Genomic DNA, 41,550 nt, shown 5'->3' on the forward strand with positions numbered 1-41,550 from the left:
AAATCCGGCTGCCGGCACCTTGATCGTGTAGCTCGAGCCTATCTCTCCGTCATGCCTCGTATCTTGAAATTGCAAAATATAACCGCCGCTTTGATGGATCGCATTGCGAAGCGTGGTCGCAGCAGATGCAAGCTCATCTACTTGCATACTTAAGGTTGCCGTATAAATTATTTTTTGATTAAAGCCATCGGCCCCGGCTGCGGTTTCAGAAGCAAAGCCGCCGCCAGCGACCGAGTCCTCATCGCCTGAACCATCTGCAGCTTTGTCGGCATCAGCGGCAAGCGCTTCATTCGAGGCCGATGCCGAGTCGTTCGCAAAGCTACCATTTTCTTCTGCAGACCCAGCTTGACTTTCCCCGGCGGTCTTGGAATCAGCCATATTGCGATCGCTGGATGAGCAGCCGGCAAGCAGACCGATCACAATGATAATGACAGCCCATAAATACAGCCCTTTTTTCTGTTTATACAAAAAAATCCCCCCTGCTATTTTTACCTTCAGACGTCAAATAGCAATAAAAGGTTACAACAAAAGAAACCGCGATTGCTCGCGGTTTCTTTTGGTGGCTGCCTCATGCCATTATTCAGCTTCCTTCCAGCTGTCGAGGTATGCAATTTGCTCCTGCGTCAGTTTATCGATCCCGAAGCCAAGCGACTCCAGCTTCAATCTCGCTACCTGCTCATCAAGCTCGTAAGGCACGTTGACGACTTTATTGCCGATTGTCTCGTATTGCTCGTTCACGTATTTCAAAGCTACCGCTTGAAGAGCAAATGTCATATCCATAATTTCTGCGGGATGACCGTCGCCAGCCGCTAAATTAACCAACCGTCCTTCAGCGAGCAAATAAATGCTCCGTCCGTCTTTCAGCTTAAACTCCTCGATATTGCGGCGAACCGTGCGGACGCTCGATGACATTGCAGCGAGCTCCAGCTTATTCGCCTCTACGTCAAAGTGGCCCGCATTCGAAATAATGGCCCCGTGCTTCATAACCTCATAATGCTCGCCGCGAATGACGTCGCGATTACCCGTAACCGTCACAAAGAACTCGCCGACCTTAGCCGCATCAATCATCGGCATGACGGCAAAGCCGTCCATATAAGCCTCAACCGCTTTGATCGCGTCGATTTCCGTAACTACAACGTTTGCGCCAAGACCCTTCGCACGCATCGCTACGCCTTTACCGCACCAGCCATAGCCGACGACGACAACCGTTTTGCCCGCGACCATCAGGTTTGTCGTCCGGTTAATGCCGTCCCATACGGATTGGCCCGTTCCGTAACGATTATCGAATAAATGTTTGCAGTAAGCATCGTTAACGGCTACCATCGGAAATTTTAGTGAACCTTCCTTCTCCATCGCCTTCAAACGAATGATGCCCGTCGTCGTTTCTTCCGCCCCGCCGCGCAGGTTTTCGCCTAGCTCCGGATGCTCCGAGTGCAAAATCGTTGCCAAATCGCCTCCGTCGTCGATAATGAGATCCGGCTTCCACTCCAGCGCTTTAATGTTAAGCTCTTTAAATTGCTGCGCGCTCGGATTGTATTTCGCGAATACGGTAATACCGTCCTCAACAAGCGCGGCGCAAACATCGTCTTGCGTCGACAGCGGGTTGCTTCCCGTAATCGTTACCTCCGCTCCGCCCGCTTTAACCACTTTAGCCAGATAAGCCGTTTTCGCTTCAAGATGAAGCGCAATCGTTACTTTAAGCCCTTTAAAGGGCTGTTCCTTCTCGAATTGCTCACGGATCGTATTTAGCACAGGCATATGCGCCTGTACCCAATCAATCTTCAAACGACCTTCGGGCGCCAACGATAAATCGGCGATGATGCTTCTCTCCAGCGTGCTCATTTTTAAAATAACCTCCTCCAAAATAGTTGTATCTCATTCTCATGCTTGACTTATAAATAAACGATCTCGTGTCCGCCCGTGCGGTGATAAGGAGCCTCAAGCAGTTTCTCCAGCCAAATCAACTGATATCTGTTCCAATAGGCAGTCATGTTCAGAACCCGCTCCTGCGGCTTACCTTGCGGCTTAATAGAAAGATGAATGCGATCAAGCTGGCGGATCGATGCCTCGAATTGCTTGTTAAAGGCGTCCACCGTCTTGGAGCCCATATAATTGATTTGTTCAACGATTTTTTGCAGATTTGTGTCCCCCAGCTTGGACAGCGACGGCTGAACGCCCGCCGCCAGCTCCAGAAGCGGCTTATAGAGCGTCTCGAAGGATTGACGCGCCTCGGCGAATTGCCGTTCAATGGATAATCCGTCTTGCAGCTTCAACCATTTCCCCTTGCGCTCCTCGAAGCGCTCCATTACATCCTCGAAGGTGAGCTCATATTTATCCAAATGCTTGGCGACCGTTCCCTCTACCAGCGTATAAGACATACGCGGCACGACTATCGGCATTTCCATGCCGAGAATCCGGAACGCCTCTCCGGTTAAGGCCCAATACGCAATTTCACCTGGACCTAATACAGCGGCAAGGACAGGAAACAAATAATCCTGCATAAGCGGACGCGTAAGCACGTTATTACTCAACTGCTGCGGCTGTTCGTCAGCGATTTGCAGCAGCTCCGCCGCAGATAAGCTGATTTGGCCTTTGCGATCCTGAAATCCGCCATCCCGCTTGTGCAGCAGCGTTCGCTCATCGCCGCTTGCCGATTGAAACAGAAATAGATTGGCGCTGCCCGGCGTTACTTCCGCCTGCAAAGTATAACCAAGCTGCTTTATCCGCTCCGATGAAGCCGAATAGGCCTGTTCCAATTCGTCATTACGTTCAATCAATTGCCGGAACATCGGAGCTTCTAAGCCGCGAACGTCCCGATCGTCCGCATCGAGCAGTACCAAGCCCCGCTTACCGAATAAATGGCTCAAAAGCATAGCGAACATGTCGGACAAAGAATTTGCCTTCTGCGACATTGTTCGCAATTCATCCAGCAGCGCAGGCTTAAATTCAGAATGCGGCAACGCTAGCTCCAGATCGGCAAGGAGCTTCTCCCAATCCTCAAGCGATATCGCCGTACGGCTCACGGATGTGCGCGACCCCTCGGGACGGACGGACGCCAGCTTGCGCAGCTCCTGCTCAGCGGTGATTACAAATGCATGATTGGCTTCCTCCCAATCATGATCCTCGCCGGCGACCCAAAAGACCGGCACAACCTCTCTTCCAAGCTGCTCGCTCGCCGACTTCGCGGCAGCTATGATCGTTACAGCTTTATGTATAACGAGCAGAGGACCGGTCCATAAGCCGGCCTGCTGTCCTCCAACGACTACGGGCGCACCTTCGGCAATCGCCGCAATCGAGGCGAAAACCTCAGGTGCAGCGCCTGCCTTCTCATTATAAGCACGAAGCACGCCAGCTATCGCGGCGGCGTCCGCTCTAACATTGCCGCTTTCCTCCAAACGCTTCAACCGTCTATCCCAATCCTGCTCCGCCCCGGCATGGTAGCCATACAAAGCCTCGACCCGACTATCCGTCCGATGTATGTAAGCTTCAGTCAAAGGCTGAACGCCCGGCATTGAATATGTTTCAGTTCTCATAGCGCAGCCTGTAACCTCCCGCTTGTAAGTCGCGTTAGCGACTTCGCTTCAAAAATCTTAACATCGTAATTGTACACAAAGGTTAAGCCGTCCGTCAAAGCAAAAACGCCTCTCTTGGAAGAGAGGCTTCTCATACGATTATATTAGGCCGCACCGGTGAACAACATTTTACCAAATCCGATACACATAAACACGACATAAAGTAAGCTCATCGTAAAAAAGCTAAGCCTCCAAACGGTCCGAAAAATCTTTTTGGCATCGATACTTCCGCGCGTTCGAAACTGCGCATTGCCCAGCAGCCCCGCTCCAAGAAGCATAAACAATAAAATACCGTAAAAGCCAAACTTGCTGCCAAACAGATTGTCGAACAACACGGCCACGCAGCCAATCAAAAAGGCAGTTGTAATATCCATTGCCAATCGGAACGCTTTCTTCCGGTCGCGGATAAAGGCTCCGTAGCCAAACAAGACGATGATGAAAGGAATGATTGGAATGACCGCCAAATAAGCGTATAAATAGGTGATGCTTTCCCAGATCATCGCCATCTTTCCTCACTCCCTCTTATCCGGCTTCGAATATAGTGCTTGTACTAGGACGGTTATTGCTTTATTAAGCGGCGCCGATAAATGATTACTATCCGCTATCCGAACGATCTCTCCATTTATCGCATCGATTTCCGTTGCTCTGCCTGATCTCACGTCGTTCAGCATCGATGAAACGTTGCCGCTGGTCTGCTTGCATACGTCAATGATCAACTGCCAGCCGTCAATCGTTAAAGTCATGCCCGCCGCCCGAAGCACCTGCTCCGTTTCGGTATGAAGCGCACGCATAAGCGCTTCCCGCAACGGATGATTGGGCAGCTCGCCGTTCGTTACGTCATACATGGCTGTCAAAGGGTTAATCACCGCGTTAATCAACAGCTTATTAAAAATACGATTCTCCATGTCATTCGACAGAAAGGAGGTAAATCCTGCCGATTCCAGCAAGGATACCAACATTTTTTGCAGATTTTCGAGGGTATCGTCTTGATTACGTTCATTTCCATTCCATTTCCCGAGCCACAGCTGTCCTTTTCCGGTATGCTGTACAGAACGGGCATCCAATCGTTTCGCCCCCTCGGTCGTCACGGCCGTAAAGAGCGCTGCGCTCGGCAGCCTGCTTTTTATCCGCTCCATATGGCCGATCCCATTCTGCAGGCAAACGATCGCCGTGCGCTCTTGCCCGCCGTATGCCGCCAGCTCCGCCAGCCTGAATAACAGCCGTTCATTCAAATCAGTCTGCTTCACGGTCAGCAATATAACCCGGAACGGGCTATTCTGACGGTCGGTCTCCGTCTCCCTTGCAGCCGCAGCTAATTCGATCCACATGCTCCCTGCAGGCACAAGCTGCTCGCTGCCGCCTGACGCCAGCAGTCGAATGCCTTCATCCCTAATCTTAGCGGCCTGCTCCTCGCTTCGCGTCCATACCGTGACCTTAGCTCCCGCTGACGCGAGACGCCCGCCAAATAACAGCCCGATTGCCCCGCCGCCAACCACATCAATATGCACATTATCCCCCATTCGGTCACAAGTCCCCTTTCCAGTTCATCTGCTCCGGACCAAATAGACTCTAGTTACCATAGTGTTCCGCTACATTATAGAGACCATCGTATCAAATCTTCTCAAAATAAAGCAACATAAAGAGAGGCATGCCTGCTGGCATGCCTCTCTCAATTCTTCTTTAAAAACCTATTCAATACGTTCTAAATTGCCGTTCGCATCCATCTTGAATCTCGGCTTTACTTCTTCATCGTTCGTCAGAACCGTCAGCCTTCTGGCGCGATCCATAATTTGAATCAACGTCTTGTAATCATCGTTGACCGCGCGATAATCCGTCTGAACATTATTGACTTCTTTGGACAATCTCTCATTCTGATCGCGCAATCGATATAGCTCTTCCTCTTTGTCTTTCATGTCCTTCTCATACATTTTGATTTGACGCGTCAAATCCTGATAGGTCGACTTCCAACCGCGAAGAAAACGAATAACAGCATCGATCGACAGCCCTTCCTCGAGTGAACTGCTATCCTGTTTAAAAGCACGTTCATCCGATTCAAAAACGGATAAAGATGAAACATGCGGCGTTGCGACAATCGTTTGTTTTTTCAAATAATTACGTTTCTGGCGCTGCTGCTTTGCGATTTGAATAGCATCCTCATACCGCTTGCGGACACAGCTGTTCCAGCGGAAACCGCATGCTGCGGACGTGCGTCCGATTCGTTCCCCTACTTCTTCGAATGCGGCAAGCTGTGTACTTCCTTCGCGAATATGGCGTAGTGTAACCTCGGCGAGCATAAGATCGTCGTCCGGACTCCACGCATCTTGTCTAACTGCTGTCATGCAACGAAAACCTCCTAACGTAAAGGCGCTTACTTTATCTCTATGCCCTTGGTAGAGTTCATAGAATCTATTGGATACTAAATTGTATAACCATTTTTTCGCGCGCTCATACATGTTAGCGGTTATATTTGAACAAACTGAATGCAGGCATGCTGAAACGATCAAAAAAGTTTGCGATTTCGTCACGGTTGCAGGTTTACACTTATTTCTCCAAACGTTATAATGATCATTAGAAAATCGGGTCGCAGCGAGAGGGGGATGTTAACATGGCACGTATGTATCGGGTACTTGGTTTTTGGTGTCTCGTAATCGGACTAATGGCTTTTGCAGGCCATATGACGGAATTTGCGCTCTTGTTTTTCGCGCAGGCCGTTGCTTTCGTATTTCTGGGCTACCTGAATTTCTCCGAGAGAACTTACATATTTATGTTCTGGGGTTATATGGTCATTTCTTTCGTAGGGTTCACGTATTGGTCTGTTTTCAAAATGGACTTGCCGTTCTAACTCAAAATGGCATGCTTTATACAGAAGCAGAATAAAACGGTGTCTGTCCTCAAAGGACTGACACCGTTTTATTTTCCCGTTTCCTATTTTTTATCCAGCACCATCACCTTGAACGTCTCGCTCATTTGATCGCTGAGCAGCAACTGCCTGATCGCGCGATTCATCCTTGCGGTCTCGCTGAATGGATCGACGCCGTCATGACTTTGAAGCAGCTCGAGCACGCCATTTTCAAGCAAAAATTGCTTCTGGGTAGAATAGCTGATCAACTGCCAGCCGCTTTCCTCAGCTGCATGGCGAATAAAGGTAAAGGGCACATGCGAAGTGATATCCTGCTCGCCTAAGCGCTCATACGGGCTGTCGCTTGCTTGATGGCGCCAGTAGCACATAAGCGTCCCCAGCATGCGATGCTCCGCCGCATACTCCGAAGACTCATGTCCATAATCGATTAGTATTAGGCGTCCCTTGGACATCACTTTCCCAAGCCGCTGCAAAAAGTCGGAAGCAGCCGCATGAATTTCCGTCCGCTGCTCTTCCAGTAATTGGATGCCATCTCTCGACAGCCATCCCTTGATGCGGGAGTCGGTAATCGGCATATACGCCTCAATAAACCCCAGCTGTGCATTGCCGGCAACGCCCAGCTCTACGAGCTTGCCCTCCACGCACTGAATGCGATGGACAGGAAATGCGTCAAGCAGTTCATTGGCAACCACCAGCGCAGGCCTCTGCAGCAGTTTTCCGCTCCATGCCTCCTCGGACGATAAAATAATCGGCTTTTTCTCCGAATCCCTGACACAGTCTAAGCGGGCGAACGCTTCGAGCGCGGCATATTGATGCAGCGGATGATCCTCAATGAGTACGCTTCTAAACTTCTCATCCCATTCATCGCATTGAGCCCTGCCTGCTTCAGCCATTTGAGCCGATAATCTGCCTGTGCCGGCTCCCCATTCGACAAGGTTAAGCCTTTCACTAACGCTAATGCCATAAGTCATGGAATAACGGGCAAGCACCTCCGCCAGCACCCGGCCAATGCCCGAGCTCGTATAAAAATCCCCTTCCTTTCCGATTCGTACCGGACCCGAGCGATAATAACCATACTGCTCATCGTATAAGCAGTGGCTCATATACTCGCGGAAAGAGATGCAGCTAACTATCCGTTTGCTGCCTTCAGCATCTATGTACCAACCAGCCGAAGCGGATTCGGCTATTCGCTTCGCAATGAATGCCGCAAGCGCATTTTCCTTCATCGTTCGATCATCCTTTTCCAAATGTAAGATTGCTGAGATATAATAAAATGAATTGCCGCATAAAATAATTGCTGAGGAGGGAGGATTCCGTTGATTGAACCCGCAAAGCGACATATCACCCTATCAGCTGCTGCCGTGCTCCTGTGTGTATTGCTTCTGCTTCGGCTTCCTGCTTCGGCCGAGCCCCTGGCAGTTGAAGATGATATTCATACGCTGCTGGAAAACAGTTTATCTATCGTCGAAATCGACAAAGAAATCGAACGCATTCAAGAACAGAAAGAGCAGCTTATGCTAAGCATGAATGATACCGAACGGCAATTAGCGCTTCAGGAGCAGCTGGTTTCGGACAAGCAGGATGAGGCGGGAAGCGTTCTGCGCGCTTACTACACGGGTGAACGAGATTTTTTGTTTACCGCGCTATTATCCTTTGACTCCTTGTCCGAATGGTTTCAAATGATGGATTATGCCGAATTTATACTTACACACGACAAGCATACTCTGAATACTTACGTGGAGCAATACAGGAAAGTGAAGGATGGCTATAACCGGCTTGAATCGAGGAATGAGGAGCTTAAGGCTGTAGAACGGCAGCTTCTGGCTCAGCGCTCCCGCGTATTAGCGCTTGAACAGCAGCTCGACGAGCAGCTTGCAGGACGGTCTGATGCTGAAAAGCTGCGATTATTAATGAACGAGCTAACCTCCTTCTGGGAGTCAGCAGGCATAGACGAGGTTAAGCAATATTTCCGCGCGCTTTCGGAGGCGATGCAGAAGCTGCCTGGCTGGGTCCAAGAAAATAAGCAGCTGCTGGAGATTAAAGGTTTTCAATATACGATTACAGTGCCGGAGAAGGACCTGAATACATTCCTGCGCGAGCAAAACGACATTTTCAATCATTTCTCCTTCCAATTTTCGGACGGCAAAGTAACCGCGCAAGGGATGCGCGACAATATGGAAATTCGCATCACCGGTCATTACACGGTTGAGAACGAGCCCAAAAACAGCATCCTATTCCATGTTGACGAGCTGTTGTTTAACGGATTTACGCTGCCTGACACTACCCGCCAAGCTTTAGAAGAAGAATTTGATCTTGGCTTTTATCCCGATTTAATCGTATCCTTTCTGAAAGCAAATGCAGTGAGCATGAAGGATGGCGAGCTCACCATTCAGCTAAGCCTAAAGCTGTAAACAAAGAAGAGACTGTCCATGTCAATAACGAGGCAGTCTCTTCTCTGTTTGTTAACCCGCATGGAGCGCTTCGATATAAGCACCCAACTCAAAACCTTCCTTTGAATATAACTGCCATTGCTCCTCACGGTATTGCCATTTCTCCGCCCATAATGGATCAGGAAGCGGCAATTGGTCATCAGGCTGATTAGGCTCCAGCAGCTTCCGCCACCAAGCGGGCGGAATTTGATCTTGTTCCACATCCATGCTGCTGTTGGATGTGTATAACGAGGCGCTCACAGGCAGTTGGCCAAAGCGCTCATAATTCAATTGTTGATGATGGACGTCCGTCATCTCACCGATCCACAGCATGGCCTCCTCCTCTGCTTTGCTATTTGACGAAATGACATAACTTCGGCCATTTAACCAAGGATAATAAATATGATCGCGATCTACGATCAACTCTTTCCGGACACTCTCACTAAGCTTCTCATAAGTATTCCATGGTAAAACGGCTGCTAAAAGCTTGTTTTCGAGAAAAGCTTCATTCAATTCGTCTGCAGCTTCCGTCTTTATGAGACTAATATGATTTTCCATCGTCTGCAGCCACCGCAGCTGTTCCATCTGAATTTCGTTAAAATGCCGCATATTGATCAAGTTGGAATGTTCCGATTGAAACGCCGCCAACCACCCAAGCTGCTGCTTTAAATCTCCGATGCTCCAATTCAAAATACGCGTGCCGGGATCGATCTCGATCGCCTTCGCGGCGGCTGCTTGATAGGCAGACCAATCGGTTGGCGGATCCTGCAAACCCGCCTTCTTGAGCAGAGAGCCGTTCCATACAACGATATAGGGATTTACGTCTCTGGGCATTCCCCACAAATAGCCATTCCACTTCAGCGGGTCCAGCAGTCCAGGCATGTGGTCGGATAGCGAATCGCCCGTTATAAGGCTATCCGCAGATTGCAGAAACCCATGCACGGCAAATGGTTTTACAAACCCGTTATCGAGAAGCATAACATCTGCCGCTATGCCCTGCTGGCTCTGCCGCGTCCATAGTTCGTAGGCTTTGGAAGCAGAAGCTTCGTTCGTCAACAGCACTTGGATATAAGAATATTTCATCATAAAATTTTGATTCGCCTGAACAAGCTGATGGAATTGATCCGCCGGCAAGGAAACGTTTACATGAATTTCAGTGAGCTGATCGACTTCGGGCTCGCCTTCAACAGGCTGCACGTTTGATTTTCCATCCGGCTTGCCAAGGCTTGCAGGATCCGCGTTGCGTGAGAATTGAACGAGTAACATTGCTGCTAGCAGTAACGCGCCGATAACAAGAGGCACATATTTTCCGGGGGACACAGCCTTCTTCCTTTCATCCTTAGATCTACTAAAAATAGGATAACAATAAATTCCTTTCTTGTCCAAATGAACCTGCAGAATGAACAAAAAAAAGATCCCCCTCGACTGGAAGGAGAATCTCATTATTTTAAAGTAAATCAGCCGCAAGCTGCGCAAGCTTTGAGCGCTCGCCCTTCTCAAGCGTCATATGTCCGCTTATTCCTTCGTTTTTGAACTTTTCTACGATATGCGTCAAGCCATTGCTGATCGAATCGAGATAAGGATGGTCAATTTGCTCCGGATCTCCCATCAGGACGATTTTACTGCCCTCGCCTACGCGGGATACGATCGTTTTTACCTCATGCTTGGTTAAATTTTGGGCTTCATCGATGATGATGAATTGTCCTGGAATCGACCTGCCGCGGATGTAGGTTAACGCCTCTACTTGTATGCTGCCCATCCCCATCAATATTTTATCGATGTCCCCGGCCTTCTTCGTATCGAACAAATATTCCAAATTATCATAAATCGGCTGCATCCACGGACGCAGCTTCTCTTCTTTCTCACCCGGTAAATATCCGATATCCTTGCCCATGGGAACGACCGGTCTCGCAATAAGCAGCTTCTTGTATTTATGCTCATCCTCCGTCTTAAGAAGGCCCGCAGCAAGCGCCAGCAGGGTCTTCCCGGTACCTGCTTTACCCGTAAGCGTCACAAGCGGGATATCGTCGTTCAGGAGCAGCTCCAGCGCCATGCGCTGCTGAGCATTCCTCGCCGTAATGCCCCATATGGGATCATTGCTCAAATATAGCGGCTCAAGTCTGGCTCCATCCTGACTTACCTTGAGAAGCGCGGACTTCGACGTCCCCATTTCATCTCGCAAAATAACAAACTCATTCGGTTTAAGACGAATCGTTAGATGCATATTGTTTACGGTAAGAAACCGATACGTATAAAATTCGTCGATAACGGCCGGATGAACGTATAACGTCATATAACCCGCATAGAAGTCTGAGGAGATGACGACCCGGTCTGACAAATAATCCTGAGCCTGCAGCCCGAGCACGTCGGCCTTGATTCTGACCAGCACATCTTTGCTGACCAAGACGATGCTTCTCTTCTCTTCCCCTTCTTCTTGCTCTAAATGGTAATTTAGCGCAACCGCTAATATTCGATTATCGTTCGACATTTCCCCAAACATTTCTTGCACGCGCATAAAGCTCCGGTGGTTTAATTCCACTTTGAGCAAGCCTCCGCTGGGAAGCTCAATCCCCTCATGCAAATGTCCTTTCTCCCGCATTTTATCGAGCAGGCGGGAGATCGAGCGTGCATTGCGTCCCAATTCATCAGCAAGTCTTTTCTTAGAATCGATTTCTTCCAACACTACCGCCGGAATAATGACTTCATTATCATCAAAAGCGAAAATCGCTTGCGGATCATGAAGCAGCACATTAGTATCGAGCACGAATATTTTTTTCATGAGAACCCTCCCGGCGTTGAGTATTCTTTCGAAGGCATACATAGCTTTGCTTAGCTGCGGGTAAACTATGACGGACAAGCAAAATGATTATTTTCAATGAAAAAAGAGGTGGCAGACATGCTCAAATGGCTTACTTCAGCGATTATTGTTGCGATTGTAGCGACAGGCTGCAACACCGTCGCACGTAATGAAACATCACCCTCTCCACAGAGTAATGGCCGTGTAGAAGCTCAGCAAACCGATCCCCGAAAAAAAGAAATTAAAAACTCGGAACAAGTAGCGGTACATCTGGAGCAGTTAGCCAAAGGCATTAACGGCGTAAGGAACGCGCACTGTGTCGTGCTCGGCAATACTGCGATTGTCGGCATTGATGTAGATGCCAGAATGGAACGTTCCCGGGTAGGTACGATAAAATATTCCGTTGCCGAAGCATTTCGTAAAGACCCCTACGGCATAGATGCTCTTGTTACAGCAGATATGGACCTTCAACAGAGGCTTAATGAAATTGGAGCTGACATCAGACGCGGCAGGCCTCTAGCTGGCTTCGCCGAAGAGTTGGCCGACATTATGGGACGAATCGTTCCGCAGCTGCCTCGCGATGTCCTGCCGCAGGAGCCTGGAAGGCAAGAACTCCAAAGATGAATAAGATATTTTAATATTAATATTTGGTAAAAGGACTCAAAAGACACAAAAAGCCTAGTGAAAAATCACTAGGCTTTTTTTATAGCAACAAACTTCCGTTCAAAGGCATAGTCCGCCGCAACATTGTACAGTAGAACGATGAGACGCTTGCGCAAAACTTCAATCATTTGTCCCGATCTTGCTGTTACGGATTCGGTCACTCGCATGACCTCCTTCTGAACAGATTTCAAATATGGCCTCTGTAGCAACATTATATATATAATATTAGCTATAGTCTATGGTTATTCAGCCATTTTTGCCTGGAGCGCGGATCGAGCTTCGTCAAGCTTAGCTTCGTCAAGATAAACGTATGGACTTTTCCAGTTTCCTTCGAGCGGAATAAATGTGATGTCGCTGCGATTAATTCCCAGGTACGTTGTCATCAGGCTTTTTATTTCTCTGGACGGCATGTTCATGGTTAGATTATTTCCGACGGCTTCGATGACCGAGCCAATCCTCGCCGCTCCGCCAAACGACTTCAGCTTATCTGTCAAAGCGCCAATAACCTCGCCCTGTCGTCGGTTTCTGTCGAAGTCGCTTGACATGTTCCGTCCGTCATTCGACTTGCGGTATCGGACGAAATCAAGCGCTTGATCGCCGTTCAGCACCTGAAAGCCCTCCTGAAGATCGATATTCGTGCCGTCAGCAGTGTCTCTGTACTTCATGCGCATATCGACATTGACCTCAACCCCGTCAAGCGCATCGACAATATCCGCAAATCCTTGGAAGTTTATGACAGACGCATATTTCACATCAATACCGAACAGCCCGCTCATGACATTGCTTACCTCTTGCTTGGCATCGGCATAGGCCGCTTCCTTCTCCAGCCCGTTTTTTAACCCGTAGCTGTAAAAATCGGCATAAAAACCATTTGCCTTACGCGCTCTGTAGCCCTCTACTTCAATTCTGGAATCACGGGGAATGGAGACAACCACAGCCGATTTCGTATTCGGATTAAAGGCCGCTACCATCATGACATCCGTATTCAAGCCGCCCCCATGAGAACGTGAATCCAGTCCCATCAGCACCATGGCGACCGATTTTTCTTTGACCGACTCCCCGGCGGGAATGTCAACCGTATCGTTATCTACTCCAATGTGCTGGATGGCATCATCAGCTTTGAATACGACATAAGCAAGACCCGCGGCTATAATGAGCAGCATGCTGAACAATAGAACAAAAAACGTTTTTAAAATTGAACGCTTTTTGCGCGGTTTTTGCTTTTTCGCCTTTGACGGTCCGCGAGCACCCGTTCTTGGAGGAAATGATGTCGAACCTTGACTCATATATGTCACCTTCAAGCTCAGTTATATTTTGGATTCGATTCGATGTCCGAAAGCAGCTGCTCAGCTGCTTCGCGAGGGTATAGCTGAAGCTTTGAACGGCCTTCCTTGTCATATCTCACATGGACCATCGAGTCATCGATCTTCGAAATTTCAAAATGAGTAAGCCCGTGATCCTCCGATAATATTTCCGCAAAAAAATTCACGGTATCCATTGCTGCGTTGTCATCGGGACGCGCGTCCGCGACCAGCCGGATCTGCAGCCAATTGAATAAGGCGTCCTCGAGCTTCATTTGCCGGGTTCCGCTTTCTGCGGCGCCGTTTCGGCTGCTTTGCTTCCCTTCCATTTATCGTACAATTGACGGCCGCGGAGCATCAGCATCATAAGAACCGCTACCCCCATACATTGGATAATAGGTAGCTTATCAACCTGTAAAATCATTAAAATAAAAGATCCGAACGCAATCAACGCATACACAAGTATCTCTTTCAATAACGGCAGCTTCTGCTGAGCACGAAACACTTTGTTGAATATGTAAATCGTAAAGCCCAGTATAAGCAAATAAGAAACCAGCTTATGATCGCTTAGCCACGCTTGCATGCAGAGTACCTCCTTTTTCTTGCAGGAACAGCTTAAATTTTAAACAAAACGTAAGGCTTTGCGTCAGCAAAACCTTACGTTCCTGTAACAGTCAGCTTATACGCTGGTTTGAGCCGTTTTGCGATGCTTTTCAGCACGCTCGCGCTCGCTCTTATTCAAAATTTTCTTGCGCAGGCGAATCGACTTTGGCGTGATCTCGCAATATTCATCATCATTCAAGTACTCAAGCGCCTGCTCAAGCGAGAACAAGCGGGGACTTTTTAGCGTAACGGTATCGTCCTTACCGGCAGAACGAATATTGTTAAGCTGCTTCACTTTACAAATGTTCACGATGATGTCGTTCTCGCGCGTGTGCTCGCCAACGATCATTCCCTCGTATATTTCGGTACCCGGCTCCAGGAATTGGATACCGCGGTCCTCAACGCCCATCATGCCGTAGAAGGTCGTCGTTCCGTTCTCGCTTGCTACTAGCACACCTTGATGACGGCCGCCTACGTTGGAACCAGCGAGCGGGCCGTAGCTGTCGAAGGCGTTGTTCATGATACCATAACCGCGCGTAAGCGTCAGGAATTGGGTACGGTAACCGATTAGGCCGCGTGCAGGAATAATGAATTCCAATCGCACTTGTCCATTGCCGTTATTAATCATGTTGACCATTTCGGCTTTGCGGGTTCCCAAGCTCTCCATAACCGCTCCCATGCTCTCTTCAGGAACGTCAATGAGCAGACGCTCGTAAGGCTCTCTCTTCTGGCCGTCAATTTCCTTGATAATAACCTCAGGCTTCGATACTTGCAGCTCGTAGCCTTCACGACGCATGTTCTCGATCAAGATGCCAAGGTGAAGCTCGCCGCGGCCGGATACGATGAACGCGTCCGGGCTTTCCGTTTCGTCTACGCGAAGGGCAACGTCAGTCTCAAGCTCCTTGAACAACCGCTCGCGAAGCTTGCGGGAAGTGACCCATTTGCCTTCGCGGCCCGCGAACGGGCTGTTGTTAACAAGGAATGTCATTTGAAGAGTAGGCTCGTCGATCTTCAGAACCGGCAAAGCCTCCGGGTTCTGCGGATCTGCTATCGTCTCTCCGATATTGATTTCACGAATTCCGGCAACGGCAACGATATCGCCAGCGCCCGCTTCAGCGATTTCTATGCGCTTCAAGCCTTGGAAGCCGAACAGCTTCTCGATTCTCGCTTGCTTCGTACCGCCCTCGCGCGTCATGACTGCAACCGATTGACCTTGACGAATCACGCCGCGGTTTACGCGTCCGATCGCAATACGTCCCAAATACTCATTGTAATCAAGCAAAGTAACCAGGTATTGAAGCGGCTGTTCCACATCCTCGGTCGGAAACGGAATATTGCTTACGATCGTTTCATACATTGCTTCCATATTATCGTCCTGCTTCTCAGGATCAAGGCTGGATGTTCCCATAAGCGCAGATGCGTAAACGACCGGGAATTCAAGCTGCTCGTCATCAGCGCCCAATTCGATGAACAGGTCAAGCACTTCATCCACAACTTCAGTCGGCCTAGCATTAGGACGGTCGATCTTATTCACGACAACGATCGGCGTCAGCTTCGATTCAAGCGCTTTGCGCAGAACGAATTTCGTTTGCGGCATACAGCCTTCAAACGCGTCAACGACCAACAGAACGCCGTCAACCATTTTCATGATACGCTCTACCTCGCCGCCAAAGTCGGCATGTCCTGGTGTATCCACGATGTTTATCAAATAATCCTTGTAGTTAATCGCCGTGTTCTTAGCTAAAATCGTAATACCGCGCTCACGCTCAAGATCATTAGAATCCATCGCGCGCTCCTGGACGGCCTCGTGATCGCGAAACGTTCCCGATTGTTGAAGCAGCTTGTCGACCAATGTTGTTTTGCCGTGGTCAACGTGGGCAATAATGGCGATATTCCGTAATTTCTCTCTTGCTTGCATAACTTGTAATCCACTCCATTTGTTTTTTTTATTTAAATCCTTTTACCAGCGTCTGCGTTTGCTTAGCATCATCCATACACCTGCCGCTATGAACGTCAAAGCAATCGCATAAATCCCCCAGCTCCACAATAAAACAAGAACTACGAACACGGCCGATGCGGCAGCAAGCGCAATCGATGCCGTGAGTACAACACTCGGTCTGGATGTACCGAATAAATAATATTCGTAAAGGCCGGCAGCTACCCCGAAAATAAACAGCGGCCACAAATATTTCAAGCTATCCCATCCAAATAGGTTGCAAACGATAAACAGCAAGGCATAGACAATGAGCATTCCGCCCGGGACAAGCGCGACCGCCGGAACTAATCTGCCGAAATAAAGCACATGCAGCAACAGACCAGGGATTAAGACGAGCAGCGGCCAGAAAATCGCCCCCAAAAAGCTGAATACACCTAACTTGCCCAGCAAAATAACGACCCCGGCTAACAGCAAAATGATTCCAGCGGAATATTTGTTATTAGGCATACGCGCTTCCGCTCCTTACAACGTCAATCGCATATATTGACGAAAGACGACAGTTTTTATCTATATTAGTTTAATGGAAGTCAACCAAAAATACCAGCATGAAGCGAGCGTCAGCGCAAAAAAAACCGTTCCGCCATATTTTGCGTGAACGGCTAGTGCCTTAAACATCAGGAAACAGGCTTTTTTCGCATAACCGCAAGCGCGATTACAAGAGGCACGCAAAGGAGCGGAATCGCTTCGGCGAGCGTCTTCGATCCATGGAATACGAGCTCATCCAAGCCGGGATCATGCATCAGCATTTCCCCGGCCGCATAGGCAAGCAACGCGGCGCCTATATAGGAAAGAGCAGGAAATCGATGCAGCAAAGCCCCCAGCATTTGGCTGCCCCAAATGATCATCGGTATGCTGATCGCAATGCCTAGCAGAATGAGAACGGGGTCTCCGTCGGCAACTGCGGCTATCGCGAGCACGTTGTCCAAACTCATAATAAAGTCGGCAACGACTATCGTCCATATGGCTTGGCCGATCGTTGTCGCTTTTTTGACCCGATGCGACTCCTGGCTTCCGCCTGCATCCGCCAATAGCTTGACGGCGATATAAAACAGCAGCAACGCTCCGACCGCTTGCAAAAACGGAACCTGAAGCAGTTGAATCGCTGCGAGTGTCAGTATGCAGCGAAGCCCGACAGCGGTCAGCGCCCCCCACCAAATTGCCCGTTTTCTTTGCTCCGGCGGGAGATGGCCGCTTGCCATTGCGATAACAATCGCATTATCTCCGCTCAGCAAAATGTTTATCAATATAATTTGCATGAAAATAAATAGGCTGTCCAAGATACATTCCCCCTCATATCAGCTGTATGAACAAGCTCCGGGGAATATGTCCAAAAAAAAGTGAATCCATCCTCGACAAGATTCATATCTATGTATAAACATCAAGATGTGCTTGTTTTAAGTAAGGAGGTAAATAGAAATGGAGCTTTTCTCGGTCGAGTTTTACTCCGCCCTGCTGACTATTGTTTTCATCGACCTCATTTTGGCCGGGGACAATGCTATCGTCATTGCATTAGCAGCTCGTAATTTGCCGCAGGAGCAGCAGAAAAGAGCGGTAATCTGGGGCACTTTCGGTGCCGTCGGCATTCGGATCGTCGCTACCGTGCTGGTTGTGCAGCTGCTCCATGTACCGTGGCTAAATCTTGTAGGCGGGCTGTTGTTAGTATGGATTGCTTACAAATTGCTTGTACAGGAAGATTCTCATGATCACGTAAAAGCCGGGAATACATTGTGGCAATCGATCCGAACGATCATAATCGCCGACGCTGCAATGGGGATCGATAACGTGATTGCCGTTGCGGGCGCGGCCCACGGCGATACGCTGCTCGTCATTCTGGGACTCATCATAAGCGTCCCGGTCGTCGTTTGGGGCAGTACGCTGTTTATCAAGCTTATAAACCGCTTTGCATGGATCATCTATATCGGAGCCGGCGTTCTGGCTTACACGGCTGCGAAAATGATCACGCATGAGCAATCGTTAATGGACTTTTTCGACAGCAGTCCGGTTATTTTATGGTCATTCATAATCGTCGTAATCATATTGACGATAGCAGCCGGCTGGTTTACCAATCTGCGAAGGAAACAAGCGGCAAAGCAAAGAAGCAGCGAACCCCATTAAGGGCTCGCTGCTTCTTTTTTGTCATTCGGTTAAAACCAGCTGTCTTCGCCTGCTGCTTGAATAGCGGTTTGACTACCCGGCGTAAGCACAAGCACTTCCGTACCTTCGGTTGCTGCGTTTAGCAGCTCGTAATATTGAGGAATAAGCGACTCCACCTTCTCGACTATGCGGAGATTCGGATTCGTGCTTGGCGATTTCGGCAAAAATAACGTACAGCAATCCTCATAAGGTAAAATGGACGTTTCGAACGTTCCGATTCGCTCTGCAACGTTAATGATCTCCTGCTTGTCCATCATGACCAAAGGCTTCAACAGCGGTAGCTCTGCAGCTCGTCCGATCACGTTCATGCTTGGCAGCGTTTGGCTGGCCACTTGTCCCAGACTCTCACCGGTCACTATGCCATTCGCCCCGCTGCGCTCAGCGAGCTGCTCCGTTATGCGAAGCATCGCTCGGCGCATAAGCGTAATGATCAAATTGTCGCTCTTCGCCGCCGCAAGAGTCGTCTGGATCTCCGTAAAAGGAACAAGATGCAGCTTGAGCGGCTCGCCGCTGAAATAAGACAACCGCTTCGCGAGCTCTATCACCTTTTCTTTCGCTTTATCGCTGGTGAACGGGTAGCTGTGGAAATGCACGGCTTCCAGCTCAAGCCCTTTGCGTAATGCCATCCAGCCAGCTACGGGGCTGTCGATGCCGCCTGACAGAAGCAGCATAGCTTTGCCGTTCGATGCATACGGAAAGCCGCCGGCGGCAGGTATGATTTCATAAAATAAATAAGTTGCTTCCTCCTGGATATCGACGCGCAGCTCAACGTCGGGTTTATTGACGTTCACTTTAAGCTCCGGCATCGCGCGCAGCACATGGCCTCCAACCAAATGATTCATTTCCTGCGAGGTATGGGGAAATTTCTTCCAAGCGCGTTTCGCACTTACTTTGAAGGTCGCAGGCGTTTCGGGCAGCGACAACATAAGCTCTAACGCAGCAGCCCGTATTTTCTCGAGATCCGGCTCCGCGCTTACGACTGGACTAAGCGTAACGATGCCGAATAGATCCTTCAGCCGATTGGCTACAGGCTCGTAAGGATTGCCGTTCAGTTTGACGTACAAGCGGCCGAAGGATTTAAAATAGGTGATATGTTCAAACGCGCATAGAGACTGCTTCACCTGCTCCAGCATACGTTTCTCAAACCGGTTGCGATTTTTGCCCTTTACCGTTAAGTCTCCATAACGAAGTACAATTTGATCATAAAGCAAGATTAGGTCAATCTCCTCTCAAGCGGCTTCAAATGCTCGACAACAAGGCGAAGCGCTTCGCCAAGCCGTCTTATATCCTGCTCCGTGTGCTCGTCTCCGAAGCTGATGCGAACGCCTCCGGCTGCCTGTTCGAGCGTTGCGCCGACGGCAAGTAGAATACGGCTTGGCTTATTTTCCTTGGACGAGCAAGCCGATTTCGTTGATGCTATTATACCATGCTGCTCCAACATATGAATAATGACCTCCGGCTTCATGCCCGGATACGAGAAATGAACGATATGCGAAGCAGCCGGTTCTCCGCCATTAAGCTTTAGCTCCGGTATTTCTTCCATCATCCGAATGAGCTGCTGCTTTAAAACATTCGTTCGCTGCTGCCGGGCATTCATGGTTTCGCATGACATGCGGAGCGCCTTCGCGGATGCGACAATTGCCGGAACATTTTGCGTGCCCGCACGAAATCCGTATTCCTGTGAGCCTCCGGTAAATAATGGGTAAACCGTAATGCCATCTCTAACATATAAATACCCGACACCCTTCGGACCGCGCAGCTTGTGCGCCGAGCCGCTGACCGCATCGATTCCCCACTCTTCGACCGCTATAGGCAGCTTGCCGATGCTTTGAACCGCATCGACGTGAAAAATTACCTTAGGATGACGCTTCAGCAGCTTGCCGATTTCCTCAATAGGCTGGATAGATCCGATCTCATTGTTCACGTGCATGATGCTGACTAATATCGTCTCGTCCGTCAAAGCCTCCAACACCTGCTCGGCGCGTACGTGACCGGAAGCATCAACCGGCAAATACGTGACGCGAAACCCTTCTTCCTCCAACTGCGAGAAGGATTCATATACGGATGCATGCTCGATTTGTGTCGTAATCAGATGTTTCCCTCTGCCGCTGTACTGCTTAGCGATACCCTTAACAGCCAAATTATTCGACTCCGTGCCGCCGCCCGTAAACAGCCATCTGCCGTTCTTCGTCTGCATTTGTTCGGCAATAACCGTCCTCGACCGCTCAATCAGTTTGTCGGCATCCGTTCCAGCCCGATGCAGCGATGACGGGTTCGCGTATTGCGTTCGCATCACTTCCATCATCGTATGAACGACCTCGTCATAAGGGGGAGTCGAAGCGCAGTGATCAAAATATAGCATAATCCTTCATTCTCCTTCCAAAAAAGAAAAAGATCAACGATTGTCCCCCAAACCATGGTGGGAGCCAATTCGTGATCTAATTGCCGCATTCTATCTGGCATGCAACACCTTGGTGACATACTGCTGCGTTTCTTCCGGCAGCGCCTCCAAGTTAGCGGTAAGCTGCTCATCCGTCTTTATGCCCGTGCGATCGACACGACCGGGTCCGGCATTGTAGGCTGCCAACGCGACCTGCTCGTTCCCGTTATATTTTTTAAGAAGAAAGGATAAGTATTTGGTTCCGCCATCAATATTTTGCGCCGGATCGAAGGAATTCGTAACGCCCAAACCTCTAGCCGTTCCGTCCATCAGCTGCATTAGCCCTTTCGCGCCTGATCCCGATACGGCATCCGCACGGAAGCCCGACTCCGTCCGGATGACCGCATGGATGAGCGCTGAATCGACCCCGTATTTGGCGGAGGACTGCTCAATCAGCAAATCGTATTCACTAGACGGAAGATCTGATGAGCTTGTGCTTCCATAAGAAATGTTCGTTATTCCGCTTGTGGTAGATAACTGGGCAAGCGCTTCTTCTCTCGTTACCGGTGTGGCGGAATGACCGTTTGCTGCGCTTTCAGACATATACTGGGACAATAACGTATCGAATAAGGAAGTTGATCCGCCGCCGGCCGCTGCATTCAACGGATTGGAAGCCGTTTTTGAATGTAAGCTTGGTGCCAGCTGCAGTTGCAATAAAGTCTTTATTATTCGCGGGTCAATACTCATGGTTTCCTCCTAGGAAAGAAGCTCTGTGTAAGCGAAGGAAAAATCATCGTTTCCTGTCTAATTGGTATATCGGATATTATTGTACATGTTTTTAGAGCAAACGGCTAGTTTTCCGAGAGCCTTTTCTGCGAATAGACCAGCAGCAGGCAGCTAAAAACGGAGCGTGCCTGTTGCAAGGCATGCTCCGTTTCCAGAGGGAAATATTCATCCGTTTGTTTACTTGAATACCTTGACACGATCTTCGATCGGCTGGAACTGCTTCTCGCCTGGAGCCGCGGTCGGTTTGCCAAACGGCATTTGGGCAATCAGCTGCCAAGAATCAGGCAAGTTCCAAGTTGACCTCACTTCATCGTCCACCAATGGATTGTAGTGTTGAAGCGAAGCGCCGAAGCCCTCGCTTTCGAGCGCTGTCCAAACGACAAATTGATGCATGCCTGAGGAATGCTGCGACCATATCGGAAAGTTTTGCGCGTATGACGGAAAGCTTTGCATAAGTCCGTCTACTACGTTTTTGTCTTCAAAAAACAATACGGTGCCGTAGCCGCTTTTAAATGCGCCCATTTTTTGCTCAGTCGGCTCGAATTGATCCGCAGGCACGATTTTGCGAAGCGTTTCCGTCGTCAAATTCCAAAATTTATCGTGGTTCCCGCCAAGCAGCACGACAACCCGGGCGCTTTGCGAATTAAAGGAAGATGGCGTATGTTTGACTGCTTCCTGCACCAAATCTACAATCTTCTCATCGGAAATAACGGCCTCTTTACTGATGCCATAGATCGAGCGTCTTGCCTTGACTGCGTCAAAAAAGGGTTTTGATGTTTTGGTATCCAAGCCGGCTTGCTTTATCATTTTTTCTCCTGCCTCTCCGTTTTCGGTGTCAAGTGACTGAATTCATTATTCCCCTTCTAATCATAATTATGTTTCGGCAAAAGCCACTTTACTAATGCATAGAGCATAAAGCAGATTGAGAAAGCAATAATCTCAAGCTCGAGCAAATACCAAGGCCATGGAGAAAGCAAATCAAGCAAGGAGGACGATGCAGGCTTGCGCGCCAAAAACATAAAGTTTGTAGTACCCGTAACGTAATTGGCAATAGCCGCAGGAATGGCGAGCAGATGCAGCCATAACAGAGATTTCAGCACCGAACGAAAGGTAGGCCGGTAACGCTCGACCGCCAAAATGAACACGGACGCTCCAATAATTCCGATATGCGCGATAAAGAAATGAAAATATCTAAAATGAGGAAATGCCTCGTCCAAATTAGGCGTGAGCAGCGCTTGCAGAGCACCCATGCTGCCAAGAAAGAAAACACAGTCGTAAAGCCTTTTAGCATTAGTCAGCAGCAAAACAGCAGATAGGAGGACCATTAAGCTGCATAGCTGAAAAGGCAGCGAAGCCGCTCCCCAGCTATGCTCGATAACATAGGAAAGCTGAAGCGCAGCCTCGCTGACAAGCAGCAGAATGGCGAGACCATAACGGGCTTTGAGATTCACCTTCGGCTGCCTAAGCTGCTTTCGCAGCAATATGATTCCTGCAAATAAAAGGATGCCGGCAGCTATTGCGGCAATATGGGATGCAGAGAACATTTCAAAAGACATGGCTTCTCCCTCCAATTCATAGAATGCTCATTGTTATTTTCTACAAAAAAGGCATAAAAAAATAGTACCATTATGATTTGGTACTATCATTGTCCTGCTGCTTTTGAAATAATCCCATTTCCTTCACTTTGCTTGCGGCTTCGCGCGAGCCCGTCAGGTTTAGCTTTTTTAAAATATGGTTGACGTGATTTTTGACGGTCCGTATGGAGACGACCAGTTTATCCGCGATTTGAGGCTGCGTATAGCCTTGATCAATTAAATGCAATAGCTGAAGCTCCGAGGGCGTAATGAGGTCGTTCAGTTTCTTGGCCTCGAACTCACGCTCAAGCTGCTTGAGCCGTTTGAATTCCTCGCGCATACGCTCCGCAACGGCCGCATTTATTGGAGATTGGCTTTTGGCTGCGGATCTTACCGCGTCGGGCAAGCTTTCAAAATCCGATTTGATTTGGTAATCGATGGCTCCTGCTTGAAAAGAACGGAAAATGAGCTCCTTCTCCTCCATCGACGTCAGCATAATGATGCGGGCGCTCATAAACGCGGCTGCTTCCTCGGCTAGCAGCACGCCCTCCGGTCGCCCGTCCAGCATAATGTCCATTAACACCACATCTGCCGGAATCGTTACGTACCGCTCTTCCCGCAGCGCTTGCCGGACATCCTCCGGCCGATTAGCCGTCCATACAACCTCGATATCCTGTTCCTTATTTAAATAGGCGACCAGGCCCCGAAGCCAATCGGGATCATCCTCGATAATCCATACCCGAATGTTGCCCATGCCCTTCTCCCCCCTCCGTGCTTGGCGCAGCTCGTTTCTCCGCTTGAACGCTTCGCTTCGGAAACGTCATGATGACGGAAGTCCCCTCGCCTATCTTACTGCGAAGCTGCAGCATGCCTTTATGCTTACGCATGACATGATAAGCATATGGAAGACCCAAGCCAAAGTTGGTATCGCTGCCGCTCTTTGTCGTATAAAAAGGTTCAAGCACCTTCTTGATTTCACTCTTTTCCATACCCGGCCCCGTGTCCCGGACCTCAATGATCAGCACCCGCTTCGTTTCGCTGAATCGGACGAGCAGTTCGCCATTGCCCTTCATCGCTTCCAGCGCATTCGCTGCTATGTTGCCTAATGCTTCGCTGACTTGGGCAGGATCTACCCGGCACGTCCAGCCTGCGAGAAGCTCCGTACGAAGCTTAATGCCCCCCAGCGCCGGCGCATACGACTTCAAGGTTTGGTCAATGAGCAGAGCCAAATCAACCTCCTCCGCCTGCAGCACCAAGTCCTCTGTGCGGCGGTGAACCCTTTGCAGCATGTCTTGCATATGCCGTGACGCATTAAGAACCGTTTCGATATCAGCCAACAGCTCTTGCTGATCGGTTGCGATCGCGTACGCCTTCATTTTCTCGCTGAACAGCCGCATTTTACCCGCATCGTTCTTGATCGCATGGTTGAGTATCGCCGTTCCCGAAGTAACCGCCCGCAGGGTGGAATCAAACCTTCTTCGATCGACCATCACGCGGACGCCCATAAAACCGTAGGTGAACAGACCCACGACGAAAACGGTTACCCCCAGCCCCACGATCCACGTATTGTAGACCCACATGCGCAGCATGCCGAAGCTAGGCAGCACATAATTCATTACCATGCAAAATAAAACGGGCGGCAGCACAGCAGAGCAAACGATCCAATGCGTACGGGAAAAGGCGGCATACAGCTGGCGTTTCAGCAGCACTTGAACCGCTCCGTACAACATGTACGGCACCGCCCACCAAACGACAATTTTGAAGGAGATGGGATACATTTCCGTATAAAATGGCGTAAATACGATACAGCCGATAATGGGTAGCAGCAGCAAAAATGGCATGAGCTCCTGCAGTCGATCCGGCAATCGTACCGGCTGGTAGGCCATCGCGAATAAAAGGAAGGCGTATGGAAGTCCGTAATACGATATTAGAGACGCTGACGCTTGCAGACGATAAAGCAGTTGCTGCGCTACCTCGTTCATTCCCGCTTCCTCCATCACCGGAAGCCACTGCAGATCAAGCACGGCGGCAAGCGCGCCTGCTCCGCCGCTGAACGCCACCGCACCCAGCCAGCGATTGACGGACGCGCGCCGGTCCGAAAGCCATACGATGGCCGCTACAGCCCACAAAGCGATAAGAACGAACAGCATAAGGCATCTCCTTCACAACAGACTACTCTTTGTTCCCGCTTGTATCCGTACTACGCACCCATTCGAAGCCGATTTTGTTCAGAAAAGCTTTCGCCAACACCATGTGGCCCGCCGCAGTCGGGTGAACGCGATCCCACGCAAGCGTAGATGCATACAGCTCTTCAAGCACCTTATTAAAGGCTGCTTGCGTATCGACGAATAAGCAATCGTTCCGCTCCGCCGTTCTCTTCACAATCGCACCGTACTCGTCCATCGTTGCCCGCATGGCATCCTTGTCATTGCTTTCAATATAAAATGGAGTCATCAGCACAACGCCATTCACGAGCGGCTTCGTCTCCGCGATTAAAGATTGAAGAGTGTGCTCATATTCATCCTTATAAACATGCCACTCCGGGATGAAAGGCGTATCATATTGCCGCCACACATCATTTGTACCTATCATAACGGCAAGCCAATCCGGCTTGCGGTCAATAACGTCCGCCTGCCAGCGGTCCTTCAAGTCACGGACCGTATGGCCGCTTGTGCCCATATTGACAACGCGAATGCCGAGTTCGGGATACACGGCCTGCAGCAGCGCATCTACGTTTGCGACATATCCTTTCCCCAGCGCACCGAATAATCCTTCGCCATTCGGACGATTACGCTCGCAATCCGTAATCGAATCCCCGATAAAAAGTAACTTTTGCCCTTTCGTCAACCGCATGAACATGGCCTCCCATAAGTTGAATTAATAGAAATACACCAAATTATACCTACCATATCACAATTTTTATCGATGTTAAACAAACAAAAAAAGCTATCCAGCCCCAGGAGGCGGACAGCTAAATATAGCTTTATTCCGGACATAAAAATAAAGTCGCATTACAATACCGTCTTGCTAACGAATGGAAATAGGACGTTTGTATCGAAATGACCGCGACTAACAAGATATTGCGCACGGCTTCCCATTGCTGTTCCGTAAGATTGGGCAGCCTGCTTGCAAACTGATTAGCCGAAGAACGAATGACATGCTCCGTTAATAAATCCTGATGCGGATTTTCTTTCAAATGACCGGAAATATCGAGCAGTTGATCGTTATTTGCATCCAACTCCTCAAACATGCTCGTATACGATGCATATAGTTCAATTGGTCCGACCAAGTCATCTTTTTCGTCCTCGGGTTTTTTGAACACAATCTCGAAGAGCTTACGAATGGATTCAAAATCAAGATTTGACTTTAAATCATCAATAATGAATATCAGCGCCGCTTGGTTAAGCGAATATTTTTTGCCGGCCTTCGGGCAGTCGAAATAAGGCTTGAAGTCTCGCTTCACCCAATTTTGCATGGAGGTGATCGACAGATTTGAATATTCTATAAGCTGGCCGAGAGCCGCGATCTCATGAAGCGAGAAGCCCTTCCTCTCGGTTCCCTTGATCAGCTTTTCAATAATGGGAGGCAGCAGCGTGGATAAAAATGCAGGCAGGCCGCTCCCTTGCTCTAAATCAGATTGATGCGTTTTGGTCCATGCGGTCTGCAGCACCTGAAGCGGCTTCTTATCATACTTTCCGTCCAGGGCGAGCAGCAAACAAGCCATCTCTTTTCGAGTAAGCGTAAAGGACTCCATAACCCTTCCTCCTCGCAGTAATGTCTTTACAAGTTCATATGAACTCATCATATGCCTGAGTTTGACCGTTGTAAAGGCTCGAAAATCAATGATAATAAGCTTTTCCAGCTTGTTAACTCGCTCATAAAGGTCTTAAAAGGCTGTAAGCGTTGCATATGGCGTTTGTCATAAAGGGGAAGGATTCGTTATAGTAGTAAATAAGTATACAAAAATTCATATAAAAAAGGGTAGTGAGAAACGAAAATGGGTAGTATAGGATTCAATTTATTCATGGTTGCTCTACTTATTTTATTAACTGCTTTTTTCGTCGCAACGGAGTTCGCCATCGTTAAACTGCGCTCCAGTCGGATTGATCAGTTAGTGCTTGAGGGCCGAAAGAACGCGCTTGCCGTTCAACGTGTTACGAGCAATCTGGATGCCTACTTGTCAGCCTGCCAATTAGGGATAACGATTACAGCGCTTGGGCTGGGCTGGTTAGGTGAACCAACAGTTGAAAAACTGCTTTTACCCTTGTTTGAACGTTTTGAATTAAACAGTGATCTCAGTCATATTTTATCCTTTTTGGTCGCATTTATTTCTATAACCTTTCTTCATGTCGTTGTCGGGGAGCTTGCTCCGAAAACATGGGCCATTCAGAAGGCCGAATTTATTAGCTTTTTAACAGCGAAGCCGATTATTTTCTTTCATACCTTAATGTATCCTTTCATCTGGCTGCTCAACGGCTCCGCTAACGCTCTTGTCCGTTTATTCGGCTTAAAGCCTGCCACAGAGCATGAGGAAGCACATTCCGAAGAAGAGATTCAAATCATTCTTAACGAAAGCTTTCAAAGCGGCAAGATCAATAACACTGAATACGGGTATGTAAGCCGTATTTTCGCATTCGATGAATTGTTAGCGAAGGAAATTATGGTGCCCCGCACCGATATGGTCTGCTTGTACACGAACAAATCGTTGCTAGACAATATGGATATTATTCGTAAAGAGCAATACACACGTTTCCCGGTTGCCCTCGAGAGCAAGGACAACATCGTAGGTATGATTAATACGAAACAGCTGTTCTTGGAGTATGAGACGGATCGCGACTTTGATTTCAAGAAGCTCGTGCATCCGGTCCTCAGTGTATCCGAGGTTACTCCGGTCAAGATGCTGCTGAAGCGCATGCAGCTAGAACGCGTTCATATCGCTATATTGGTGGATGAATACGGCGGAACGTCTGGACTTATTACGATTGAAGATATACTTGAAGAAATCGTCGGCGAAATTCGAGACGAGTTTGATGCAGACGAACGGAAGGATATCGAGCAGCTTGCAGACAATTGCTACCTGCTTGACGGTAAAGTATCGCTAAGCGAGCTTAGCGACTTAACAGGCATGAACTTCGAGGAAGAGGATGTCGATACGGTCGGCGGCTGGCTGTACAGCCAGGTTCCAGATCCGAAGCCAGGCAAAGAGCACTATTACGATCAATATAAATTCATTATCCGTGAAACAAGCAAAAACCGGATTCGCAAGGTCGAGATGCTCACTTTGCAAAACGAAGCAGAGTTAGAAGGCGAGACGGCATAATTTCAGTTTAATCGTCCAAGGGGCTGTCCCAAGAGTCATCCATGATGACCAAGGGACAGCCCTTCGTATGTCTTGGAAGCTCATTAATGGTACTCAGTAAAGAATGGTTTTCAGCCAAAAAGCACTTCTTTTTTCGAAAATTCAAACTTTAAAAAAACACTTGCATTTATTTTGGATTCTGTGTAATAATACATCTTGTGTTTAACGAAAAACACGTGCCGTTGTAGCTCAATTGGTAGAGCAACTGACTTGTAATCAGTAGGTTGGGGGTTCAAGTCCTCTCGACGGCACCACCTCTTTTCACGGGACGTAGCTCAGCTTGGTAGAGCACCTGGTTTGGGACCAGGGGGTCGCATGTTCAAATCGTGTCGTCCCGACCATCGTGAACGCATTTCATGTAATCATACATAGAAGAAAGAAGCTTGAGCGATCAAGCATCTTTTTTGTTTATATCGGCTCTCCTCGTTCCAGAAGCAATTGCGCTATTTCATCATATCCGTTCTCTAACGCATAATCCGCTGCGGTACGGTCGGTATCATCGGCAATAGCCGGATCTGCCCCGGCGTCTAATAATAGCTGAACAGATTCGGCGTCGCCATTCGCAGCCGCTGTCATGATTGGTGCCCAGCCTGAGCTGTCCTGAAGATTAGGATTGGCTCCGTGCTCTAGTAAAAAAGCAACGATCTCTAAGCTCTCATTAAATAAAGCAATTGTAAGTGCCGTTTCTTCATAACTATGCTCAACCATATCGGGGTCGGCGCCTGCTGTGATCAAGGATGACGCTATTTCAAGCTCATTGAGTTGAGCGGCCCACATAAGCGCCGTCCACCCTTCCCCATCCGTTACGTTCGGATCCATACCGCCTTCAAGCAAGGCTTCTACCCGCTCTATATCTCCTTCCGAGGCTGCGGCCAACAGTTCATCCGACGATTCTGTTTCCGTAATCGAATCCGCAAACTGAACGATCGCTTTCGAGAATACAACCCCAAGCACGATCGAGCCAACCAATGCAACCATGATAACTAGAAACACAATGGGACCTATTTTGGACGATTTGAAAACGGTCGTCGTAGCGATTCCCGCAAATTGCTGGATAGCATAAATCCGCTTTGGAAGCGGCGGGTGCGTGGACAGCTTCTCCGACAGCCATACGAAGAAACCTCTTTCCTGACTGCTGTGCAGCAAGTATTCCTCACGATCGACGCGCTTATAAAGCGATTTGCCTATCGCTAATATCGTTAAGCCGTTCATTGCCGCGTCGGCATCATTCGTGAAATAAGTCGCCATACGATCACAGGTGTATTCGCATGCTCTAGAATACGCTTCTCCAATAAACGGGAACCATAGAGCGGGAATGATGGCCAACTGCTTCATTATATGATTTCGCTTAATATGGGCAAGCTCATGCGTAATGATAAAAGTCAGCTCCTTGCTCCCGCCCGCTTGTATCAGTTCGAATAAATCCGAATAAAGCACAACCATGTTCCGGCCAAAAAAACGCGATGCGAAGGCATTTAGAATGCCGCTGGACTCCATCACATACACATCAGGAATCACGGCAAAGCCCATCTTCGCACACTGCTCCTGCACCGTCTCGTATACCTCCGGAAATTGCTTTGGCGTTATACGCACCCCGTTCGTTCGAATGCTTGCCATCATTATCGCTTGGGCGAATAAAGGCAGCAAAACAAGAATCGGAATTACAAAAATAAAGATGATCGATACCAGCAACCCTAAGTACACAAAAACGCTGAAAATAAGCGCTAATACAAAATACCGGTCTTCCTTTCTGTGAACAAGCGACGTATTCAAATCATACGAATTCAACTCCAACATTCCCTTCAGAAAACAATACACGCCAAATACACGGAATACCAAAAGCTTTGTATCCCGTATTCAAACGCCCGTTTCTTCCTATACGCTATTGATCAGAGTCATCCCATTTTTTCGAATAGGCTTTCTTCGTGACCCACAAAGTTATCCACGTTAGAAGTACAACGATTATGCCGGAAAAAATCCATACGCCCGCCGGAACGTCCATCTCTATATGCCTCCCTTCATCTTCTCCGTATATTGTACAAGATAATCTTCGTTTATTATCATCAAATCGGTTAACAAATTAGTAACATTTGCTTGAACCTAGTGAACCTCCCCGACTTACTTGTTATCACAAGTTGAAGTCGGGGCTTCTTACCACCAGCATCTTCCATGCACCTTTGTAGAATTGGGTTTGCCAACTCTACTCCATACTCGGAGGTAGGGGTGTCATCGAAGCTGCCTAAGTAAGCAACATGTGTCTTCGCACACATGGGGCGGAACAGCCCATCTACTACTTTTTGCTTACGCAATCCGTAGATACTTCATCTTCGTTTCCACATCGAAATGCAAGATCTCCTCATGCAGCGCCTTACTGAGAATATTCCTTGCACCATGAATATCCCGGTGCTCGTTATATCCGCATGTACAACTGTAATTTCTCGATGAGATCTTCTTTCTCTTCTGGCAGACAGGACATGTCTGACTCGTATACGATTCTTCTACGAGATGGAGCTTTATGCCATGCTGCTCCAGCTTGTACGTCAAATACTGCTCCACTTTACCAAATGACCAGTTCGATAATTTCTGCGCTTGCTTACGAGGGACGCGTTTCTTCTTCCGAGTGTTGCGCTGTATACCTTCCACTTTTCCCACATAGACATCCGATACGGACTGCTCGATACACCAATCCACAAACTTCTTCGTCGTTTTGTGCAGAGCATCTCTGAGCTGCTTGGTGGACTTCGAAAGGATATAACGTTTGGCCCTCTGATATTTCTTCCATTGCCGAGAGCCTTGCTTGCATTTGGACTGCAACCGCTGAATCTCACCTGCCTTTTTGTTTCGCAATCGATGAATGGCGCGTACTTTTCTGCCGGTTACAATCAGGCTTCCTCCATCTTGGCCAAATGCCGCGATGGTATGAATTTCACCCAGATCTACGCCCGCCGCATTCTGCTCACCATACGAATTGCTCTCTTTCCCATCCTCATAAGAGACTGCGAGGTATAATCCGTTATCATAGCAAAGCTCTATTTCTTTGATATGTCCCTCGGGTAGACGAGAGGTATGTACCACAATCGGTTTCTCTCTTGTTCCATGATGATTGCCCATGGATAGTTCGATTTTACCGTTCTCATTGATTTTGAAACCATCTTTTGCCCATTTCGTGTTGTAATGATCTTTTTTCTTGTAGGGATACCGCGAAGTCTTGATCCCTTTTTGCACGGATTGATAAGCGCCAGTTCGAGCAAACACATATTTATGACAGACGGCCTGAATGGACTGACTGTGCAAATGGAATCTGCCTTTGGTTTTCTTCTGAAGCTCCGATTGCGAAATCCATTTCTGATGCTTCATGTAATAATCTTTGGCTAGCTGCAAGCATTCGTTCCACACCTGAGCAGATTCCCGATTACAATCAAATAATCGATCGATATCCCGTTTTGATGCTTGAAAAGGCACAATTTGACCTCGAATCACGGTCATCACCCCCTATCGAACATACGTTTGATAAGTCCATCATACCACACATACGTTCGTATTTGGAGGTATAAATACGAAAATTTCCACAAAAAAACGGTTGTTCATTTTGCTCTTTTCCTACCCGTCTCTTACAGGGGGAATGCATCATTCATCCCCCACCTAAGGAGGAAGGGGACTTCTGACCGATATAGTTAAAAAGCAGGGGCTTCCCCGCTGGTCTAACAAGACCGCGGGAGAACCCCTGCTTTCTTTTACAACGAATTAGCCTTTATGATGAACAACGATATCGATCGGATAACGGCCGGCGTTTCGACCGTATAGGGCAAGACCGCCCTCGACCGCCTCCAGTTGAAGCTTGAAGCTGCGGGAGGCGTTTAGCTTCGCGGTTAGCGTGCTTGGCAGAGTTACCTTGCATAAGTAACCGTAAGAGCCCGCTTCTTCGAACTTGTTGTTGGCCTGCTGATAATGCCAGGATAAAACGCCCTGGCTGTCGGCAGGATTATCCGCCAGCACAATGGTATCCACCAGCTCACCGTCAATACGGACGTTTAGCTTGGACTCATGACGCTCCGTATCGGTCATGTAATACGTGTTCTTATTGTATTCCGGATCTGCAAGCGCGCCGTGCATAAATGAAATGTCAAGCTTCTTCTGCACGCTATCCTCGACGTTCCGCTTGAGCAGACGCTTGGAGCTAGCTTCGAAATAAATCTCGATATCATAGACCGCCGACTGCTCATCTGCCGAAGGCAGCTGAATATCGTAATCGAAATAACCTGTATCTCCGCCATTCGCCTTCTGTTCCTGCAGAGCGTTCCAGCTGTATGGCCACTTACTATCGGAGAAGCTGCTGACCGGTACGCTGACGATCTGACCATCCAGCTCGTAACGACCTTGCACTTCATTGCTCCTTACATCAAAGGTAACGAAATTGCGTGTCACGGTTTTCCCGTCGGCTGTCGACAAACGGACTGCAAACACGGCAACGGCATCTTGCTCAGGCAATGTCATGGATAAAGAAGCCAGCTTGCTAACGCCGTATCCGTTCCATTCCACCGCTTCACTTCCAGAATTCATAACGACACGTCTGCCAAAATGGTCATACCATAGCTCCCATGCCAGCTGCAGCGTTTCACCATGGTAACGGTCAGAGAAGCTTGAACGCAGAAGCTCCAACGTAACTTCAGCTCCTGTATCGAGCGTTTGGCAAGGAGGAGCGTCAATAACGATAAAATCAGGTGAATGCAAATCGGCAACGGTCATGCCCGGTACGAACCACTCGTAGCCGAAATGCTTATCCGAGCCGTCTAATCGGTAGTAGCCGTTGAACTCATTGACGACATCCCGGAATTCGGTAAACACGAAACCGCACATTTTGTCATGACGACGGAATTCGTTCATCATATATCGGTAATGCCACGCTAAGTCGCTGTCGCCCGCGCCCCCTTCGATTCCCCAAACGTTGCCGCACTCGCTGTTCATTAAAGGAGCATCCGATTGCGCGTTTCCGCCAATATAATTGAAGGTAGAGCCGACATAGGTTTTCTCAACTACCCCGGTCACATGATTGCGAAGCTCATTGTAACCATTAATATAGAAATGCCATGTATTGATATCCGATTCCACATGATCATAGTTGCATGGCGAGTTATCCTCCACGATACGGGTCGGGTCAACCTGCTTGGCCCAGCGGTACATATCCCGTACCCACTCCTGCGTCTGCGGCAAGAAGTTATGCGGATGCGTGACGTCAGACGTAAGAGATGCAGCTTCGCTCTCCGTCTTTAGTCCCCATGTTTCGTTAAACATGACCCAGGAGAAAATCGAAGGATGATTGTAATCCCGGTCGATAACCTCGCGAGCTTCACTCTCATAGGATTGGCGGGCTTGCTCGTCCGGGTCCCCCCAGAAGCATGGCATATCCTCCATGACCAATATGCCCAGCTTATCTGCCCAATATAATTTGCGCGGCTCCTCCGGCTTAATATGAATCCGGACGAAGTTAAGGCCCATACGTTTCATGAGGAAAATTTCGTCCTGCATCTCTTGATCAGACGGGTAAGTAAAATAACCAGTCGGATGGAAGGATTGATCCAGCGTTCCGTTCAAATATACAGGCTTGCCGTTTAGCGTGATCCAGCGGTAGCTGCGATCGCCAATGATCGCCGTTCCTATCTCGCGAACTCCAAAATAAGTAGAGATAGAATCTGTTTGTCCGCCGCTCGTCAGTCTTATTTCACCCTCGTAGAGATAAGGCGACTCCGGACTCCACAGCTTGGGATCGGCAATGACGAAGCTTGTCCGGAGTACGTTGTTCCCTTCCGAGAGCTCAACATCGATTCGATGGGAAACCGCGCCATCCTCAAAAGAAAAGGAAAGCTGCGCCTTTCCCGCTTTCTTAGCGACAACACTAGTCGTAACGTCGATCATTCCATCCAAAGACGTATTGAATTTCGCACCGCGCACATAATCTTGCGGACGTGCCTCCAACCAAACAGGCTGCCAGATTCCGCGAATTTCGCCATAGCCCTGCTTGCCGCGAGCCTGATAGTTGTGGTCAAAGTCTTCCGCTCGAACGGTTATGGCGTTCCTGCCTTCCAAAGACCATACATCCGTAACGTCAAACTCAAACGTGCCGTAACCGCCCGAATGGCTGCCGACGACACTCCCGTTTACCCATACATCGCATTTATAATCAACGGCGCCGAAACGAAGGAAAAGTTTCGATCCGGCTGCAGCCGGCGCCCATTCAACCTCCTTGTAATACCAGGCGATTCCTTTGTCATTGCTTCCGATGCCCGATAACGGGCTGGACCAAGAGAAGGGAACCGTAATTTCGGATTTAAACGTATGAGCGTCCGATTTCTCCCATCCGGCAGAAAGTCCCAGATTCTCATGGTCGAATTGAAAGGACCAGCTTCCATTCATATTATACCAATCCGAGCGCTGCCAGTCTGGACGCGGGTATTCTGCCCGAGGAATGTCGGTTTGTGCAGCATTTGCCGTATTTGTTGTCATTTGATGAACACAACCTCTCTCTTTTTGAAAATGGTTAGTCTAATTTTTTAATTAATTTAAAAGTTAATAACAAACGAGAAAAACACCTATTTCGTAATTAGGATACGCCTTAATTAACTTATTTGTCAACTAGCACTTTAAATTATGGCTTGTTATTAATTTTTAAGTTAATCACTGTCTGTTCATCGCGACTTAAAGTGCCGCTTGCTTTTGATTAGGTAAAGATTCTTGTATAATTAGCCTTTATAGATCAGATTTTAAGGAGCCGTCGTATGTCCTATCGAAAATGGAATATCGGAATCGCTATCCTATTCTTTCTCTTCGCCTTTTTGCTTACCAGCTTTTTGTTATCCACTCTGCGCGTCCGAGACCTGCTTCAGCCCCTTTTATCCGAGAGCACGCCTGCAGGCGCAGCCTATCATGTCATGCTGATCGCTCAGGAGGTCGACAATCCGTATTGGCGTTCGATTGAACGAGGAGCGCAGAACGCTTCCGCTGCCTACGGCATGCATCTCGATTATGTCGGTCCGTTCCGCATAAATCCGAATGAACAAATCAAGCTGCTCGAGAAAGCCATTGCATCGAAAGTAGATGCGGTTGTATTGCAGGGTATCAATGATCCGCGATATCGGGCCATTATCGATCAAGCCGTCAGCAAAGGCATACCCATTATTACGATTGATACCGATGAACCGGGAAGTAAGCGGCTGTCATATGTCGGCACTGACAATTTTGCTGCGGGGATACGAATGGGCGAGCTCGTGGCCCAATCGGCTGCAGATCAAGCCAGCATAGCGGTTCTAATCGGAAACGAGCAAGCGCCCAATCAACAGCTTAGACTGGAAGGCTTGCGTGCCGTGATCGAACGTTCGCCTCGGCTTACGATCGTAGATGTTCGTTCCTCGAACATATCCAGGCTGCAGGCTGCAGGAGAAGCTGAAGATATGCTGACCAAACAGCCTAACATCGATTTTATGATTGGACTAAGTGCCTTGGATGGCGTTGGAATAGCGGAGACCGTTAACCGTGTCCGCTCCCGGAAAGTGCAAATTTTTGCATTTGACGACCTGGAGGAAACATTAAATCATGTCCGTAAGGGAGTGATTGAAGCTACTATTATTCAGCAGCCCTACCAAATGGGCTATACGGCTATATCGCAGCTCAATGATTTTTTTCATGGCAAAACGCCGCCAAAGCAGCATTTCACGACTGCCACTGTAGTCGACCAAAGCTCTTTGAACAAGGCTGGAAATGGAGAAAATGACCGATGACGATTCGGACGAAGCTGCTCGTTTTTATACCTTTGCTCGTTCTCCTCGTCAATTCCGTTACCTTTTTTTTGTTCCAAAGCGGCACGAGGGTACAGGAAAGCTATAACCTCATGATGAATCGCATTTTATTGTACAAGCAGTCCGCTCAAGCTGTGGATAACAATCTGCAGCTGTTATATACCTATTTGATCAATCCGGACGAGACGCGCAGACAGCGATTAACAGCGTCCCGAACCGCATTGCGGGAGCATATCGCAAGGCTCCAGGACAACGAGGACCCCGTTCTTCCGTTTAGAACGATAGAGAGCTACATTCATATGATGGATACGTTCTTGGAGCAAGAGCGGGAAGTATTCGATGCGATGGAAAAGCAAGCTCCCCGCGCTGCTTTAGCCGATTATGCGGAAGCGGAGAAAACGGCTGTATTTATCCGCGAGGAGAGTCAGCTTCTTGTCGATAAGGAATTGAGCTTCTATCAACCGATTTATAAGCAAATTCAAGACGAGAACGAACGCATGAACCGATTGGGCGCCGCCGTCCTCTTCATTAACACCTTGATGAGCATCTTGCTTGCCTTATGGATTTCGCGAAGCATAACTTGGCCGGTAAGCCAGCTCGTCGCCCGCGCTAAGCAAATTTCCAAAGGCGATCTGCTCGCTGAGACTCCCCCGCCCCGATCGGGCGATGAGCTCGGTGTATTATCGGGGGCGTTTGATCAAATGTCGAGCGATTTGCTCGTCTTGATCGAGAAGGAAAAGGAAAGCCTGGAGAAGGATCGACTCGTAAAGGAGCTTGAGCTTCAAGCGCTGCAAAGTCAAATTAACCCCCACTTTCTATTCAATACGTTGAATGTGTTGTCCAAGCTGGCGCTTCTGGAAGGAGCGGAGAAAACAAGCGATCTGATCGTATCGATGTCGAATTTGCTCCGGTACAATTTGCGCAACCTGGATCAGCCGGTGACACTGCGGGATGAGCTGGAGCATGTAAAGGAATATTTTACCATTCAGCAAGCCCGTTTCCGTGACCGGATCCGGCTGGAGCTGGCTGTCGAGCAGTCCGCCTTGCAGCAAGCTATTCCTTCGCTGACTCTGCAGCCCATCGTAGAAAATGCATTTCTGCACGGCATTGAACGAATGGAGAAGGATGCTTACATACGTCTCGAAATCGTTCAGGACGATGATGGAATAAAAATCTCGGTATCCGACAATGGCTGCGGCATGAGCGAGGAAGCCAGGCAAGCTTTGCTGCGAATGGAGTCCGGTGCGGAGAAGAAGCTTTCAACGGGTCTGGGTACCAAAAATGTATTCAAACGCCTTCAATTATTTTATGGAGAAGCTGATCTTGTAGCTATCGATAGTGCGCCGGGAAAAGGGACAACAGTCACGATTCGAATCCCCCCGAGAAAGGAAGATGAGTGACTAAAATGTATAGACTGCTGATCGCGGACGACGAGGCGCTGGAGCGCGAAGGCTTGGAATGGATCATACAGCGCATGCTGCCGGACCGATTTCAAATCCTTCATGCGGCAAATGGTCGAATAGCCATCGAGATGTCCGAAGAGTATCGGCCTCATATTATTATGATGGATGTTAACATGCCGGGTATACAAGGTTTGGAAGCCATAAAAGAAATCAAACTTAAGCAGCCCGAAGCAAAATTCGTGCTCGTGACTGCATATGATTCTTTTTCTTATGCCAAGGAAGCTCTCACGCTAGGCGTGAAGGAGTATCTTGTCAAGCCAGCCAAGCGTGAACAGGTCGTCACTGCGTTAGAGCAGCTGCTGAAGGAGCTCGATTTTGAAAAACGCAAGCGTACGGATGAGCTGGAGCTCATTCACAAGCTCTCTCAGCTGATGCCTCTTGCGGAAAATGAGCTGGCCCTTATGCTCATGGTCGATCCAATTACAGGTACGGGCATTGAACAGCTGTCCGAGTGGCTTAGCTTCCCTCTCGATCAAGGCTGCGCAATCGTGATCGCTTTTCCAGAGCATGCTCAAACCGTTCCGAAACCGAAAATATATGATACCATTCGCAGTTTTGCCAAAGCCTATGGAACGAATAGCATCGTCAGCTCTTTGATCGATCGCCATATGGCCGTCTTTTTACGAAAATCGCCTGAAGCAGCCGGGGTCCGTTGGAAGGAAACGACAATGGCATTTGGAGAGGAGCTTTGCGCATTGGCCGCGCGGCAGCTGGATGCAAATATCTCTATCGGCATCGGTATGACTCGAAGCGGCGCGGACGGCCTGCGCAAATCCTACTTTGAGGCGGTATTCGCATCCACCTATTATGAGCAATGCGGGAGAGTATGTCATTTCGACGAGCTGAAGCAAGGAAATGGTGAATCGACATTCAATTCCGGTCCGCAAACTATAAACCCGGAAACCGTTCACCAATCCTATGTCATTTCCGCGATGCAGCGTATTCGCGAGCAGCGTGAGCAGCAAACCGAGACCGTATTAGACCGCGCTAAGAGCTATATTCAGGGAAAATATACCGAGGACCTTTCACTTGAGGAGGTAGCGGATTCTATCCACTTGAATCCGCATTATTTTAGTAAAATATTTAAACAGCAGGTAGGGACGACTTTTATCGATTATGTAACGGCACTCCGAATCAACAAGGCAAAAACGTTGATGGCCATGGGACATATGAGCCTGAAGGAGGTTTGCTTCGAAGTCGGATACAATGATCCGAATTATTTTAGCCGCGTGTTCAAAAAAGTGACGGGAGTAACCCCTTCCGATTACCGAAACCAAACCAGATAAGAAAGAAGTAAAGGTCCGTGTCGGGATGACATGGACTTTTTTGTGCTGCTCCGAACAAGAAAATGCTAGGACGCCGGGATTCGCCGAAATGAAGACGCGCATCCGAATTTAATGCGGAAACAACACAGATAAGTGAAGGTTTTCGCGTGCGGGAATGAACCCGCCGCATGCTATAATGAAAGTCGTTTCAAGGGAAGACAGGAAATCAGAGAGGAGCAATCAACATTGGAAGCAGCGGTAAGCAATAAAAACGAACAAGTAAGCATGAAATTCGTCACGCTTGTTTCGATGGTATCCGCTTTAGGCGGATTATTATTCGGATTCGATACGGCCGTCGTATCGGGAGCAATCGGCTTTATGGAGCAGCATTTTGATTTATCGAAATTACAGGTCGGCTGGGCCGTTTCCAGCTTAATCATTGGCTGTATTATCGGGGCGGCGATGTCCGGCCTATTAAGCGACAGGTTCGGACGCAAAAGAGTGCTGATCGCAGCGGCCATTCTCTTTATTATCAGCTCTATCGGCACCGCAATACCGGAAACATTCTCCGGTTTTGTTATTGCCCGAATGATCGGCGGAATCGGCATCGGCATTACATCCACCCTATGCCCGCTTTATAACGCCGAGATCGCTCCGGCCAAATATCGCGGTCGTCTGGTCGCGTTAAATCAGCTCGCAATTGTTTCCGGTATTTTCCTTACCTATTTCGTCAACTTATGGATTTCAGGAGCTGGCGACGAGGCTTGGGGAATCGCATCCGCATGGCGCTGGATGTTCGGTGTCGGCGCGATTCCGGGCATACTGTTTCTTTTCCTGCTGATCTTCGTGCCCGAAAGCCCGAGATGGCTCATCAAGCAAGGGCGGCCAGCGGAAGCTTTGCCGATATTGCTGCGTATTCATGGCGAAGAGCTGGCCAAAAAGGAAGTCGTCGACATCAAGCATTCATTCGAGCAGGAAAGCGGATCCATTCGCCAGCTGCTTGGTCCCGGGCTGCGTATCGCGTTGATCGTAGGTGTCGGTCTGGCTATTCTTCAGCAAATAACAGGGATTAATGCCGTCATGTATTATGCTCCGGAAATTTTCAAGGAAACCGGTGCGGGAACGAACGCCTCACTGGTCCAGACGATTCTTGTCGGCTTTATCAATTTCCTGTTCACCATAGTAGCCCTGTGGCTTATCGATAAGGTCGGCCGCAAAGCTTTGCTGCTTGCCGGTTCGGCTCTCATGGCAATAAGCCTGCTTGTCATAGGCATCGCTTTCCAGTCGGGACATGCCTCAGGACCTTTTGTGCTGATTTTCATTTTGATCTATGTCGCTTCCTTCGCGATCTCGCTCGGTCCTGTCGTATGGGTCATTATGTCCGAAATATTCCCGAACCGAATCCGCGGCAAAGCAACGGCAATCGCCGCGATGATGTTATGGGCGGCGGACTATGTCGTTTCGCAGTCATTTCCGCCTCTTCTTAGCTCAGCGGGACCTGCGGCCACGTTCTGGATTTACGGCAGCATGGCTGTGCTTGCCTTCTTCTTCACCTGGCGCGTCGTACCTGAGACGAAAGGAAAATCATTGGAAGAAATCGAATCCTTGTGGACTTCCAAAAAACAAGCCGATCCAAAGCTGTCTCCTCAGGCCGATGCTTTGTAACTCCATGGCTGCAGATGTATAATAGGTTTATTATATCAACCTATTAGGAGACAATAACATGGATTTTCGATTAGACTTAATAGAAACGAAAATAGAATTTTTTGAAGCCTATGACTTAAAGACGCTGGAGCTTAAGATCGATCAGCAAATCGAGTCGAACAAAGCGCTGCTGCTCGACGTGTTCAGCATTAATCACCAGGTGGTCTTCAATCCGAAGACCGAGAAAATGCATTACAGCGCCGTTGTCCACTTCAAAGCCAAAAGATAGTTGACCGTATGGCTGCCTCAAATGGTTCGAACAGAACCTTTCGGGGCAGCTTTTTATCTAATAACAATCGTCCCTTAGTTGAATAGTATTTATATATCCCTTGCTTTTTGGAAAAGATCATAAAATAGAAATCTGAAGAGGAGGACAATATTGTAAATGTGGCATGTATGGGAATGTAATCAATGTGGTTCAACCATGACAATAAACTATGATGCAACGGATGAAGATTATTTCAGGATTAAAAATTGCGGTTGTCATTTTGATGGTTTATTAGAGTGGAAATACAACTACGATGAAGAACAAAACACTTCAAATTAATAATGAGGCTGTCCCGAACAGAGGGGCAGCCTCATTCCATTAGGTCAAAGTGTTATGCTTGAAATTATAGTTGCTTCATTACGGGAATTGCTCCTCTTATTTATAGCGGTATTACTTGCATATTGCAATTTATTTTTTTCTTTTCTTATATATAAGTTAATACTAATATAATGCTTTACTTATATACTCGGTTGTGTATAATAATCTATGGAAGGAGCCATTCCTGTAATGAAGTAATTTGAGCTTTGAGCAAAAAAGCGCCACTTGCTATACTAGGAAGCGTTCCGGACAAGAACAAATCCCGTAT

39 protein-coding genes and 2 tRNA genes (1 of these 41 cut by a window edge) are annotated in these 41,550 nt (G+C 48.5%); 13 read left to right on the forward strand and 28 right to left on the reverse strand.

All coding sequences use genetic code 11. The annotated features are described in order from the left end of the window. The 6 genes from L1N85_RS12905 to L1N85_RS12930 all read right to left on the reverse strand — a co-directional run. A protein-coding gene (locus tag L1N85_RS12905) for a DUF4349 domain-containing protein (protein ID WP_235238649.1) crosses the window boundary here: on the reverse strand, positions 1–468 show its 5' end (the start). Its footprint begins 555 nt before the window's first position; 468 of the gene's 1,023 nt are visible here — the first part of the coding sequence; it begins with the start codon at positions 466–468; its stop codon lies beyond the left edge, outside the window. A gap of 108 nt (positions 469–576) precedes the next feature. Then, positions 577–1,842 (reverse strand): adenosylhomocysteinase, encoded by a 1,266-nt coding sequence (locus L1N85_RS12910; protein WP_235238658.1) that lies wholly within the window; start codon positions 1,840–1,842, stop codon positions 577–579. A gap of 50 nt (positions 1,843–1,892) precedes the next feature. Further along, positions 1,893–3,533 (reverse strand): bacillithiol biosynthesis cysteine-adding enzyme BshC, encoded by a 1,641-nt coding sequence (gene bshC / locus L1N85_RS12915; protein ID WP_235238666.1) that lies wholly within the window; start codon positions 3,531–3,533, stop codon positions 1,893–1,895. Between the two features lie 143 nt (positions 3,534–3,676). Beyond that, positions 3,677–4,078, reverse strand: coding sequence for a DUF3397 domain-containing protein (locus L1N85_RS12920; RefSeq protein WP_235238669.1), 402 nt, complete (start codon positions 4,076–4,078; stop codon positions 3,677–3,679). A 6-nt stretch (positions 4,079–4,084) separates the two neighbouring features. Then, complete coding sequence (locus L1N85_RS12925) at positions 4,085–5,092, reverse strand: ketopantoate reductase family protein (RefSeq protein WP_235238671.1); 1,008 nt, start codon at positions 5,090–5,092, stop codon at positions 4,085–4,087. 168 nt (positions 5,093–5,260) lie between these two features. Then, positions 5,261–5,911: an RsfA family transcriptional regulator gene (locus L1N85_RS12930; protein ID WP_235238674.1), complete on the reverse strand. Its 651-nt coding sequence runs from the start codon at positions 5,909–5,911 to the stop codon at positions 5,261–5,263. Positions 5,912–6,177: 266 nt separating this feature from the next. Between L1N85_RS12930 and L1N85_RS12935 the strand changes: the two genes are divergently transcribed. After that, positions 6,178–6,414 (forward strand): DUF2626 domain-containing protein, encoded by a 237-nt coding sequence (locus L1N85_RS12935; RefSeq protein WP_235238683.1) that lies wholly within the window; start codon positions 6,178–6,180, stop codon positions 6,412–6,414. Positions 6,415–6,497: 83 nt separating this feature from the next. Here the strand turns inward: L1N85_RS12935 and L1N85_RS12940 are convergent, their stop codons facing one another. Then, entirely contained in the window at positions 6,498–7,658 is a 1,161-nt protein-coding gene (locus tag L1N85_RS12940; RefSeq protein WP_235238691.1) for a class I SAM-dependent methyltransferase, read from the reverse strand. A 90-nt stretch (positions 7,659–7,748) separates the two neighbouring features. Here L1N85_RS12940 and L1N85_RS12945 point away from each other — a divergent pair, with 90 nt between their 5' ends. Beyond that, a complete protein-coding gene (locus L1N85_RS12945; protein WP_235238693.1) occupies positions 7,749–8,843 on the forward strand; it encodes a coiled-coil domain-containing protein in 1,095 nt (364 codons plus the stop codon). Positions 8,844–8,894: 51 nt separating this feature from the next. Here L1N85_RS12945 and L1N85_RS12950 read toward each other — a convergent pair whose 3' ends face one another. Together L1N85_RS12950 and L1N85_RS12955 are read right to left on the reverse strand one after the other, a co-directional pair. Next, positions 8,895–10,181, reverse strand: a complete 1,287-nt coding sequence (locus tag L1N85_RS12950; RefSeq protein WP_235238696.1) for an extracellular solute-binding protein — start codon at positions 10,179–10,181, stop codon at positions 8,895–8,897. A gap of 127 nt (positions 10,182–10,308) precedes the next feature. After that, on the reverse strand, positions 10,309–11,640 hold the full coding sequence (locus tag L1N85_RS12955; protein ID WP_235238699.1) for a PhoH family protein: 1,332 nt from the start codon (positions 11,638–11,640) through the stop codon (positions 10,309–10,311). 117 nt (positions 11,641–11,757) lie between these two features. Here L1N85_RS12955 and L1N85_RS12960 point away from each other — a divergent pair, with 117 nt between their 5' ends. Next, entirely contained in the window at positions 11,758–12,282 is a 525-nt protein-coding gene (locus L1N85_RS12960) for a YhcN/YlaJ family sporulation lipoprotein (protein WP_235238708.1), read from the forward strand. A gap of 68 nt (positions 12,283–12,350) precedes the next feature. On the opposite strand, the gene L1N85_RS27170 is transcribed toward L1N85_RS12960, so the two are convergent. The 7 genes from L1N85_RS27170 to L1N85_RS12990 form a co-directional block, all read right to left on the reverse strand. Beyond that, on the reverse strand, positions 12,351–12,482 hold the full coding sequence (locus L1N85_RS27170; RefSeq protein WP_268818268.1) for a hypothetical protein: 132 nt from the start codon (positions 12,480–12,482) through the stop codon (positions 12,351–12,353). An 81-nt stretch (positions 12,483–12,563) separates the two neighbouring features. Next, positions 12,564–13,607: an LCP family protein gene (locus L1N85_RS12965; protein WP_235238711.1), complete on the reverse strand. Its 1,044-nt coding sequence runs from the start codon at positions 13,605–13,607 to the stop codon at positions 12,564–12,566. A gap of 17 nt (positions 13,608–13,624) precedes the next feature. Continuing rightward, positions 13,625–13,897 carry a hypothetical protein gene (locus L1N85_RS12970; protein WP_235238713.1) on the reverse strand — a complete coding sequence of 91 codons (273 nt, stop codon included), beginning with the start codon at positions 13,895–13,897 and terminating at the stop codon, positions 13,625–13,627. Next, positions 13,894–14,205 carry a YlaH-like family protein gene (locus tag L1N85_RS12975; RefSeq protein ID WP_235238716.1) on the reverse strand — a complete coding sequence of 104 codons (312 nt, stop codon included), beginning with the start codon at positions 14,203–14,205 and terminating at the stop codon, positions 13,894–13,896. Before L1N85_RS12975 ends, L1N85_RS12970 begins: the two co-directional genes overlap by 4 nt. Positions 14,206–14,301: 96 nt before the next feature. Then, the gene (gene typA, locus L1N85_RS12980; RefSeq protein WP_235238724.1) at positions 14,302–16,143 is read right to left on the reverse strand and encodes a translational GTPase TypA; all 1,842 of its coding nucleotides are present in this window, start codon (positions 16,141–16,143) and stop codon (positions 14,302–14,304) included. Between the two features lie 42 nt (positions 16,144–16,185). Continuing rightward, entirely contained in the window at positions 16,186–16,668 is a 483-nt protein-coding gene (locus tag L1N85_RS12985; RefSeq protein ID WP_235238726.1) for a hypothetical protein, read from the reverse strand. Between the two features lie 167 nt (positions 16,669–16,835). After that, the gene (locus L1N85_RS12990) at positions 16,836–17,498 is read right to left on the reverse strand and encodes a TerC family protein (RefSeq protein WP_235238729.1); all 663 of its coding nucleotides are present in this window, start codon (positions 17,496–17,498) and stop codon (positions 16,836–16,838) included. A 139-nt stretch (positions 17,499–17,637) separates the two neighbouring features. Here L1N85_RS12990 and L1N85_RS12995 point away from each other — a divergent pair, with 139 nt between their 5' ends. Beyond that, entirely contained in the window at positions 17,638–18,336 is a 699-nt protein-coding gene (locus tag L1N85_RS12995) for a TerC family protein (RefSeq protein WP_235238730.1), read from the forward strand. Positions 18,337–18,365: 29 nt separating this feature from the next. Here L1N85_RS12995 and thiI read toward each other — a convergent pair whose 3' ends face one another. From thiI to L1N85_RS13040, 9 genes are all read right to left on the reverse strand, one after another. Continuing rightward, entirely contained in the window at positions 18,366–19,586 is a 1,221-nt protein-coding gene (gene thiI / locus L1N85_RS13000) for a tRNA uracil 4-sulfurtransferase ThiI (protein ID WP_235238733.1), read from the reverse strand. 2 nt (positions 19,587–19,588) lie between these two features. Next, entirely contained in the window at positions 19,589–20,737 is a 1,149-nt protein-coding gene (locus L1N85_RS13005; RefSeq protein WP_235238736.1) for a cysteine desulfurase family protein, read from the reverse strand. Positions 20,738–20,827: 90 nt separating this feature from the next. After that, positions 20,828–21,502: a lytic transglycosylase domain-containing protein gene (locus L1N85_RS13010; protein ID WP_235238738.1), complete on the reverse strand. Its 675-nt coding sequence runs from the start codon at positions 21,500–21,502 to the stop codon at positions 20,828–20,830. A gap of 216 nt (positions 21,503–21,718) precedes the next feature. After that, positions 21,719–22,348, reverse strand: coding sequence for a nitroreductase family protein (locus L1N85_RS13015; RefSeq protein ID WP_235238741.1), 630 nt, complete (start codon positions 22,346–22,348; stop codon positions 21,719–21,721). A gap of 56 nt (positions 22,349–22,404) precedes the next feature. After that, positions 22,405–23,097: a YwaF family protein gene (locus L1N85_RS13020; protein WP_235238743.1), complete on the reverse strand. Its 693-nt coding sequence runs from the start codon at positions 23,095–23,097 to the stop codon at positions 22,405–22,407. Between the two features lie 70 nt (positions 23,098–23,167). Further along, entirely contained in the window at positions 23,168–23,869 is a 702-nt protein-coding gene (locus L1N85_RS13025) for a response regulator transcription factor (RefSeq protein ID WP_235238746.1), read from the reverse strand. Further along, positions 23,835–25,265, reverse strand: coding sequence for a sensor histidine kinase (locus L1N85_RS13030; RefSeq protein WP_235238748.1), 1,431 nt, complete (start codon positions 25,263–25,265; stop codon positions 23,835–23,837). Before L1N85_RS13030 ends, L1N85_RS13025 begins: the two co-directional genes overlap by 35 nt. A 22-nt stretch (positions 25,266–25,287) precedes the next feature. Beyond that, a complete protein-coding gene (locus L1N85_RS13035) occupies positions 25,288–25,968 on the reverse strand; it encodes an SGNH/GDSL hydrolase family protein (RefSeq protein WP_235238751.1) in 681 nt (226 codons plus the stop codon). Between the two features lie 130 nt (positions 25,969–26,098). After that, a complete protein-coding gene (locus L1N85_RS13040) occupies positions 26,099–26,869 on the reverse strand; it encodes a DUF1836 domain-containing protein (RefSeq protein ID WP_235238754.1) in 771 nt (256 codons plus the stop codon). A 243-nt stretch (positions 26,870–27,112) separates the two neighbouring features. Between L1N85_RS13040 and L1N85_RS13045 the strand changes: the two genes are divergently transcribed. From L1N85_RS13045 to L1N85_RS13055, 3 genes are all read left to right on the forward strand, one after another. Next, positions 27,113–28,435 carry a hemolysin family protein gene (locus tag L1N85_RS13045; protein ID WP_235238761.1) on the forward strand — a complete coding sequence of 441 codons (1,323 nt, stop codon included), beginning with the start codon at positions 27,113–27,115 and terminating at the stop codon, positions 28,433–28,435. A gap of 217 nt (positions 28,436–28,652) precedes the next feature. Next, a tRNA-Thr gene (locus tag L1N85_RS13050) sits at positions 28,653–28,728 on the forward strand. Positions 28,729–28,738: 10 nt separating this feature from the next. Then, positions 28,739–28,815, forward strand: a tRNA-Pro gene (locus tag L1N85_RS13055). Between the two features lie 67 nt (positions 28,816–28,882). Here L1N85_RS13055 and L1N85_RS13060 read toward each other — a convergent pair. The 3 genes from L1N85_RS13060 to L1N85_RS13070 all read right to left on the reverse strand — a co-directional run bounded on the left by L1N85_RS13060 (position 28,883) and on the right by L1N85_RS13070 (position 34,975). Then, positions 28,883–30,271 carry a M48 family metallopeptidase gene (locus L1N85_RS13060; protein WP_235238765.1) on the reverse strand — a complete coding sequence of 463 codons (1,389 nt, stop codon included), beginning with the start codon at positions 30,269–30,271 and terminating at the stop codon, positions 28,883–28,885. Positions 30,272–30,775: 504 nt separating this feature from the next. Next, positions 30,776–31,954, reverse strand: coding sequence for an RNA-guided endonuclease InsQ/TnpB family protein (locus tag L1N85_RS13065; protein WP_235238766.1), 1,179 nt, complete (start codon positions 31,952–31,954; stop codon positions 30,776–30,778). Between the two features lie 264 nt (positions 31,955–32,218). Continuing rightward, on the reverse strand, positions 32,219–34,975 hold the full coding sequence (locus L1N85_RS13070; RefSeq protein WP_235238775.1) for a glycoside hydrolase family 2 protein: 2,757 nt from the start codon (positions 34,973–34,975) through the stop codon (positions 32,219–32,221). 272 nt (positions 34,976–35,247) lie between these two features. On the opposite strand from L1N85_RS13070, the gene L1N85_RS13075 reads away from it, so the two are divergent. The 6 genes from L1N85_RS13075 to L1N85_RS13100 all read left to right on the forward strand — a co-directional run bounded on the left by L1N85_RS13075 (position 35,248) and on the right by L1N85_RS13100 (position 41,243). Next, positions 35,248–36,246, forward strand: coding sequence for a substrate-binding domain-containing protein (locus L1N85_RS13075; RefSeq protein WP_235238777.1), 999 nt, complete (start codon positions 35,248–35,250; stop codon positions 36,244–36,246). Then, positions 36,243–37,664 (forward strand): sensor histidine kinase, encoded by a 1,422-nt coding sequence (locus L1N85_RS13080; RefSeq protein ID WP_235238779.1) that lies wholly within the window; start codon positions 36,243–36,245, stop codon positions 37,662–37,664. Before L1N85_RS13075 ends, L1N85_RS13080 begins: the two co-directional genes overlap by 4 nt. A gap of 5 nt (positions 37,665–37,669) precedes the next feature. Further along, on the forward strand, positions 37,670–39,013 hold the full coding sequence (locus L1N85_RS13085; RefSeq protein WP_235238828.1) for an AraC family transcriptional regulator: 1,344 nt from the start codon (positions 37,670–37,672) through the stop codon (positions 39,011–39,013). 204 nt (positions 39,014–39,217) lie between these two features. Then, positions 39,218–40,657 carry a sugar porter family MFS transporter gene (locus L1N85_RS13090; RefSeq protein WP_328285207.1) on the forward strand — a complete coding sequence of 480 codons (1,440 nt, stop codon included), beginning with the start codon at positions 39,218–39,220 and terminating at the stop codon, positions 40,655–40,657. Between the two features lie 58 nt (positions 40,658–40,715). Beyond that, positions 40,716–40,925 (forward strand): YrzA family protein, encoded by a 210-nt coding sequence (locus L1N85_RS13095; RefSeq protein ID WP_235238789.1) that lies wholly within the window; start codon positions 40,716–40,718, stop codon positions 40,923–40,925. A 156-nt stretch (positions 40,926–41,081) separates the two neighbouring features. Then, positions 41,082–41,243 carry a hypothetical protein gene (locus L1N85_RS13100; RefSeq protein ID WP_235238791.1) on the forward strand — a complete coding sequence of 54 codons (162 nt, stop codon included), beginning with the start codon at positions 41,082–41,084 and terminating at the stop codon, positions 41,241–41,243. Positions 41,244–41,550: the final 307 nt, after the last annotated feature.

This window comes from Paenibacillus alkaliterrae (assembly GCF_021532375.1).
GTDB classification, from domain to species: domain Bacteria; phylum Bacillota; class Bacilli; order Paenibacillales; family Paenibacillaceae; genus Pristimantibacillus; species Pristimantibacillus alkaliterrae.

What these genes read in the sequence shown, in the direction of transcription:
- L1N85_RS12985 (WP_235238726.1), bottom strand. Translation starts at nt 16,668, where the DNA reads ATGCCTAATAACAAATATTCCGCTGGAATCATTTTGCTGTTAGCCGGG.
- L1N85_RS12970 (WP_235238713.1), bottom strand. Translation starts at nt 13,897, where the DNA reads ATGAAGCTCGAGGACGCCTTATTCAATTGGCTGCAGATCCGGCTGGTC.
- bshC (WP_235238666.1), bottom strand. Translation starts at nt 3,533, where the DNA reads ATGAGAACTGAAACATATTCAATGCCGGGCGTTCAGCCTTTGACTGAA.
- L1N85_RS12930 (WP_235238674.1), bottom strand. Translation starts at nt 5,911, where the DNA reads ATGACAGCAGTTAGACAAGATGCGTGGAGTCCGGACGACGATCTTATG.
- L1N85_RS12940 (WP_235238691.1), bottom strand. Translation starts at nt 7,658, where the DNA reads ATGAAGGAAAATGCGCTTGCGGCATTCATTGCGAAGCGAATAGCCGAA.
- L1N85_RS13080 (WP_235238779.1), top strand. Translation starts at nt 36,243, where the DNA reads ATGACGATTCGGACGAAGCTGCTCGTTTTTATACCTTTGCTCGTTCTC.
- L1N85_RS12965 (WP_235238711.1), bottom strand. Translation starts at nt 13,607, where the DNA reads ATGAGTCAAGGTTCGACATCATTTCCTCCAAGAACGGGTGCTCGCGGA.
- L1N85_RS13030 (WP_235238748.1), bottom strand. Translation starts at nt 25,265, where the DNA reads ATGCTGTTCGTTCTTATCGCTTTGTGGGCTGTAGCGGCCATCGTATGG.
- L1N85_RS12910 (WP_235238658.1), bottom strand. Translation starts at nt 1,842, where the DNA reads ATGAGCACGCTGGAGAGAAGCATCATCGCCGATTTATCGTTGGCGCCC.
- L1N85_RS13005 (WP_235238736.1), bottom strand. Translation starts at nt 20,737, where the DNA reads ATGCTATATTTTGATCACTGCGCTTCGACTCCCCCTTATGACGAGGTC.
- L1N85_RS13035 (WP_235238751.1), bottom strand. Translation starts at nt 25,968, where the DNA reads ATGCGGTTGACGAAAGGGCAAAAGTTACTTTTTATCGGGGATTCGATT.
- L1N85_RS12975 (WP_235238716.1), bottom strand. Translation starts at nt 14,205, where the DNA reads ATGCAAGCGTGGCTAAGCGATCATAAGCTGGTTTCTTATTTGCTTATA.
- L1N85_RS13010 (WP_235238738.1), bottom strand. Translation starts at nt 21,502, where the DNA reads ATGAGTATTGACCCGCGAATAATAAAGACTTTATTGCAACTGCAGCTG.
- L1N85_RS13085 (WP_235238828.1), top strand. Translation starts at nt 37,670, where the DNA reads ATGTATAGACTGCTGATCGCGGACGACGAGGCGCTGGAGCGCGAAGGC.
- L1N85_RS13075 (WP_235238777.1), top strand. Translation starts at nt 35,248, where the DNA reads ATGTCCTATCGAAAATGGAATATCGGAATCGCTATCCTATTCTTTCTC.
- L1N85_RS13040 (WP_235238754.1), bottom strand. Translation starts at nt 26,869, where the DNA reads ATGGAGTCCTTTACGCTTACTCGAAAAGAGATGGCTTGTTTGCTGCTC.
- L1N85_RS12955 (WP_235238699.1), bottom strand. Translation starts at nt 11,640, where the DNA reads ATGAAAAAAATATTCGTGCTCGATACTAATGTGCTGCTTCATGATCCG.
- L1N85_RS13100 (WP_235238791.1), top strand. Translation starts at nt 41,082, where the DNA reads ATGTGGCATGTATGGGAATGTAATCAATGTGGTTCAACCATGACAATA.
- L1N85_RS12920 (WP_235238669.1), bottom strand. Translation starts at nt 4,078, where the DNA reads ATGGCGATGATCTGGGAAAGCATCACCTATTTATACGCTTATTTGGCG.
- L1N85_RS13020 (WP_235238743.1), bottom strand. Translation starts at nt 23,097, where the DNA reads ATGTCTTTTGAAATGTTCTCTGCATCCCATATTGCCGCAATAGCTGCC.
- L1N85_RS13025 (WP_235238746.1), bottom strand. Translation starts at nt 23,869, where the DNA reads ATGGGCAACATTCGGGTATGGATTATCGAGGATGATCCCGATTGGCTT.
- L1N85_RS12925 (WP_235238671.1), bottom strand. Translation starts at nt 5,092, where the DNA reads ATGGGGGATAATGTGCATATTGATGTGGTTGGCGGCGGGGCAATCGGG.
- typA (WP_235238724.1), bottom strand. Translation starts at nt 16,143, where the DNA reads ATGCAAGCAAGAGAGAAATTACGGAATATCGCCATTATTGCCCACGTT.
- L1N85_RS12995 (WP_235238730.1), top strand. Translation starts at nt 17,638, where the DNA reads ATGGAGCTTTTCTCGGTCGAGTTTTACTCCGCCCTGCTGACTATTGTT.
- L1N85_RS13070 (WP_235238775.1), bottom strand. Translation starts at nt 34,975, where the DNA reads ATGACAACAAATACGGCAAATGCTGCACAAACCGACATTCCTCGGGCA.
- L1N85_RS12935 (WP_235238683.1), top strand. Translation starts at nt 6,178, where the DNA reads ATGGCACGTATGTATCGGGTACTTGGTTTTTGGTGTCTCGTAATCGGA.
- L1N85_RS12960 (WP_235238708.1), top strand. Translation starts at nt 11,758, where the DNA reads ATGCTCAAATGGCTTACTTCAGCGATTATTGTTGCGATTGTAGCGACA.
- L1N85_RS13095 (WP_235238789.1), top strand. Translation starts at nt 40,716, where the DNA reads ATGGATTTTCGATTAGACTTAATAGAAACGAAAATAGAATTTTTTGAA.
- L1N85_RS13045 (WP_235238761.1), top strand. Translation starts at nt 27,113, where the DNA reads ATGGGTAGTATAGGATTCAATTTATTCATGGTTGCTCTACTTATTTTA.
- L1N85_RS13060 (WP_235238765.1), bottom strand. Translation starts at nt 30,271, where the DNA reads ATGTTGGAGTTGAATTCGTATGATTTGAATACGTCGCTTGTTCACAGA.
- L1N85_RS13015 (WP_235238741.1), bottom strand. Translation starts at nt 22,348, where the DNA reads ATGATAAAGCAAGCCGGCTTGGATACCAAAACATCAAAACCCTTTTTT.